The following is a 42260-nucleotide window of genomic DNA, read 5'->3' as shown; positions in this document are numbered from 1 at the left end:
CGGCAACAGGCGTCGTCGCGGGAGCCGGCACCGGCTGCGGAACGGGGGGCAGGACTTGCGCCGGGGCCGGGGCAAGCGGCGGCTCGAGGGCGGGGGCCGGAGCCGGCGCGATGGGCGCGGGGGCGGGCGTGGGAGCGGCCGGAGCCGGCGGGGCTTCGGGAGCCGGCGCGGGCGCGGGATCGGCGCTGCCGAAGCCGAGTTTTTTCTTGAGGAAGCTGAACATGGAGGGGGTCGAGTGGGACTCGCGCGCCGAACTTTTTGATGCCGTGATCGGCGGGGCTTGCATTGTCTTCGAAAACTTTGCTATAGTCGCTGTCTTCGCAAGGCGCTTTAGCTCAGCCGGTTAGAGCGACGGAATCATAATCCGCAGGTCCGGGGTTCGAATCCCTGAAGCGCCACCAGATACGAAACCCCGCAGCATGCAAATGCTGCGGGGTTTTCCATTTGGGCGCTCGATTTCGCCAGGGCCCTGCGAGCGGACCGACCGACCATGGCGGCCTCCCTGCCCTATCCGCGCGACGCGAGATAACGCCCCGGCGGCTCGCCCAGCGCCTTGCGGAACATCACGACGAAGTTGCTGGCGTTCTCGTAGCCCAACCCATCCGCGACGTCCTGCACCGTCGCCCCTTTCGCCAGCCATTGCAGCGCCAGCAGCAGATGCAATTGCCGCCGCCAGCGGCCGAAGCTCATCCCGGTCTCGCGCACGATCAACCGCGACAGCGTGCGGGCGCTCAGGTCCATCCGGGCGGCGCAAGCGTCGATGCTCCCGCGCTCGGCGGGATTGGCCATCATCCAGTCGACCAGCGGTCGCAGCCGCCCTTGCGCGGGCATCGGCAAATGGAGCGTTCCCGCTGGCGCCAGCGCCAGCTCGTCCAGCAGCAGCGCCACCAGCCGCGGCGCCATGCCGTCCTCCGGATAGCGCATCGGCAAGGCCGCCGACCGGATGACCAGCTCGCGCAGCAGCGGTGTCGCCGCGAGCGTGCAGCACTGCGCCGGCAATGCGTCGGCGGCCGCGGGATCGACGTAGACGATGTAGCACTCCACCCGGCCCGCCGTCTCCATCCGGTGCGACACGCCCGCCGGCACCCAGAGGCCCTGCCCCGGCGGCACCAGCCAGAAGCCGCCCTCGACCTCGCAGGTGAGCACGCCGCGCATCCACAGCAGGAACTGCCCCTTGCGATGCGCATGGAAGACGGTCCCCTGGCCATGCGCCTTGCCCGGGCCAACCCGGCCTCCGCCGCCATCGCCATCACCATCGCCATCGCTGTCCTCGACCTCCCAGTCCGCCGCCTCCAGCCCCACGACCCCCAGCGTCACCACGGGACGCGGCACGAGATCGGGCTCCTCCCAATCGATGGGCGAATCGTTCGAGTAGATCGGCATGAGGGCGGGTGCGGGCGAAGGACGCTGGACGGACGCGGCGATGGCAGGAATTCAACAGATCTTGGCATGACCGCTCCTTGTTGCCTGGCCGCCCCCTTCCTATCGTCCTGCCCGTACCAGCAAGGAAGGTGTACGGGAACCATGAACAGCAGCAAGAAGATCCTGATCTGCGGCGCCGGCATTGCCGGACCGGCGTGCGCGCATTGGCTGCATCGCCAGGGCCACCAGGTCGTCGTCGTCGAGAAGGCCAGGTCGTTCCGCGACGGCGGGCAGAACATCGACATCAAGGGCGCCGGACAACGCGTGCTCCAGCGCATGGGGCTCGAGGACGCGGTCCTCGCGCGCAACACGCGCGAATGCGGCCAGCGGTGGCTGGACGAGCGCGGCCGCCTCTTCGCCGAGTTCCCCCGGGGCAGCGTCGGCGGCCTGACCAGCGACTTCGAGATCCTGCGCGGCGACTTCGCGCGACTGCTCTTCGACAGCACGCGCGCGCACTGCGAGTACCGCTTCGGCCGGTCCGTCCTCGCGCTCGAGGACCTGGACGACGGCGTGCGCGTCACCTTCGACGACGGCGGCACCGAGACCTTCGAGCTCGTGATCTGCGCCGACGGCATGCACTCGTCGACGCGCGCGCTGCGTCTGGCCGGGCAGACGCGGATGCGCGACCTCGGCGCGCACATGGCGTTCTTCAACATCCCCCGGCGCGCGCAGGACGACCTCTGGGCCCGGTCGGTCAACGGCATCGGCGGCACGATGATCTTCCTGCGCCCGGGCGGCGAGGCCGTGACCACGGTGCTGATCACCTTCCCCAACCCGCCGTCCGATCCGAAAGAGACGGGAGGCGCGACGGGGCGATCCCCCAAGACGCTATTGCGCGCGGCGCTGGTCGGGCGTGGCAGCATCGCGGACCGGTTGCTCGAGGAACTGGACGCCGTGGAGGACCTTTACTTCGGCCCGATGAGCCAGGTGCAGGCCTCGACCTGGTCCCAAGGCCGGATGGTGCTGCTGGGCGACGCCGCCCATTGCCCCACGCCGTTCACCGGCAAGGGCACGGCACTGGCGCTGGTCGGCGCCTACGTGCTGGCGGGCGAACTCCATCGATGCGCGACGCATGAGGAGGCGTTCCGTTCCTACGAGGCGATGCTGCGGCCCTACGCCGAGCGCACGCAGCAGGAACTGAGCCCGCGCTTCATCCGCCTGATGCACCTGAAGTCGAGCTGGGGCATCGCGATGGCCCGTGGCGCGCTGCGCCTGCTCGCCAGCGCGCCGGTGCAACGCCTGCTCCAGCGAGGCGCCGACCGGCGCGCGCGCGACGTCGAAGAAGACTTCGCGCTGCCGCCCGGCTAGCCCGGCGGCAGCGCGTCCGGCTGGCTCAGCGCCAGCGCGCTCCGCTCACTCGCAACTCAAGGTCGCGTAGTTCTTCCCCGCCCCGGCCACGCCGGGCAGCTTCTGCTTCACGCAGGCCGGCGCGTGCACCGTGTAGGCATACGGGATCCCGACGGGGAAGTTGGCCGTCGTCGTCCAGTCGCTGGCGTCGCGCGACGGGCTCGAGCCGCTGGCCACCCAGGTGATGCCGTAGGTCGCGAAGTCGGCCGGGCCGCGCACGTTGTTGTTGCGCAGCTCCCAGTAGCCGATCGACGGGCTGTCGCGCGACGTGACCGGGTTCTGCGCGTTTTCGAAGTAGTTGCCTTCGATCAGCGCGTACCCGCCCATCCGGATGTTGGCGCCCGAGGTCAGCACCTTCGAATAGAGGTTGTTGTACAGGTGCGTGTAGCCGCCGCGCTGCAGCGGCAGGCGCGAGCCGACGTTGCTGTACACGTTGTGGTGGAAGGTGATGTAGCGGTCGCTGGCGTCGCTGTCGCTGGAGCCGATCAGCCCGACCTTGTGGTGGTCGTGCAGGTGGTTGTAGGAGTAGGTGATGTGATGCGCGCCGGCCTTGCTGTCGATGAGGCCGTCGAACTCCAGGTCGCCGGCGCCGGAGCACTCGGCGGTCGAGCTGAACAGCGTGTTGTGGTCGATCCAGACGTAGCCCGGGAACTTGCCGCTCTGCCCTTCGATGCCGATGGCGTCGATGGAGCCGGGCAGCAGGCCGATCGTCATGTTGCGGATGATGATGTTGGTCGCCGCGGCCTTGATCGCGAGACCGAAGTTCGCCGCCGAGCCGTTGACGCCCTCGATCGTGACGTTGCTCTTGTTCTTGATCTCGACGACGGCGCCGGCCGGTTTCTTCCACTGCGCGCAGGGATCGGGGATGGTGCCGAAGTCGAAGGTCCCCGCGTAGCGGATCACCAGGCCGCCGGTGCCGCTGTAGGCGTCGATCGCCGCCTGCATCTGCGCCGCGGTGGTGACGGTGACCGGCGTCGCGGCGCCGCCGCCGCTGACCTGGCCGGCATAACCGCCGCTGTGGCCGGCGGGCGCTGGCGACGGCGCGGGAGCGGGCGATGGGGCGGGGGAAGGGGACGGCGCCGGGGAAGGCGCGGGGGCTGGCGAGCCCGTCGGGCCGACCGCGCATTTCTCCTTCACGCCGGGGTTCGGATCGGCGCCGCCGAAGGTCGCGGCGGTGCAGGCGACGTTGCCGCTCAGGGTCTTGAGGACCCACTTGTCCTTGACGCCGAAGGACACCTGGCGGGCGGTGTCGCCGACCTTGCAGGTGCCGCCTTCGTCGGCGCACTTGGAGAAGCCGGACGGCCAGTCGACCGCGTGCGCCACGCCCAGCGGCGCGACGGCGCCGACGACGACGGCCATCGCCGCCAGGGCGGGACGCGGCGCGCGCAAGGCGCCGGACTGCGGCGGCCGCGGCGCGACCAATTCAGCGGATGCGTCGAAACGGGTGCTCTTCATCGAAAGTCTCCCAATGTCGTTGGCGCGATCCGGCGCGGGCATGGCTGCGCCCTCACCCGGTCGCGGTGAATCGAAAAATGCGGGAACCCAACTGCCGATCCCTCCGTCGCGCGCGACCCGGATCGCAGGATCCGCGTCGGGGACGGTGGCCGTGGGCAGCGGCCAGTGCCGACACGCCAGCGCGCAGGCGCGGCCATGTCGACAACGGGCGCAGACTAACGACTGGCTCTGTTTTCGGAAAGGCGTTTTACATTTAACGGTCTGGCGTTACGACCTGCGGGAGCGACCGGAATCCGTCGCCGGGGCCCGACGCCGCGCGTTCAGCGCGCGGCGTCCGCCTTCATCTCCGCCGTCTCGCGCCACCCGCCGCCGAGCGCCCGGACCAGCGCCACCGTCGCGCGGCGCTGGCGCGTGGCCAGGTCCACCGCGCTGCGCCGCGCCTGCAGGCCCGCCGTCTGCGAGGTCACGACCTCCAGATAGGCCGCCGCGCCCGCGCGGTACCGGTTCGTCGCCAGCGCCAGCGAGCGCTCCGCCGCGTCGACCGACTTCTTCTCCGCCTCCAGCGCCTCGCCATACCGGTCGAGCAGCACCAGTTGGTCCTCGACCTGCTGGAACGCCGCCAGCACCGTGCCGCGGTAGCGCTGTGCGGACTCGTCGAGCGCCGCCGTCGCGCGCGCTTCCTCCGCCTTGCGGCGGCCGCCGTCCAGCAGGTTCAGCGCCAGCGTCGGGCCGATCGCCCAGAACAGATTGGGCGCCTCGATGAAGCGGCCGAAATCGCTGCTCTGGAATCCGCCCTGCGCGCTCAGCACCACCGAGGGGAAGAACGCCGTCTTCGCCGCGCCCAGCGTCGCCGTCGCGGCCACCACGCGCTGGCGCGCCGCCGCGATGTCGGGACGCCGCTCCAGCAACGTCGACGGCAGGCCCGGCGGCACCACGGGCATCGCCAGGTCCCGCGCCGTCGACGGCTCGATCCGGAACGTCGATGCGTTCGCGCCGACCAGCGCGGCGATCGCGTGCTCCAGCACCGCGCGCTGCGCCTGCGACTGGCGCCGCTGGGAGCGCGCCGATTCCAGCTGGCCCTCGGCCCGCGCCTGGTCCAGGCCCGAGGCGATGCCCGCGTCGTGCCGCCGCGAGATCAGGTCGAACGCTCGCGCATAGGCCTCCTCGGCATCGGCGAGCAACGCGTTGTCGCGGTCCAGGCCGCGCAGTTGCAGCATCGAATCGGCCAGCTGCGCCTGCAGCGCCAGCCGCGCCGCGGCCAGGTCCGCCGCGGCCGCGCGTTCGGACGCCACGCCCGCGCGCACCTGCTGCGAGACGCGGCCCCACAGGTCGACCTCGTAGCTCAGGTCCAGGCCCAGCGTCGCGCTGTTGTACCAATCGGGCGACGTCGGCCCGAGCACCCGCAGCGGACGCTTCTCCGACTGCCGGTCCCGCTGCCCGTTGAGCGAGGTGTTCAGCGTCGGCGACTGCGCGGCGCGCAGCGTGTCGGTCGCCGCCCTCGCCTGCTGGTAGCGCGCGAGCGCCGAGGCGAGATCGGGACTGTTCTCGACCAGCCGCTGCTGCAGCGCGTCGAGTTCGGCATCGCCGTAGACCTGCCACCAGCCGTCGAGCGCGATCGGCGCCGCCGTCGAGGCGCCCGCCTCGACCCAGGGACCGCGCGCTTCCTTGAAAGCCGACGCCATCGGCACCTCGGGCAGTTGCTCCTTCGGGGCCTGCGCGCAACCGGCGACCAGCGCGGCCAACGCGAGCGCGACCAGGCCAGCCCGCCGCACTGCGCCAGGCACGGCGTTGGGCGCAGCGCCGGACACGGCATTCGGCATGGCGTCGGGTGCGAAAACGGGCACGGCGACGACCCCACCGGTCGCCGACACGCGGCGGCGCGGGATCACGGGCGCCCCTTCGCGGACGCGGCCGGGGCGTTCGGCGTCGCGGACGCCTGCGCGATGCGCACCACGTCGCCCTCGGCGATGCCGTCCGGCGGATTCGCGATGACGCGGTCCGCCGCGGTCAGGCCCGCGCCCAGCTCGATGCGCGTGCCCATGTCGCGCGCGATCGTGACCTTGCGCAGCCGCACCCGGTTGCCGGCGTCGACGGTGGCGACCTGCACCCCGTCCTTGTTGATGATCACCGCGCCTGGCGGCAGCGACACGCCGCCCGCCCCATTCGTGCCCGCCTGCGCGCCGCCCGAGGCGCCGTTGCCGTCGAAGCGCACCGTCGCGAAGCCGCCCGGCAGCAGCTCGTCCTTGTCGTTGTCGACGGCCAGCTGCACCAGCATCGCGCCGCTGGCCGTGTTGATCGACTGCGCCAGCGACTGCACCGTCGCCGCGAAACGCCGGCCCGGCCGCTCCGGCACCGTCAGCACCGCCTTGTCGCCCACGCGCACCTGCGCGACCTGGCGCTGCGGCACGTTGACGTAGACCCGCAGCCGCCGCATGTCGGAGACGACGAACAGCTCGCTGCCCGGCGCGCCGCCGATGTTGATCAGCGCGCCCACGTCGGTGTTGCGCGCGGTCACGACGCCGTCGAATGGCGCGGTCAGCCGTGTGAAGCGCTTGAGCGCCTCGATGCGGTCGACATTGGCCTGCAGCGCCGCGACCTGCGACTGCTTGGCGGTCATGTCGCCGGTGCGCTCGTCGACTTCCTGCTTCGACACCGAGTCCGACGCCAGCAGTCCCTGCCAGCGCTTGGCGGTGCTCGCCGCCAGCGCCGCGTTGCTGCGCGCGGTCGCGAGCTCCGCCTTGGCCTGCATCAGCTGCTGGTCGAGGTCGGGCGTCTCGAGCTCCGCCAGCAGCTGCCCGGCCTGGACCTTGCCGCCGATGTCGACGTTCCAGCGCTTCAGGTAGCCGCTGACGCGCGCGTAGATCGGCGCGCGCGACCAGGCCTCGATGCGCGCGGGCAGTTCCAGGCCGCCTTCGGCCAGCGGCTGCGGCGCGACCAGCGCGACGCTGGGCTGGCCGCGCTCGGCGGCCGTGGTCTGCAGTTGCTCGGCGTTGGACTTGCGGGCCCACAGGCCCGCCGCCACCACGGCGATCGCGAGCACCGCCGCGACGGTCGCGGCCAGCTTGAAGCGCGGCGGACGGGACGCCGGGACGGCGGAAGGGGCATCAGTTCGCATGGGAAGGATCTCCGGCCCCGGGCAGCGCGGTCGCGGCGCCGGCGGTCAAGTCGTTCGATTCAGGGGAAGCCGCGTCCGCGGCCTCGCGGTGGTGACGGTGGTGGCGATGCACGAGGCTGAAGACCACCGGCACGAAGACCAGCGTCGCGAAGGTCGCGAACACCAGGCCGCCGATCACCGCGCGTCCGAGCGGCGCGTTCTGCTCGCCGCCCTCGCCCAGGCCCAGCGCCATCGGCAGCATGCCGATGACCATCGCCAGCGCCGTCATCAGCACCGGGCGGAAGCGCACGAAGCCGGCCTCCAGCGCCGCGGTGGTGGCGTCGCCCAGGACCTCCAGCCGTTCCCGCGCGAAGCTGATCACCAGCACGCTGTTGGCCGTGGCCACGCCCATGCACATGATCGCCCCGGTCAGCGCGGGCACCGACAGCGTGGTCCCGGTCGCGAAGAGCATCCACACGATGCCCGCCAGCGCCGCCGGCAGCGCCGACACGATCACCGCCGGGTCCAGCCAGGACTGGAAGTTCACGACGATCAGCAGGTAGATCAGCACCACCGCGCCCAGCAGCCCGAACAGCAGGCCCGAGAACGCGCGGTCCATCGTCCGCACCTGGCCCAGCAGCTGCACGTTGGACCCCTTGGGCACCTCGCCCTTGAGCTCGGCCAGCACGCGGCGGATGTCGCCGGCCACCGCGCCGAGGTCGCGGTCCTGCGTCGTCGCATGGATCTGCACCATCGTCTGCACGTCGTACTGGCTGATCAGCGCCGGACCGGTCGCGCGCTGGAAGCTGGCCAGCCCGCCCAGCGTCGCGCCGCCCGCGGCCGCGCCGTTGCCGATCGGCAGGTTGCCCAGCGCGGCCAGCGAATCGAGCTGGTGCTGCGGCGTCTGCATCACGATCGAGTAGCTGACGCCGTTCTGCGGATTCAGCCAGAAGGTCGGCGCGACCTGGCTGCTGCCGGCCAGGTTCACCACCAGGCTGTTGGCCACGTCGCGCGTGGTCAGGCCCAGCAGCTGCGCCTGCGTGCGGTCGACGTCGACGTTGAACACCGGCGCCTGGTTGGACTGCTGGATGCGCGCGTCCGCCACGCCCGGGATCGCCTTGATCCGCTTGAGCAGCCGCTGCGCGTAGGCGAAGTTGGCGTCGACGTCGCGGCCCCGCACCTGCACGTCGATCGGCGCGGGCGCGCCGAAGTTCAGGATCTGGCTGACGATGTCGGCCGGCGGGAACGAGAAGGTCGTGTCCGGGAACTCGCGCGGCAGCACCTCGCGCAGCTGGCGCACGTAGTCGGCCGTCGGCGCGTGGCCTTCCTTCAGCGCGATCTGGAAGTCGCCGTCGGAGGTGCCCAGCACGCCGGTGTTGTTGTAGGTCAGGTTGATCGACGACGGCGGCAGGCCGATGTTGTCGACCATCGTCTCGATCCGGTCCGACGGGATCACGCGGCGGATCGCCTGCTCGATCCGCGCGAAGCGCGCGGCGGTCTCCTCGACCCGCGTGCCCACCGGCACCCGCGCGTGCATCAGGATCTGGCCGGAATCGACCTGCGGGAAGAAGTTGCTGCCGATGAAGGGCACCAGCGCGAAGGACACCAGCACCACCGCCGCGAAGCCGATCAGGAAGGGCTTGCGGCTGCCCAGCGCCGTCTCGAGCAGCTGGCGGTAGCTCTCGCGCACGCGCTCGAAGCGGGCCTCGAAGTTGCGCTGGAAACGCACCAGCGGATTGCGCGACGGCGGCTGCGCCAGGTGGCCATGGCCGTCGGTCAGCGGCGCGTGCGGCCGCAGCAGGTATTTCGCCATCGTCGGCACCAGCGTGCGCGACAGGATGAAGGAGCACACCATCGCGAAGATCACCGCCTCGGCCATCGGCACGAACAGGAAACGCGACACGCCTTCCAGGAAGAACATCGGGATGAACACGATGCAGATGCACAGCAGCGAGACGAAGGCCGGCGTCACGATCTGGCGCGCGCCGTCCATGATCGCGTCCTCGACGCCCTTGCCGTGCTCCAGGTGCCAGTTGATGTTCTCGATCGTCACCGTCGCGTCGTCGACCAGGATGCCCACCGCCAGCGCCAGGCCACCGAGCGTCATCAGGTTCAGCGTCTCGCCGATCGCCGCCAGGCCCAGGATCGAGCCCAGGATCGACAGCGGGATCGACACCGCGATGATCACCGTCGAGCGCCAGCTGCCCAGGAACAGCAGGATCATCGCGCTGGTCAGCGCGGCGGCGATGGCCCCTTCGATCGCCACGCCCTTGATGGCGGCGCGCACGAACACCGACTGGTCGTTGATCGGCTTGACCTCGAGCTCGTCGGGCAGCGAGGGCCGCAGCTCGGCCAGCCGGGCGCGCACGCCGTCGACGATCGCCAGCGTCGACGCGGCGCCGTTCTTCAGCACCGACATCAGCACCGAGCGCCCGCCGTCCACGTGGACGATGTTGGTCTGCGGCGCGTTGCCGTCGTGCACGTCGGCGACGTCGCGCAGGTAGATCGTCGAGCCGCCCGCCACCTTCACCGGCAGCCGGCCCAGGTCCTCGATCGCGGACGGGGCGCTGTTGAGCTGCAGCGTGTACTCCAGCTCGCCGATCTTCTGCGTGCCGATCGGGGTGAGCACGTTCTGCGTGGCCAGCGCGCTGGCGACGTCCTGCGCGGACAGCCCGCGCGCCTGCAGCGCCGCCGGGTTGACGTCGATCTGCACCTGGCGCTGCTTGCCGCCGTACGGCAGCGGGATCGCGGCGCCGGGCACCGTCACCAGCGGCGTGCGGATCGTGTTGAAGCCCAGGTCGAACAGCTGCTGCTCCGACAGGCCCTTGCCCGACAGCGCCAGCTGCAGGATCGGCACCGTCGCGGCGTTGTAGTTCAGGATCAGCGGCGGCGTCGTGCCAGCCGGCATCTGCCGCACCGCCACCTGCGCGATCGCGGTGACCTGCGCGTTCGCCACCGAGATGTTCACCCCCGGCTGGAAGAAGATCTTCACCACCGAGACGCCGGGATAGGTGTTGGCCTCGATGTGCTCGATGTCGTTGACGGTGGTCGTCAGCGAGCGCTGGAACAGCGTCGAGATCCGCCCCGCCATCTGGTCCGGCGGCAGCCCGGTGTACTGCCAGGCCACCGCGATCACCGGCACCCGGATCTCCGGGAAGATGTCGGTCGGCGTGCGCATCGCCGCCAGCGGTCCCAGGATCAGCAGCAACAGCGCCAGCACGAAGAAGGTGTATGGGCGTCGTAGCGCGATGCGCACCGCTTCCATCAGCATGGCCGGCTCCCCACGATCGTCGTCATCGTCGTTCTCTAGGTTCTGGAAATCGGTGAATCCGGACGCGGATTTTCTGTGTCGCCCGAGTCACCCATGTTGCTGCACGGTAATGACCGTACGCGTACGGGCGAACCATGGGGAACCATGGGGAAGTTCCCTTGGCGCACCTGCCGACCGTCGATTCCTGCCGCTCTTCGCCCGGTTTACAAATTCGCGGGAAAGTCCCGGCCTTTGCGCGCATTCATCGACAGTTGAAACCGTCTGTCGCTCCTTAATATGCGGCCCCAGCGGACAGCCCGGCTTCCTTGCCGGAGCAGACAAATCCGGTCCGCCAGAAAGACATCGGGCAGTTCATGAAGTCGATCGGGTCGTTGGGATCCGCGCCGCGGCGCGGGCTTGTCTGGGTGATGCAGGCGGCGATGCCGCTGATGGCGGCGGCCGCGGCGATCGCGCTGTCGCTGGGCGCGTCGCACGCGTACGCCGAGCCGGCGATCGGCCCGGCCGCCGTGCCTGCCCGGCCGGCCGTGGCGCCCGCGCTCGTGGAGACGACCCGCTCGCCGTCCCCTTCGCCTTCTCCGTCCCCGTTCGCCGTCGACTTCCGCGGCGAGCCCGCCTCGCCCGAGGCCCGCGCGATGGCGGTGTCCGCCTTCGACCACGCCGACGCCCAGGGCCGGCCGTTCGCCGTCGTCGACAAGAAGGAAGCCAAGCTCTTCGTCTTCTTCGCCGACGGCCGGCTGGCCGGCGCCGCCCCGGCGCTGCTGGGCCTGGCGCGCGGCGACAGCGTCGCGCCGGGTGTCGGCGCGATGGTGACCAGCGGCATTCCGCCGGCGCTGCGCACCACGCCCGCCGGCCGCTACGACAGCCAGCCCGGTCCCAACCTGAAGGGCGAGACCGTCATCTGGGTCGACTACGACGCCGCGTTCGCGATCCATCGCCTGCGGCCCAGCCCCGCCCGCGAGCGCCGCGCCGAGCGCCTGGCCTCGGCGTCGCCGGACGACAACCGGATCTCGCTGGGCTGCGTGGTCGTCGCCGGCGAGTTCTTCGACCGCGTCGTCACGCCGGTGCTGGGCCACGGGGCCGGCGTCGTGTACGTGCTGCCGGAGCCGGCGCCCGCCGCCGTCGCCCAGGCCGCCGCGGCCGGCCGGCTCTGAGCCGCCTTCAAGGCGCCCCCAGGCCTCCCAGGCGCATCCGGCCCTCGCGGCCACCGCCCGGCCGGTCCAACCCCGGGCCCGGGCGCCGGAGCGCTCGCCGCTACACTTGCGCCCTTGCGCATTTCCGCAGCCACTGGATCTACACCATGTACCGCTGTGCACCGCCCGCTTCGCCCCGCCGTCGTTCGCTGACGGCGATGGCCGCCAGCACCGCCCTGCTCTCCGTCGCCGCCGTCCTGGCCGGTGTCGCGTCGATCGCGACGCCCACCGCCGCGCAGGCGCAGATCGTTCCCGGCCACCGCTACTTCCCGCAGCGCGCGCTGCGCGGCGAGCTCGTCATCGGCGTCATGCCGGACGCCAAGCTCAACGGCAAGCCGGTGCGCCTCGCCCCCGGCGCGCGGATCCGCAACGCGGTCGACCTGGTCGCCACCCCGGGCTCGCTCTACGACCAGAAGCTCACCGTCCTGTACACGACGGACATCAGCGGCCTGCTGCTGGACATCTGGGTCCTCAACGAGGTCGAGCTGGCCAACAAGTCCTGGCCGAGCACGCCCGAGCAGGCCTCCAAGCTGGTCTTCGACCAGGCCAGCCAGGTCTGGCGCAAGCCCTGATCCCTTGATGTCCGGCCCGCGCGCCCCGGGAGGGCGGCCGCGGGCCTTCGCGCCATTGCCGCGACCGTTTTCCCGGAGTTCCCCATGAGCAAGAAAGTCTTCATCAAGACCTTCGGCTGCCAGATGAACGAGTACGACTCGGACAAGATGGCCGACGTGCTGCGCGCCGCCGAGGGCTACGAGCCCACCACCGACGTCGAGCAGGCCGACCTGGTGCTGTTCAACACCTGCTCGGTGCGCGAGAAGGCCCAGGAGAAGGTGTTCTCCGACCTCGGCCGCATCAAGCACCTCAAGGCCAAGGGCGTGATGATCGGCGTCGGCGGCTGCGTCGCCAGCCAGGAAGGCGCCGCGATCATCGAGCGCGCGCCCTACGTCGACGTCGTCTTCGGCCCGCAGACGCTGCACCGGCTGCCCCAGATGCTGGCCCAGCGCCAGCAGCTCCTGAAGCCGCAGGTCGACATCTCCTTCCCCGAGATCGAGAAGTTCGACAACCTGCCGCCGGCCAAGGTCGAGGGCGCCTCGGCCTTCGTCTCGATCATGGAGGGCTGCTCCAAGTACTGCTCCTATTGCGTGGTGCCCTACACCCGCGGCGAGGAGGTCAGCCGGCCGTTCGAGGACGTGCTCGAGGAAGTCGCCGGCCTGGCCGACCAGGGCGTCAAGGAAGTGACGCTGCTGGGCCAGAACGTCAATGCCTATCGGGGCGCGATGGGCGACTCGGACGAGATCGCCGACTTCGCGCTGCTGCTCGAGTACGTGGCCGAGATCCCCGGCATCGAGCGCATCCGCTACACGACCAGCCATCCCAACGAGTTCAGCCAGCGCCTGATCGACGCCTACGGCAAGATCCCGCAGCTGGTGAACCATGTGCACCTGCCGGTGCAGCACGGCTCGGACCGCATCCTGATGGCGATGAAGCGCGGCTACACCGCGCTGCAGTTCAAGAGCATCGTGCGCAAGCTGCGCGCGGTGCGCCCGGACATCCGCGTCGCCTCGGACTTCATCGTCGGGTTCCCCGGCGAGACCGACGAGGACCACGAGAAGACGATGCAGCTGGTGCGCGACGTCGCCTTCGACGCCTCGTTCAGCTTCATCTTCAGCCCGCGTCCCGGCACGCCGGCGGCCAACCTGGCCGACGCCACGCCCCACGAGGTCAAGGTGCGCCGGCTGCAGGAGCTGCAGGCCGAGATCGAGGCCACCGCCGTCCGCTACAACGAGAGCATGGTCGGCAAGACGGTGCCGGTGCTGGTGTCGGGCCACGCCCGCAAGGACGCCACCGAGCTGATGGGCCGCACCGAGTGCAACCGCATCGTCAACTTCAAGGGCCACGAGCGGCTGATGCACCAGATCATCCCGCTGCGCATCACCGAGGCCTTCGCGCATTCGCTGCGCGGCGAGGTGCCGGTCGCCGAGGCCTGAGCGCCGGGGGCCGGGGCCCGCGGTCGGGCCGGCGTGTGGGCCGGCGTATGGGCGTCGGGCCCTATCGCTTGTAGCTCACGCCCCACTGGGCGACGGTGACGCCGACCAGCATCAGGCCGTAGCCGGCCATGGTGCCGTCGCGGCCGGTCAGCATCAGCGCCGCGGCGATGCCCAGCGTCCCGCCCAGGCCGCCCCAGGCGGCCAGCGTCCGCCACGACAGGCCGGCGACGGTCTTGCGCCAGATCATCTTGAGCGCCAGCGCCATCAGCGCGGCCACGCCCCAGGCGGGCAGGAACAGGTTGCCGAGGTGCCAGACGGCGTCGAGTGGATCCACGAGTCGGTTCGCTCCGGGCGAGAGGAAAAATGGACGGAAATCGCGGTGAAAGCGCCGTTCTTGACGTTTCCCCGGGCGATGAGCGCGCCGCCAAGACCCGTGCGGCGCACGGACCGGGGCGGAATTTTATAATCGCGCCATGTCCGTCTTCGCCCTCGGTCTGAACCACACGTCCGCGCCGCTCGACCTGCGCGGACGTTTCGCGTTCACGCTCGAGCAACTGGCGCCGACGCTGCTGCGTTTCCAGGACCAGATGGACGCCGGGCGCCGCCGCGCCAGCGCCGTCGCGGCCGAGGCCGCCATCCTCTCCACCTGCAACCGCACCGAGCTCTACGTCGCCGGGGACGCCGACATGATCCGCCCCGCCGTCGACTGGCTGGCCCAGACGGGCGGCGTCGGCAGCGCGACGCTGATGGACCATTCCTATGTCGTCGAGGGCGGCGGCGCCGCGGCGCGGCACGCGTTCCGCGTCGCCAGCGGGCTGGACTCGATGGTGCTGGGCGAACCGCAGATCCTGGGCCAGCTCAAGCAGGCGGTGCGCGAGGCCGACTCCGCCGGCACCCTCGGCACGACGCTGCACCAGCTGTTCCAGCGCAGCTTCTCGGTGGCCAAGGAGGTGCGCAGTTCCACCGAGATCGGCAGCCACTCGATCAGCATGGCCGCCGCGTCGGTCCGGCTGGCCGCGCAGCTGTTCGAGAACCTGGCCGACCTGCGGGTGCTGCTCGTGGGCGCGGGCGAGATGATCGAGCTGGTCGGCACGCATTTCGCGGCCAAGGGCCCGAAGTCGATCGCCGTGGCCAACCGGACGCTGGAGCGCGGCGAGAAGCTCGCCACCCACCTCGGCGCCGAGGCCTTCCGCCTGGCGGACCTGCCGGGCCGCTTGCATGAATTCGACGCGGTGATCTCCTGCACCGCGTCCAGCCTGCCGCTGATCGGCCTGGGCGCCGTCGAGCGCGCGCTGAAGAAGCGCCGCCACAAGCCGATGTTCATGGTCGACCTGGCCGTCCCGCGCGACATCGAGCAGGAGGTCGCCCAGCTCGACGACGTCTATCTCTACACCGTCGACGACCTGTCGCAACTGGTGCAGACCGCCGGCGAGAAGCGCCAGGCCGCCGTCCAGCAGGCCGAGGCCATCATCGAGACCGGCGTCCAGAGCTTCGTGCACTGGCTGGACCAGCGCCACACGGTGCCGCTGATCCAGGCCCTGCACCAGCAGGCCGACAGCTGGCGCCAGGCCGAGATCCAGCGCGCCCGCAAGCTGCTCGCCAAGGGCGAGGACATCGACGGCGTGCTGGACGCGCTGGCGCGCGGGCTGACGCAGAAGATGCTGCACGGCGCGATGGCCGAGCTCAACGGCAGCGACGGCGAACAGCGCCTGCGCATGGCGCAGACGGTCTCGCGGCTGTTCCTGCGCGGCAGCGCGAAGATGCCGGGCCTGCGCGCCGGCACGCTCGGCGACGAGGCGGACTCCTAGCGACGGTGGTCGCCTCCTGGCGCCGCCCTTGCCGGGCCCCGCGCCGCTGCTCCCGCGACCGCCCGGGTCGCCCCGGTCGTCCCGATCGCCCGCCCTTCCGCCGCCTGTCCGATTCCCCATGAAAGACGCCCTGCGCCACCAGTTCGACCGCCTCGGCTTCCGCCTGGCCGAACTCGACACCACGCTCGCCGACGGCAGCATCGCCGCCGACATGAAGCGCTACCGCGCGCTGACCCGCGAGCAGGCGGAAGTCGCCTCGCTGGTCGAGCGCTACCGCCGCTACCTCCAGCGCGAGCAGGACCTGGCCGCGGGGCGCGAGCTGCTCGACAGCGGCGACGCCGAGATGGCGGAGATGGCGCGCGAGGAGATCGCGTCGGCCCAGGCCGACCTGGCGCGGCTCGACCAGGAACTGCAGCTCGCGCTGATCCCCAAGGATCCGGACGACGTTCGGCCGGCCTTCCTCGAGATCCGCGCCGGCACCGGCGGCGACGAGTCGGCGCTGTTCGCCGGCGACCTGACCCGCATGTACACCCGCTTCGCGGAAGCCCAGGGCTGGCGCTGCGAGATCCTGTCGGCCAATGAATCGGACCTCGGCGGCTACAAGGAAATCGTGCTGCGCCTGGAGGGCGACGGCGTGTACGGGCAGCTGAAGTTCGAATCGGGCGGCCACCGCGTGCAGCGCGTGCCGGCGACCGAGTCGCAGGGCCGCATCCACACCAGCGCCTGCACCGTCGCGGTGATGGCGGAGCCGGACGAGGCCGAGGAGATCCAGCTCAATCCGGCCGACCTGCGCATCGACACCTTCCGCGCCAGCGGCGCGGGCGGGCAGCACGTCAACAAGACCGACAGCGCGATCCGCATCACCCATTTGCCGACCGGCCTGGTCGCCGAGTGCCAGGACGACCGCAGCCAGCATCGCAACAAGGCCAAGGCGATGGCGGTGCTGGCGGCCCGGCTGCGGGACAAGGACCGCAACGAGCGCGCCGCCAAGGAGGCCGCGCAGCGCAAGAGCCTGATCGGCAGCGGCGACCGCAGCGACCGCATCCGCACCTACAACTTCCCGCAGGGCCGGCTGACCGACCACCGCATCAACCTGACGCTGTACAAGCTCGGCGCGATCATGGACGGCGACCTCGAGGACGTGCTCCAGGGCCTGCAGCAGGCGCAGGCGGCGGAGCAGCTCGCGGCGCTGGAAGGCGGCGCGGCATGAGCGCGGCCGATGCCGCCGCCGGCGTTCCCCTGACCGTCGCCGGCGCCGAGCGCGCCGCGGTCGCCGCCGGCCTGCCGCGCGCCGAGGCCCGTTACCTGCTGCAGGCGCTGCTGGGGGTCTCGCGCGCCTGGCTGATCGGGCACGATGCCGACGTCCTGGACGCCACGGCGGTCGAGCGCTTCCATCACTGGCTGGCGCGGCGCCTGGACGGCGTGCCGCTGGCCTACCTGAGCGGCGACAAGGCGTTCTTCGGCCTGACCTTGCGCGTCACGCCCGACACGCTCGTCCCCCGTCCCGACACCGAGGTGCTGGTCGAGTGGGCGCTGGAACGGCTGGAGCGGCGCGAGGCCCAGCGGGTGGCGCGGGTGGTCGACCTGGGCACCGGCACCGGCGCGATCGCGCTGGCGATCAAGTCCCGGCGGCCGGACGCGGAGGTCCGGATGGTGGACGCCAGCCCGGGCGCGCTGGCGGTCGCCCTGGACAACGCCGGCCGGCTGGGTTTGGCGGTCGAGGGCCACCTGGGCAGTTGGTTCGAGCCGCTGGCCGGTCAAGTGGCGTTTGACCTGATCGTCAGCAACCCGCCTTACGTTTCCGGCGACGACCACCACCTGGAAGCGCTCCGGCACGAACCCCGGATGGCGCTGACGCCGGAAGGCGACGGCCTGGCCGACCTGCGTCACCTCGTCGCCGAGGCGCCGGCATGGCTGCGCCCCGATGGCTGGCTGCTGCTGGAGCATGGCTGGGACCAGGCGGAGACGGTGACCGCCCTGCTGCGCGAACGCGGTTTCGCGGACGTGGAGAACCGCCGCGACCTCGGCGGCCAACCTCGGGTGAGCGGCGGCCGCTGGCCCGCCTGACCGCCCCCCGCGATCGACTGTGTCCTCCCTCACACACTGTTTCCACACTGCGAGAACCAGCGCCGGGATTCCACAACAGTGCCGGTTTCCCCCCGCAACTCGATCTGGCGCCGTAACCGGCTCGGGCGTAGCATGGTTCGACCTGGTGCCGGTTTCAGGACAGTGTCCGAAGCCGGTGTTGTCGTCAGTCTGGGAGACCTGTCATGCGCGCCGCCCCCTTGATCCTGCGCCTTGCCGTGGTCCTGGCCGGCAGTGTCTGCATGGCCGGTGCCGCGTGGGCTCAGCAGGGCCTGCAACTGAAGAAGCCTGATCCGCACGCCTTCACCAGCTGGCAGGCCCGGCTGCAGGTGAGCCAGAGCCAGGACGACGAGGGTTTGTCCTTCGACGCCCGCCGAGGCAGCCGGCTGCTGGGGGCCAACCTGCTGGCGGACTATTACCTGACGGGATCCGGCCTGGGCGCCGGCACGCGCGGCGGCCTGCGGGCCACCGGCGGGCTGATGCTGGGCCCGATGTCGCTGCTGCAGAGCAGCGGCGGCCTGGCGCTGGGGCGTGCCGCGACGATCACGCCATCGCTGTCGGCGGGCCAGCGCAGCCTGAGCCTGCTGACCGGTCCGGAGCGCGAGCCCAACCTGTCGCTGTCCTACATCGGCCTGGGCTACACCAGCTACTCGCTGCGTGGCGGCTGGGGTTTCAGCGCCGATGTCGGCGTGATCGGCGGCGGCGCCCCGGGCCTGCGCCTGGGCAACAGCGCCCCGCAGGCGGACCTCGCGCCGGAGCTGCGCTACAAGCCGATCGTGCAGGTCGGCGTCAGCTACAGCTTCTGAGCCTCCGGCGCCCGGGCGCCTCCCGCCAATCCCTGAGGGCCCGCGCCAGCGCGGGCTTGCCCGCTGGCCGATAATCGCGGGATCGCGCGGACCCTGGGCACGACGCCTGCCGCGCTTTCCGCACACGCCTTCCCCCAGCTTTCAGAGGATTCCGCCATGAGCGACGTTCAGCAACGCATCGACGACCTGGTCAAGGGCCATCGCGTCATGCTCTTCATGAAGGGCACGGCCCAGTTCCCGATGTGCGGCTTCTCCGGCCGCGCGATCCAGATCCTGAAGGCCAGCGGCGCCGCCGAGCTGAAGACCTTCAACGTGCTCGAGGACGAGGGCGTCCGCCAGGGCATCAAGGAATACGCCAACTGGCCCACGATCCCGCAGCTCTACATCGACGGCGAGTTCGTCGGCGGCTCGGACATCATGATGGAGATGTACGAGAGCGGCGAACTGCAGCAGCTGCTGGCCAAGGCCTGATGACCGCCCCCGCGGCGCAGCGTCCGCGCCTGATCGTCGGCATCACCGGCGCGACCGGCGCCGCCTACGGGCTCCAGCTGCTGCGCCGCGCCCGCGCGCTGGGCGCGGAAACCCACCTGGTGCTGAGCCCGGCGGGCGTCCTGAACGCCCACCATGAACTGGGCCTGACCCGGGACGCGCTCGAGCGCGAGGCCGACTTCGCCTATGCGCCCGGCGACATCGGCGCCTGCGTGGCCAGCGGCAGCTTCCCGACCGCCGCGATGGTGGTCGCGCCCTGCTCGATGCGCACGCTGGCCGCGGTCGCCCATGGCCTGTCGGACAACCTGATGACCCGCGCCGCCGACGTCACGCTCAAGGAGCGCCGCCGGCTGATCCTGATGGTCCGCGAGACGCCCTTCAACCTCGCCCATCTGCGCAACATGACCGCCGTCACCGAGATGGGCGGGATCATTTTCCCGCCGCTGCCCGCGCTGTACCTGCATCCGACCTCGATCGAGGCGATGGTCGCCGAGACCGTCGAGCGGGTGCTGGAGCTGGCGCAGTTGCCGGGCGCCGCGCCGCAGGCGTGGCAGGGACTGCGTCCGAACGCCTGATCGCGCCGGGGCGCGAGGGGCTCGCGCCTTCGATGGCCGCTCCGGGCTGACCCGGCGCCGCCTCAGGCCTGGCCGGGCATCAGCCAGCTCTTGCGGGCGCCCATGACCATGTTCGGATACTCCGGCCGCCCGCGGCTGCCGTTGTAGCGGCCCAGCGCCAGGAACAGGTTGCCCTTCTCGATGTCGAGGTAGTGCCGCAGGATTACGCAGCCGAAGCGCAGGTTGGTCTGCATGTGGAACAGGCGCGAGACCTGCCCGTCGCCGATCGACCGCGTCCAGAACGGCATCACCTGCATGTAGCCGCGCGCGCCGGCCACGCTGATGGCGTACTTGCGGAAGCCGCTTTCCACCTGCACCAGCCCGAGCACCAGCGCCGGCTCCAGGCCCGCCCGCGCGCTCTCGTACCAGAGCGTCTCCAGAAACTCGATCCGCGTCTGCGCCTCGCTCTTCTTGCGCTTCATGCGCTCGCTCATCTCGCCGAGCCAGCGCAGGTAGGTCAGCCGCGGCTCGATCGTGTCGAAGCGCGGCTTGGGCGGTGCGTCCGAGGCGATCGCGGCGGACAGCGCCGAACGCACGGCGTCGGCCAGCGGTTCCTCGACTTGCGCGCCGGCCAGGGCCGGGCGCGGCAGGCAGGCCGCGGCGCCGGCCAGCAGCAACGCGCGGCGCGTGGTCGGGGAGATCGTCTTGGGGCCAGGAACGGTCACGGGAACAGCGGGATCGGGATCGATCGACATGAAATGGCGAGGCGCGGCAGCATAACGGCGCCGCGCCCCGTCGTCAGCGGGACAGCCAGCGCTCCAGCGGCAAACGTCGCGGTCCGAGCGCCTGCGCGACCAGCAAGCCGCCGATCCAGTAGGCCAGCGCCAGCCCGGCGGCGACCGCCGTGCCCGGCTGCCAAGCCAGTCCGACGCCGCCGAACAGCACGAAGCTCAGCACCGAGCTGAACAGGTAGAGCGTCAGCGTGTGCCGGCCCAGCGGCGCGAGCAGGCCAAGCCAGCGGGGATCGCGCCGCAGCCACAGCACCAGCGCGGGCACGGCTGCGCTCAGCAGCAGCATCGTCGGGTAGAGGTAGAAGATCGCGAAACGGCTCGTCAACGCGGCGTCGCCGTCGCGCAGCCCCGGCCAGAGCAGCGAGCCGAAGGCGACGTTCACCGCCACCGCCGGCCACAGCCAGCGGCGCGACCAGCGCCGCAAGGCCGGCTCCCAGCGCGGATGCGAGAACAGCCGCAGCCGCGCGGCCATCAGCCCCGCGGTCATCAGGAACAGCGGCACCGGCAGGCCCAGCAGCACGAAGGTGATCGTGGTGGCGAGGAAATGACTGGCGTTGCGCAGCGTCCAGAGTCCCCAGGACGCCGGCGTCGACAGCGGCACCGAGGCCTCGTTGGACAACGGCATCGTCGACAGGACCACCGTCAGCGCGATCACCGCCAGTTCCAGCCCCACCAGCACGCGCAGCCGCAGCTTGAGTCGGGTCATCGAATAACCGGCCCACATCGCCAGCACCGAGCCCGCGACCGCGTAGAGCGTCAGGATGTCGCCCATGTAGAGCAACGTGCCGTGCAGCAGGCCCAGCACCAGCAGCTTGCCGAGCCGGCGACGCCGCTTGGCCAGCGCCTCGACGCCGCGCGACTGGGACAGCCCCTGGCTGTAGCCGAACAGGAAGGCCAGCATCGCGATGCCCTTGCCCGCCACCAGCGCATGCAGGCACCACGACAGGACCAGCGCGACCGCGCTATCGGCCGGCGCGGGCGGGCTGAGCGGTCCGCCGTCCGGCAAGGCCGGATAACCGACCCAGTTGATCGCGACGACCGGCAGCAACGCCAGCGCGCGAAGCGCGTCCACCGCCGCGACGCGCTGCGGCGGACGAGCCGGGCTCACGCCAGGCGTTGCTTCAGGTGGGCGACGACGTCGGCCGGTGCCAGCTTGGTCGCGGCCGCGTCGCGGCGGCCCTGGTACTCGACCTGGCCTTCCTTCAGGCCGCGGTCGGAGATCACCACGCGGTGCGGCACGCCGACCAGCTCCCAGTCCGCGAACATCGCGCCGGGGCGCTCGCCGCGGTCGTCCAGCAGCACGTCGATGCCCAGGTCGAGCAGCTCGTCGTACAGCGACGTCGCGGCCGCCTTCACGTCCTCGTTGCGATCCATGCCGATCGGGCAGATCACGACGGTGAACGGCGCGATCGCGTCCGGCCAGACGATGCCGCGCTCGTCATGGTTCTGCTCGATCGCCGCGCCCAGGATCCGGGTCACGCCGATGCCGTAGCAGCCCATCTCCATCAGCTGGGGCTTGCCGTTCTCGTCCAGGTAGGTCGCCTCCATCGCGGCCGAGTACTTCGTGCCGAGATAGAAGACATGGCCCACCTCGATGCCGCGCTGGATCGCGAGCACGCCCTTGCCGTCGGGCGACGGATCGCCCTCGACGACATTGCGGATGTCGGCGACCAGGTCGGGCTCGGGCAGGTCGCGGCCCCAGTTCGCGCCGGTGAAGTGGAAGTCCGCCTCGTTGGCGCCGCAGACGAAGTCGGCCATGTTCGCGACGGTGCGGTCGGCGATGACCTTGAGCGGCTGCTTCAGCCCGATCGGGCCCAGGTAGCCGGGCTTGCAGCCGAAGTGGGCGTCGATCTCGGCGGCGGTCGCGAAGCGGAAGCCGCCCTTCAGGCCCTCGATCTTGCCGACCTTCACCTCGTTGAGGTCGTGGTCGCCGCGCACCAGCAGCAGCCAGACCTGCGACTTGACGATGGTGCCGTGCTCGTCGACCTCGTCGGTGGCCAGCACCAGCGACTTCACCGTCTGCGACAGCGGCAGCTTCAGCAGCTCGGCCACGTCGGCGCAGGTTGCCTTGCCAGGCGTCGGCGTCTTCGCCAGCGCCTGCGTCGCCGCGCCGCGCGTGGCGATCAGCGACAGCGCCTCGGCCAGCTCGATGTTGGCGGCGTAGTCGCTGGTGGGGCAGTAGATGATCGCGTCCTCGCCGGTCTCGGCGATGACCTGGAACTCATGCGAGCGGTCGCCGCCGATCGCGCCGGTGTCGGCCGCGACGGCGCGGTACTGCAGGCCCAGGCGATCGAAGATCCTGCCGTAGGCGGCGTACATGTTGTCGTAGCTGCGGCCGGCCGCGTCCTTGTCGCGGTCGAACGAGTACGCGTCCTTCATCGTGAACTCGCGCCCGCGCATGATGCCGAAGCGGGGCCGGCGCTCGTCGCGGAACTTCGTCTGGATGTGATAGAAGTTTTTCGGCAGCTGCTTGTAGCTGCGCAGTTCCTGGCGCGCGATGTCGGTGATGACCTCCTCGGAGGTCGGCTGGATGATGAAGTCGCGGCCATGCCGATCCTTCACCCGCAGCAGCTCGGGGCCCATCTTGTCGAAGCGGCCGGTCTCCTGCCACAGCTCGGCCGGCTGCACGACCGGCATCAGCAGCTCGACCGCGCCGGCGCGGTTCATCTCGCCGCGGATGATGTTCTCCACCTTGCGGATCACGCGCAGGCCCATCGGCATGTAGTTGTAGATGCCGGCGCCCAGGCGCTTGATCATGCCGGCCCGCATCATCAGCTTGTGACTGACGATTTCCGCGTCGGCGGGGGCTTCCTTGAGCGTGGAGATGAAGAACTGGGAGGCTTTCATGGGCGCAGAAAATAAAAGTCCGCGGCCAGCCGATGCCGCCGCGGAAAAACCGTTCACCACCGAGGGTTAGCGATGATCGCGCCGGGCTGTAGCCCCGGTGCAATAATCAATCCAACGAATGATTTGAGGTTGATTATGCTCGACCGTGAAGGCTTCCGGCCCAACGTCGGCATCATCCTGCTCAACCACAAGAACGAGGTGTTCTGGGGCAAGCGCATACGCACCCATTCTTGGCAGTTCCCCCAAGGGGGCATCAAGCATGGAGAAACGCCCGAGCAGGCGATGTTTCGAGAGCTGCATGAGGAAGTGGGCCTCACTGCAGACCACGTGCGCATCATCGCGCGCACGCGCGACTGGTTGCGCTACGAAGTGCCGGACCATTTCATCCGGCGCGACGCACGCGGACATTACCGTGGACAAAAGCAGATCTGGTTCCTGCTGCAGATGATGGGTCGCGACAGCGACATGAACCTGCGCGCCACCGATCATCCCGAGTTCGACGCCTGGCGCTGGAATGAATACTGGGTTCCGCTGGAGGCGGTGATCGAGTTCAAGCGCGGCGTCTACCAGATGGCGCTGACGGAACTGGCGCGTTTCCTGCCGCGGCTCAACCACCACAACCGCTACCTGCGTGCGGGGATGCGTCCGCCGCCACGCGGCGATCGGCACGGCGGGCATGGCGACCCGGACGGCTTCCGCCATGAACGCGGCGACCACCGGCCGCATCCCGAAGGCCATGGCGCGCACGAGGCCCCGGCCCCGGACGTCGTCCACGACGGCCCGCCGGACCCGGCGAAGGACTGATCGTCCGCTGAAACGACAAGGGCACCCGCGGGTGCCCTTGTTCATGCGCCGCGCCGCTCAGCGCAGCACGAGGTTGTCGCGGTGGATCAGTTCCGGCTCGGCCGCGTAGCCGAGCACGCGCTCGATGTCGAACGACGGCTTGCGCGCGATGAGCCGCGCTTCCGCGCTGCCGTAGTTGGTCAGGCCGCGCGCGAGCTCCTTGCCGCCCAGGTCGACGACGGCGATCACGTCGCCGCGATGGAATTCGCCGGAGACCTCCTGCACGCCGATCGGCAGCAGGCTCTTGCCCTCCTCGCGCAACTTGATCGCCGCGCCCGCGTCGACGATGACCTTCCCGCGCAGCTGCAGGTGATCGACCATCCACTGCTTGCGCGCCGCGAGCTTGGCGGTCGACGCCAGCAGCGCGGTGCCGATCGATTCGCCGGCGGCCAGGCGCAGCAGCACGTCGGGCTCGCGGCCCCAGGCGATGACGGTGTTGGCGCCGCTGCTGGCCGCGCGCTTGGCGGCCAGGATCTTGGTGATCATCCCGCCGCGCCCGATGCTGGATCCGGCGCCACCGGCCATTTCCTCGAGCTCCGGCTTGCCCGCCGTCGCGCGGTCGATGAAGCGGGCGTTCGGGTCCCTGCGCGGATCGGCCGAGTACAGGCCCTTCTGGTCGGTCAGGATCACCAGCGCGTCGGCCTCGACCAGGTTGGCGACCAGCGCGCCCAGCGTGTCGTTGTCGCCGAACTTGATCTCGTCGTTGACGACGGTGTCGTTCTCGTTGATCACCGGCAGCACGCGATGCTGCAGCAGCGCCAGCAAGGTCGAGCGCGCGTTCAGGTAGCGCTCGCGATCGGCCAGGTCGGCATGGGTCAGCAGCACCTGCGCGCTGGTGAGGCCCTGCTCGCGCAGCTTGGTCTCGTACATCTGGGCCAGGCCCATCTGGCCGACGGCCGCCGCCGCCTGCAGTTCATGCAGTTCCTTCGGGCGGCTGGCCCAGCCCAGCCGCTTCATGCCCTCGGCGATCGCGCCGCTGGACACCATCACCAGCTCGCGCCCCTCGCGCGCCAGCTCGGCCAGTTGGCGGCACCAGTTGCCGATGGCTTCGGCGTCGACGCCGCGGCCCTCGTTGGTCACCAGGCTCGATCCGACCTTCACGACGATGCGTCGCGCGTCCTTCAGGACACCGGGGAGTTCGTCGTTCAGCTGGGCGTTGCTCATGCGCGAAGGATCGGGGAGTCGAGGGATTCAGCCGGAAGTCAGGGCAGCGGATCGAAGCGCGGGTCGCGCTCGGGCGGCTTCTCGGCCTTGTCCGCCTTGTCGGCCTTCGCCGCCTTGACGGCCTTGGCCTTCGAGGCGCGCGTCTTGCGCGTCTCCTGGAACGCCTTGGGCGGGTCGATGGTCGGCTCGTCGAAGCGGGCGTCGGGATCCTCGACCGGCGGCGCCTGGATCGCGGCGACGTGGTCGTAGATGGCGCGGATCAGCGGCTCGCAGCCCTCACGGGTCAGCGCGGAGATCTCGAACACCGGGCCCTTCCACTTGTAGCGCTTCACGAAGTCCTTGACGCGGGTGGCGCGCTCCTCGACGGGGACCATGTCGAGCTTGTTCAGCACCAGCCAGCGCGGCTTCTCGTACAGCGCCTCGTCGTACTTCTTCAGCTCCTTGACGATGGCCTTGGCCTCGGCGACCGGGTCGACGTCCGGATTGAACGGCGCGAGGTCGACCACGTGCAGCAGCACGCGGGTGCGCTGCAGGTGGCGCAGGAACTGGTGGCCAAGGCCGGCGCCTTCCGCGGCGCCTTCGATCAGCCCGGGAATGTCGGCGATGACGAAGCTCTTCTCCGGCGCGACGCGCACGACACCCAGGTTCGGGTACAGCGTGGTGAACGGATAGTCGGCGATCTTCGGCCGGGCGTTGGAGACCGCCGCGATCAGCGTGGACTTGCCGGCATTGGGCTGGCCCAGCAGGCCGACGTCGGCCAGCACGCGCAGCTCCATCTTGACCTTCTTGACCTCGCCGGGCCAACCGGGCGTCTTCTGGCGCGGCGCGCGGTTCGTGCTCGTCTTGAAGTGCAGGTTGCCGAAGCCGCCGTCGCCGCCCTTGGCCAGCAGCACCGGCACGTCCGGCTCCAGCAGCTCGGCGATGACCTCGTCGGTCTCGAGGTCACGAACGATCGTGCCCACCGGCACCTTCAGCAGGATGTCCTCGGCGGCGGCGCCGAACTGGTCCGAGCCGCGGCCGGCTTCGCCGTTGCGGGCCTCGTGGCGGCGCGCGTAGCGGTAGTCGATCAGCGTGTTCAGGTTGCGGTCGGCCACCGCGAAGACGCTGCCGCCGCGGCCGCCGTCGCCGCCGTCCGGGCCGCCGAAGGGAATGAACTTCTCGCGGCGGAAGCTGGCGCAACCCGCGCCGCCGTTGCCGGCGGCGATATCAATGGTGGCTTCGTCAACGAACTTCATGGATGGCCTTCAGTCCCGGAGCGGGGCTATCGTAATTCACGCCCCCGCGCTCCCGCGCGGGGTCATGCTTTGAATCGGAGCGAGTCAGGTTTCGCCGGGACTCGCGGTCGGCGCGGATGCGCGGGAGATCGGCATCCGGAAAAAGCAAAGCCCCGGGCGAAGCCGGGGCTCTGGGTCCGCCGGACGCGGAGACCGGGGTCTCCGCGTCGCGGCGTCAGGACATCAACAAGCTCAGATCGCCGTGACGACGACCGTGGAGCGGTTGTTTTCGCCCTTGACAGCGAAGGACACGGTGCCGTCGATCAGCGCGAACAGCGTGTGGTCCTTGCCCATGCCCACGTTGGTGCCGGCGTGGAACTTCGTGCCGCGTTGGCGGACGATGATCGAACCCGCCGAGACGGTCTGGCCGCCGAACACCTTGACGCCCAGCATCTTGGGCTTCGAGTCGCGGCCGTTTCGAGTTGAGCCGCCGCCTTTTTTCTGTGCCATGGATTACTCCTTGATCAGATTGCGTGAGAGTCGAGGATCAGCCGTTGACCGCGCTGATTTCCAGCTCGGTGAACGTCTGGCGATGGCCTTGGCTCTTCTTGTAGTGCTTGCGACGACGCAGCTTGAAGATGCGCACCTTGTCGTGCTTGCCATGAGCCACCACGGTGGCCTTGACGCTCGCGCCCGCAACCAAGGGAGTCCCGATCTTCAGGTCGCCGCCGTTTCCGACAGCCAGCACCTGGTCGATCACGATCTCTTGGCCAACTTCCGCAGCAATCTGTTCTACCTTGATCTTTTCGCCAGCAGCAACCTTGTATTGCTTGCCACCGGTTTTTATGACCGCGTACATATCAGCCCTTTCACATGAAGGCGCCGGGGAGGATTCCGCCGATCGCCCAAGAAAAAACACCGCACCGAAATGCAGAGCCCGCGAATGTAGCACAGGACCCCTCCCCCATGCAAACCCTGAGGCGGCGCGAGCCCCGTGGCCATCGGCGCTGGCGGGCGTCGGGCGTGGAATCCGGCACGGCGGCGACGCGGTTCGGCGGCTCCCCGCGACCGGCGCGCGCGCCTTCCTATAATCCGCGCTTCCCCTCACAGTGAGTCCAGAGTGCAGCCCATTGCCTCTACCCCCGTTTCCGAGGTCCTCGAGGCGCTGAACGCGCAGATGAACGAAGTCGATGCCGTGATCGCGCAACGGCTGCGCTCGGACGTCGCGCTGATCAACCAGATCTCCGCCTACATCATTCACGCGGGTGGCAAGCGCATGCGGCCCAAGCTGGTGCTGATGTTCGCCAACGCGCTGGGCGCCGACTCCCCCGCCAGCCGCGAACTCGCGGCGGTGGTCGAGTTCATCCACACCGCCACGCTGCTGCACGACGACGTCGTGGACGAGTCCGCGCTGCGCCGCGGCAAGCAGACCGCCAACGCGCTGTTCGGCAACGCGGCGAGCGTGCTGGTCGGCGACTTCCTGTATTCGCGCGCCTTCCAGATGATGGTGTCGGTGGACCGGATGCGGGTGCTCGAGGTGCTGGCCGACGCCACCAACGTGATCGCCGAAGGCGAGGTCCTGCAGTTGATGAACATGCACGACCCCGACGTCGCGGTCGAGAGCTACCTGCGGGTGATCCGCTACAAGACCGCCAAGCTGTTCGAGGCCAGCGCACGCCTGGGCGCGGTGCTGGCCGACGCGCCGCCCGCGCTCGAGGACGCCTGCGCCGGCTACGGCCGGGCGCTGGGCACCGCGTTCCAGCTGATCGACGACGCGCTGGACTACGAAGGCACCAGCGAGTCGCTGGGCAAGAACGTGGGCGACGACCTGCGCGAAGGCAAGCCGACGCTGCCGCTGCTGATCGCGATGGAGCGAGGCACCGACGGCGACCGCGCGCTGATCCGCCATGCCATCGAGCACGGCGAGGTCGAGCGCCTGCAGGACATCGTCGCGATCGTGCGCCGCACCGGCGCGCTGGAAGCGACGCGCGAGGCCGCCCGCGCGGAGGTCGCACAGGCGGTTCAACATTTGTCGTCGCTGCCCCTTTCCAAGTGGAAAGAAAGCCTGCTAGAATTTGCGGCTCAGTCGGTAGAGAGAAGTTCTTGAAACAACGCTCGATCGAGTGACCGAAAAACGGGGTGTAGCTTAGCCTGGTAGAGCGCTACGTTCGGGACGTAGAGGCCGGAGGTTCGAATCCTCTCACCCCGACCAGGACATCGAAAACGCCGCGAATCGCAAGGTTCGCGGCGTTTTTCTTTGCGCGTTCGGCGCGCGGGGTCAGGCCTTGCGCCGCGCGCGACGGGGCCAGTGTGGAGGTCTCGCACATTTCGCCCTCAATTTCCAGTGACCAAGGCCGAAATTGCACGAAGCGTCTGACTTCGGTGAATGCCAGGGACGCCCCTGCCATCGGCCCTTCGTTCATGGGGGTAAAGTGAGGGGCTGACCCGGCGTCCGTGCCGGGGTCCGGCAAGACCCAACCCGATGGCGATATCCGTGGACACCACTTTGGCCGAACCTCCTCAGTCCGCCCTGTCCGGCGTTGCCCGCGTGCTCGTGCATGCCGGCAAGCTCAAGCCGCAGGCCGCCGAGGACCTGGTCAAGCTGGCCCGGGAGAAGAAGACCAGCTTCGTCACCGCCGTGATCGCGTCCGGCGGCGTGTCGCCGACGGACCTGGCCCACACCTTGTCGCACGCGCTGGCGCTGCCGCTGCTGGACCTGAACGCGATCGACTCGCACAAGCTCCCGCAGAACATCATCGACGCCAAGCTGGCGACGCAGTACCAGGTCGTGGTGCTGGCCCGGCGGGGCAACCGGCTGTTCATCGGCGGCGCGGACCCGACCGAGCAGGAGGTCGTCGAGCGCATCAAGTTCGCGACCCAGCTGACGCCGGAATGGATCATCGTCGAGCACGACAAGCTCACGAAGCTGCTCGGCATCTCGGCCGCGTCGACCGCCGAGGCGCTGGAGGCGATCTCGGGCGAGGACTTCGACTTCGACATCGCCGAGGAGGAGACCGCCGCGCCCGAGGAGACGCAGGAGATCACCGACGTCGAGGACGCGCCGGTGGTGCGCTTCCTGCAGAAGATGCTGGTGGACGCCATCAACATGCGGGCGTCCGACCTCCACTTCGAGCCCTACGAGTACCACTACCGCGTCCGCTTCCGGGTCGACGGCGAACTGCGCGAGATCACGCAGCCGCCGATCGCGATCAAGGACAAGCTGTCGTCGCGCATCAAGGTGATCTCGCGGCTGGACATCTCCGAGCGCCGCGTCCCGCAGGACGGGCGCATGAAGCTGAAGTTCGGCTCCAAGGCGATCGACTTCCGGGTCTCGACGCTGCCCACGCTGTTCGGCGAGAAGATCGTGATCCGGATCCTGGATCCGTCCTCGGCCAAGCTCGGCATCGAGGCGCTGGGCTACGAGAAGATCGAGAAGGATCGGCTGCTGCAGTGCATCCACCGTCCTTACGGGATGATCCTGGTCACCGGGCCGACGGGTTCGGGCAAGACGGTGTCGCTGTACACCTGCCTGAACATCCTGAACCAGCCGGGGACCAACATCTCGACGGTCGAGGATCCGGCGGAAATCAACCTGCCCGGCATCAACCAGGTCAACGTCAACGACAAGGCCGGCCTGACCTTCGCGGCGGCGCTGAAGGCTTTCCTGCGCCAGGATCCCGACATCATCATGGTCGGCGAAATCCGGGACCTGGAGACCGCCGACATCGCGATCAAGGCCGCGCAGACCGGCCACATGGTGATGTCGACGCTGCACACCAACGATGCGCCGACGACGCTGACGCGCCTGTTGAACATGGGCGTGGCGCCGTTCAACATCGCGTCCAGCGTGCTGCTGATCACCGCGCAGCGCCTGGTGCGGCGGCTGTGCGAGAACTGCAAGGTGCCGGCCGAGTATCCGCGCGACGCGCTGCTGCGCGGCGGCTTCACCGAGTCGGACCTGGACGGCAGCTGGAAGCCGTACCGGGCGGTCGGCTGCTCGAATTGCAACAATGGTTATCGGGGACGTGTCGGTCTTTACCAAGTGATGCCCATCAGCGAGGCGATCCAGCGGATCATCCTCTCCGAGGGAACGGCCATGGACATTGCCGAGCAGGCTCGGGCGGACGGCGTCCGCGACCTGCGGCAGTCCGGGCTGGTGAAGGCCCGGCTGGGCGTCACGACACTGGAAGAGGTGCTGGCGGCCACCAACGAATGAGCCCTGTCGCATGACGCGGCGCCCGCGGGTGCCGCGTTCGTGCGTCTGGCGTCGGGCCACCGGGACCGTTCGAACGAGTCAAAGATTGGGAGCGCCGCGCTCGCGGCGCGACGGCAGGAGGCGATATGGCAACGACCACCGCGGGCGCCAAGGGCGCAGCCAAGGGCATCAAGGAATTCATCTTCGAGTGGGAAGGCAAGGACCGCAACGGCAAGATCGTTCGCGGTGAGATGCGCGCCGGCGGCGAGGCAGTCGTCAGCGCGTCGCTGCGGCGCCAGGGCATCCTGGTCACGAAGGTGAAGAAGCGCCGGGGTTCTTCCGGCAGCTCGATCAAGCAGAAGGACATCGCGGTCTTCACGCGCCAGCTCGCGACGATGATGCGCGCCGGCGTGCCGCTGCTGCAGGCTTTCGACATCGTCGCCCGGGGCAGTCCGAATCCCCGCCTGACCAAGCTGCTGAACGACATCCGCCAGGACGTCGAGACTGGTACTTCGCTGTCCTCGGCGTTCCGCAAGCATCCGCTGCACTTCGACGCGCTGTACTGCAACCTGGTCGAGGCCGGCGAGCAGGGCGGCATCCTGGAGGCGCTGCTGGACCGGCTGGCGATCTACCAGGAGAAGACGGTCGCGCTGAAGAGCAAGATCAAGTCGGCGCTGACCTACCCGATCGCGGTGCTGATCGTGGCCTTCGTCGTGACGGCGGTGATCATGATCTTCGTGATTCCGGCGTTCAAGACGGTGTTCAAGTCCTTCGGTGCCGACCTGCCGGCGCCGACGCTGTTCGTGATGGCGGTCTCGGAGATCTTCGTCGCCTATTGGTGGCTGATCTTCGGCGTCATCGGCGGCGGCCTGTACTTCTTCTTCCAGAGCTGGAAGCGCTCCGAGAAGATGCAGAAGTTCATGGACCGGCTGCTGCTCAAGATCCCGGTGTTCGGGGCCCTGTTGTACAAGTCCGCGGTGGCGCGCTGGACCCGTACGCTGGCGACGATGTTCGCCGCGGGCGTGCCGTTGGTGGAGGCGCTGGACTCGGTGGGCGGCGCCTCGGGCAACGCGGTGTTCGTCGAGGCCACGGAGAAGATCCAGCGCGACGTGTCGACCGGCGCCTCGCTGACGACGTCGATGCAGACGACCGGCGTCTTCCCAATCATGGTGTTGCAGATGTCCTCGATCGGCGAGGAATCGGGCGCGCTGGACCACATGCTGGGCAAGGCGGCGGACTTCTATGAAGAAGAGGTGGACGACGCGGTGAAGGCGCTGTCCAGCCTCATGGAGCCGATCATCATCGTGTTCCTCGGCACGTTGATCGGGGGCATCGTGATCTCGATGTACCTCCCGATCTTCAAGCTGGGCGCGGTGGTGTAAGAGTGCTGGACCCGACCCTGCTGGAGGCCTTGCTGTCGCCCGCGTACCTCGGCCTGATCGGCCTGTGCGTGGGCAGCTTCCTGAACGTCGTCATCTATCGCCTGCCGGTCATGATGGGACGAGCCTGGTTGGCCGATTGCGCCGACCAACTGGCCCAGGAAGACGATCTGCGCGCGCACGCCGGCCTCGACGCGACCCAGGCCCAACGCCTGGCCGCGACGGCGGTGCCGCTGCGCGAGGCGCTTGAGCGCCAGCCGGCGTTCTCGCTGATCCGCCCGGCCTCGCGCTGCCCGCATTGCGGCCATCGGCTGAAGTGGCACGAGAACCTGCCGCTGCTGGGCTGGCTGCGGCTGCGGGGCAAGTGCGCGTCGTGCCGGGCGCCGATCTCCGCGCGCTACCCATTCGTCGAGCTGCTGACCGGCCTGCTGTTCGCCGGCATCGCCTGGCGGCTCGGTCCACAGCCGGCGACCTTGCTGTACTGCGGTTTCGCCGCGGCGTTGGTGGCGCTCGCGGGCATCGACTGGGATACCACGCTGCTGCCCGACAGCATCAACCAGCCACTGCTGTGGGCGGGCCTGATCGCGGCCTACGCGGGCTGGATTCCGGTCTCCCTGCCGGACGCGCTGATCGGCGCGCTGGCGGGCTACCTGTCGCTGTGGTCGATCTACTGGGCCTTCAAGCTGGCGACCGGCAAGGAAGGCATGGGCTACGGCGACTTCAAGCTGCTGGCCGCGCTGGGCGCCTGGCTGGGCTGGCAGATGGTGCTGCCGGTGGCGCTGTCGGCGTCGCTGATCGGCGCGGTCGTCGGCATCGGCCTCAAGGTCAGCGGCGGGCTGCGCGAGGGTCGGTATGTCCCCTTCGGCCCGTTCCTGGCCGGCGGCGGCCTGGCGGTGCTGCTGATCGGGACCGCGCAGGTCGCGGTCTGGCTGGGACTGCAGCCGGGCTGAGCCGGCCTCGGAGCGGATCGTGCGCATCGGCCTGACCGGCGGCATCGGCAGCGGCAAGAGCACCGTCGCGGCGGCGCTGGTCGAGTTCGGCGGCGCGCTGCTGGTGGACACGGACGCGATCTCGCGCGGCCTCACGTTGCCGGGCGGCGCAGCGATGCCCGCGATCGCGGCGCGTTTCGGCGCGGCCTTCGTCGCGTCGGACGGCGCGCTGGACCGGGGCGCGATGCGCGAACTGGCGTTCCGGGATCCGGAGGCCAAGCGCGCGCTCGAGGGCATCCTGCATCCGATGATCGGTGCCGAGACGGCGCGCCAGGCGGCGCTTGCCGCGCCGAGGCAACGGATCGTGTTCGACGTGCCGCTGCTGGTCGAGTCCGGCCGCTGGCGGCGACAGGTCGATCGCGTGCTGGTCGTCGACTGCGGCGAGGACACGCAGGTCGCGCGCGTGATGGCGCGTTCGGGCCTGAGCGAAGCGGCGGCGCGGGCCATCCTCGCGCAGCAGGCGACCCGCACTCAGCGGCGCGCGGCCGCGGACGCGGTCATCCACAACGACGGCCTCACGCTGCCGCAACTCCGCGATGAGGTCCGGGCGCTGCTGACCAGTCCCTTGTTCTGACCACCCCTCACCCGATCGGGGTGATGCGCTGGCGTGCTGTGGAACAATGGCCCCTTGCCGCAAAGGGATGGTCGATTTGGTCCTCTACGAATACCCGTTCAACGAGAGCATCCGCACGATGCTCAGGCTCGAACACCTGTTCGATCGGCTGGGACAGTTGATGGCGCGCGACACCGCGATGGACCACCACTTCGCGCTGGCCACCATCTTCGAGGTGATGGATGTCGCCTCGCGGGCCGACCTGAAGGCGGACCTGCTGAAGGACCTGGACCGTCACCGCACGCAATTCAATGGGTACCGCGGCAATCCGGCGGTCTCGGAAGCGTTGTTGGACGAGGTGGTCGGCCGCATCGACGCGGCGTTCGACAAGCTCAACCAGTTGCCCGGCAAGGCGGGCCACGCGCTCACGACGAATGAGTGGCTGATGAGCATCCGGAGCCGGATCTCGATTCCGGGCGGCACCTGTGAATTCGACCTTCCCGCGTACTACGCGTGGCAGCAGCTGCTGCCGGTGCGCCGCCGCAACGACCTGATGCAGTGGGCGCAGACGCTGATGCCGATGGCCGAGGCGCTGAACGTGCTGCTGGGGTTGTTGCGGGACAGCGGCTCGCCGCACAAGGTGGCGGCGCATGGGGGCCAGTACCAGCAGAGCCTGCCGCCGGGCCGGAGTTTCCAGCTGCTGCGCATGAAGATCGATCCGAGCCTGGGGCTGATCCCCGAGATCAGCGGACATCGCCTGATGGTGTCGATCCGGCTGATGCGTCAGGACGAGGATGGCCGCTTGAAACCGGCGCCGGTGGACGCCACTTTTGAACTGACCCTGTGTTCCTGACAAGCCGTACCGTCATGACCGAACGATTCATTCCTGCCACGCCGGCGCCCCGCATCGTCCCCTGCCCCACCTGTGGTGGCGACAGTCTCTTCTCCCCGAGCAACCTGTGGCGCCCTTTCTGCAGCGAGCGTTGCCGCCAGATCGACCTGGGCCACTGGTCCGACGAGTCGTTCCGCGTCGCTGCCCCTCCGACGACTGAGAACGAGGACGACGCCTCGAAGTAAGAGAAGGCGCCCCCACCTGGATCGACCCGACCGGGGGCCCTCTTCGGAGGTATTAGGAGGAATTTGGCACCCGGGAGGGTGCCAAAGGGGGACATGGAGAAGAGGGCCCCCGGTTGGGTCGATCGTGCTCGGTGATCTCAGGACGGGAGCAACTCCCGCCGCACCAAGTCCAGCCGAGCAAGCTCAGGCGTCGTGAACAGATGGGTGTTCCACCCGAGTTCATTCGCTTTCGCGATGTTGGCCGGATGGTCATCGAGGAACAGCACCTCCTCCGCCTTCGCCCCGAACTGTTCGAGCGCCAGGTCGAAGATTTCCTTCGACGGCTTGGACTGCTTGACCCGTCCCGAGAACACCCCCGACACGAACCACTCCTTCAGCGGGAAGGTCTGCTCGAGGAAATCGGCGTAGGGCTCGGGCATGTTGGACAAGAAGTGCAGCGTGTGCCCTTGCGCCTTGAGCTCGCCGATCAACGCGGCGGTGCCTTCGATGAGCTTGAGCTCCGACGGCACGGCGTCCATCACCGCGACGATCTCCTCGCGCGGCCAGCCGGTGCGGGCATGGATGCGGTCGGCGGTGGTCGGGGCGTCGATCAGCCCTTGGTCGAACGCGCCCCAGTCGCCGCTGTAGGCCTGGAAGAAGTCCTTGGCGACTTCCGCGCCAACGTCCTCGTCGGCGACGCGATGGGCCCAGACGCGGGCCAGGAAGCTCGGCGGGTGCCAGTGGAACAGCACCGCGCCGAAGTCGAACACGATCTTCATCTGTTGGGATCTCTACTGCTTGAGGGGGAGGAAGGGATCAGCCGCGCACCTTCGCGAGCAGCCCGGCGGTGGAGCCGTCCAGGCCCGACGCGTCGCCGCTGCCCAGGCGCGGCAGCAGGCTGTTGCAGAGCGCCTTGCCGAGTTCCACGCCCCACTGGTCGAAGCTGTTGATGTTCCAGACGGCACCGCTGACGAACACGCGGTGCTCGTACAGCGCGATCAACGCGCCCAGCGAGGACGGCGTCAGCGCCTCCAGCAACAGCGTCGTGCTGGGCCGGTTGCCGGGGAAGCTGCGATGGCGGGCGAGCACATCGCGGTCGAGGTCCTGGGACGCGGTCGGCGCCGATTCGGCGCGCGCGGCTTCGGCGGTCTTGCCCTGCATCAGCGCCTGCGACTGCGCCAGGCAGTTCGCGAGCAGCTTCACGTGCTGGTCCTTGAGCTTGTCCAGCAGCTCGCCGCGCACGTGGTCGCCGAAGTTCGGCGTCTTCACCGCGATGAACTCCACCGGGATCACGTCGGTGCCCTGGTGCAGCATCTGGAAGTAGGCGTGCTGGCCGTTGGTGCCGGCCTCGCCCCAGACGACGGGGCTGGTGCCGAAGGCGAGCGGCTCGCCCTCGCGGTCGACGCCCTTGCCGTTGCTTTCCATCTCCAGTTGCTGGAGGTAGGCCGGCAGCCGGCGCAGGCCCTGGTGATAGGGCGCGACCGAGCGGCTGGTGAAGCCGTGGAAGTTGCGGTACCAGACGTCGATCAGCCCCAGCAGCACCGGCAGGTTGCGCTCCAGCGGCGCCTCGCGGAAGTGCCGGTCCATCGCATGCGCGCCGGCGAGCAGCGCGCGGAAGTTGTCGGCGCCGACGGCGATCGCGATCGGCAGGCCGATCACCGACCACAGCGAGTAGCGACCGCCGACCCAGTCCCAGAAGCCGAAGGTGGTGTCGATGCCGAACTCGGCGGCGGCCTTGGCGTTGCTGGTCGTCGCGGCGAAGTGCTTCGCGATGTCCGTGCCGCCGTTCTGCTGGAACCAGGCCTTCGCGGCCCTCGCGTTGGCCAGGGTTTCCTGCGTCGTGAAGGTCTTGGACGCGACGATGAACTGCGTCGTCCTCGGATCCAGCCCGCGCAGCACCGGGGCCAGGTCATGACCGTCGACGTTGGAGACGAAGTGCAGCTTCAGCCCGGCCGGCACGTACGACTGCAGCGCCTGGACGACCATCGCCGGCCCGAGGTCCGAGCCGCCGATGCCGATGTGCACGACGTCGGTGATGCCGCTGGCCGAGCGGTCGCGCACGCGCTCGGCGAAGGCCAGCATGCGCGCCAGCGAGGCCTGCACCTCGTCCGAGAACGGCCCCTGCCCCGCCGGCGCGCGCAGCGCCGTGTGCAGCACCGCGCGGCCTTCGGTCGCGTTGATCGGATCGCCGTTGAACAGCGCCTCGCGCTGCGCCGGCAGCTGCACGTCCCGGGCAAGTTGCAGCAGCAGTTCCAGCGCGCGGGCGTCGATGCGGTTCTTCGACAGGTCCGCGAACACCTCCGGCGCCTGCAGCGACCAGGCGCCGAAGCGCTCCGGGTCGGCCGCGAAGGCCTGGCGCACGTCGAACGCGCGGCCGGATTGCTGGAAATGGGTGTGCAAGGCCGCCCAGGTCGGGCTGCGGTCGCAACGCGGGAACTCGGTCATCGCAGGCTTTCGATCATCTGGTCCAGTTTGCCGGCGTCGGCGGCAAACAGGCGGATGCCTTCGGCCAGCTTCTCGGTGGCCATGGCGTCCTGGTTGAGGGCGAAGCGGAACGCCGCCTCGTTGAAGGAAACCTTGGGCAAATCCAGCGCCTTGGCGGCGTCGGCGTCCAGCGCGCGCACGAGCGGCACCTCGCTGGCCTGGAGCTGCGCCAGCAGGTCGGGGCTGATGGTCAGCAGGTCGCAGCCGGCCAGCGCCTGGATCTGGCCGATGTTGCGGAAGCTCGCGCCCATCACCTCGGTGGCGATGCCCTGCTTCTTGAAGTAGTTGTAGATCGCGGCGACCGACTTCACGCCGGGGTCGTTGACGCCGGCGCTGGCGGCCTCGTCCCAGGCCGCGCCGGCGGATTTCTTGTACCAGTCGTAGATCCGGCCGACGAAGGGCGAGATCAGCTGGATGCCGTTCTCGCCGCAGGCCACCGCCTGGCAGAAGGAGAACAGCAGCGTCAGGTTGGTGTGGATGCCTTCGAGCTCCAGCTCGCGCGCGGCCTGGATGCCTTCCCAGGTCGAGGCGATCTTGATCAGCACCCGGTCGCGGCCGATGCCGGCGTCCTCGTACATCTGGATCAGGCGGCGCGCGCGCGCCAGCGTGCCCACGGTGTCGAAGCTCAGGCGCGCGTCCACCTCGGTCGACACGCGGCCCGGCACGACCTTCAGGATCTCCAGGCCGAAGGCCACCAGCACCTTGTCCACGACCAGGTCCAGCGCGTCGGTCTTGCTGGCGGCGACGGTGTCCTCGAGCAGGTGGGCGTAGTCCGGCGACTGCACGGCCTTGAGGATCAGCGACGGGTTGGTCGTCGCGTCGCGCGGCGTGAACTGCGCCAGTTGCTTGAAGTTGCCGGTGTCGGCGACGACGGTGGTGAAGGCCTTGAGTTGTTCGAGCTGGTTCATGAGCGTGGCGGAAGTGAGGGAATCGGCTTTGCCCGCAGGCGGGAAACCCCGTATTAGACCCGCTCGTGCCGAGCGGTCCGGATGCCGGGTGGCACGTTGACCGGCCCAAGAAACTGGGGCATCATAATTCCGGTAACTTCGTTACATCAAGACATCGCCAACAACTCTTACGCCCGGATGCGGGCGCCGCGCCCATGTCCTTCGATCTCGTCTTTTTTGGTGGCACCGGTGACCTGACCTGGCGCAAGCTGATGCCCGCGCTCTTCCAGGCGTTCCGCCACGGCAAGCTGCCCGAGGGCGGCCGCATCCTGGCCGTCGCCCGCGACGAGCAGTCCGACGAGCGCTACCGCGAATGGCTCAAGGAGCGCTTCCAGGAGGTCGAGGCCGGCAAGCGGCCCAACGACGACGAGTTCGCCCGCTTCTCCGAGCTGGTGCATTACCGCCGCATGGACCTGTCCCAGCCGGAGCACTACGCGCGGCTCAAGGAATGGCTGGGCGAGCGCAACGCCGACACGGTCGTGTTCTATCTGGCCACCAGCCCCCACCTGTTCACGCAGATCTGCCAGCAGCTCGGCGCGGCCGGGCTGAACGGCCAGAACGTGCGCGTGGTGCTGGAGAAGCCGCTGGGCCACGACCTGGCCAGCGCGCAGGAGATCAACCGCGTCGTGCGCTCGGTGTTCGCCGAGACGCAGGCCTTCCGCATCGACCATTACCTGGGCAAGCCGTCGGTGCAGAACCTGATGGCGCTGCGCTTCGGCAACGCGCTGTTCGAGCCGCTGTGGCGCCGCGAGAGCATCGCCAACATCCAGATCACGCTGGCCGAGGGCCTGGGCGTCGGTACCCGCGGGCCCTTCTACGACGGCACCGGCGCGCTGCGCGACATGATCCAGAACCATGCGCTGCAGCTGCTGACGATGATCGCGATGGAGGCGCCGTCCAGCAACGACGCCGACGCGATCCGCGACGAGAAGCTCAAGGTGCTGCGCGCGCTCAAGCCCTTCACCGCGGAAAGCGTCGCTCGCGACGTCGTGCGCGGCCAGTACCGCGCCGGCAACGTCGACGGCAAGCAGGTCCCCGGCTACCTGGACGAGGGCAAGATCCCCGCGGACAGCCACACCGAGACCTTCGTCGCGCTCAAGACCGAGATCCAGAACTGGCGCTGGGCCGGCGTGCCCTTCTACCTGCGCACCGGCAAGCGGCTGGCCGCGCGCGACGCGCAGATCGTCATCAACTTCCGCCCGGTGCCGCATCCGATCTTCCCGGGCAGCAGCTGCCCGAACCGGCTGATCATCAAGCTGCAGCCCGAGGACGGCCTGGAGCTGCAGTTGATGGCCAACAAGGGCGGTTCCAGCAACGAGGCGCTGAGCCCCGTGTCGCTGGACCTGGACTTCGACAAGGCCTTCGCCCACACCCGCGTCGGCGCCTACGAGCGGCTGCTGCTGGACGCGATCGCCGGGCGCCTGAACCTGTTCGTGCGCAGCGACGAGCAGGAGCAGGCCTGGCGCTGGGTCGAGCCGATCCTGAACTTCTGGAAGCAGGACAGCACCGGTCCGCGTACCTACGTCGCCGGCAGCTGGGGTCCGCCGGCCTCGAGCGCGCTGGTGGCGCGCGACGGCCACTCCTGGATCGAGGAATGCTGACGCGATGAGCATGCTCGAACGCATCAAGGCGGCGCTCCCGGCGCTGCCGCCCGCCGAACAACGCGTGGCCAAGCTGTTGCTGGCGGATCCGCGCTCGTTCGCGAACCTGCCGGTCAGCGAACTGGCCGACCGCTCGCATGTCAGCAAGCCCACGGTGGTGCGCTTCTGCCGCAGCGTCGGCTACGACGGCCTGGCGGACTTCAAGCTCAAGCTCGCCGGCAGCGTCAACGAGGGCGTGCCCTTCGTCCATCGCGCCGTCGACGAGGACGACAAGCCCGGCGACCTGATCGTCAAGGTGGTCGACAACGCCGTCGCGGCGCTGCTGCACTACCGCAACGACGCCGCCAGCCATGCCTTCGAACGCGCCATCGCGGCGCTGGCGGAGACCGCGCGGCAGCGCCAGCGCATCGAGTTCTACGGCGTCGGCAACTCCGGCATCGTGGCGCAGGACGCGCAGCACAAGTTCTTCCGGCTCGGCGCCAACACCTTCGCCTGCGCCGACGGCCATGTGCAGCTGATGAGCGCGACGATGCTGGGCCCGGGCGACTGCGCGGTGATCATCTCCAACTCGGGCCGCAGCCGCGACCTGATGGACGCCGCCGAGATCGCCCGCAAGAAGGGCGCGACGACCATCATCATCACCGCCAGCGGTTCGCCGCTGGCCCAGATGGGTCAGTTGCCCGGCCAGGTGCTGCTGGCCGTCGACCACCCCGAGGACTACGACCGCTACAGCCCGATGGTGTCGCGGCTGCTGCACCTGATCGTGGTGGACGTGCTGACCACCGGCGTCGCGCTGCGGCTGGGCGAGAACCTCCGCCCGATGCTGCAGGAGATCAAGCGCAACCTGCGCACTAAGCGCTACGCGCAGTGAGCGTCGCGGCGAGCTCGTCAGGACGAGCCGCCTGATGAAAGGCAAACGGGCCGCGGTTCCATGAACCGCGGCCCGTTCTCATTGGGGACGCGTCGTCGCGCTCAGGCGAGCTCGGCGGGCGCGGCCGCGTCGGGCCAGAACAGGTGTTCCAGCGCATAGACCCGGGCCAGCTCGCGCAGCGCGCGCGGCGGCTGCAGCAGCGTCAGCTGCCAGCCGTCCTGGCCGCACAGCCGCAGCGCGCTCAGCAACAGGCTCAGCGCCGCCGAGTCGAAGTCGTTGAGCCCGCTCGCATCGAGGCTGACGCCGCGGCCGGCGGCATTGCCGACCTGCGCCAGCTCGGCGCGCAGCGCGCCTTCCAGTCGCGCCCACTCCTCGGGCACGTTGTCCAGGCGCAGCCGCGACGGCAGCTTCAGCATCGCCTCAGCCCTTCTTCGCGCCCGAGGCGGCCGATGCCGGACGCGCGTTGCGCTCGGCCAGCGACTTGATCAGGCCATCGATGCCCTTGGCGTTGATTTCCTGCGCGAAGCTGTTCTTGTACTGATCGGCCAGCCAGATGCCCAGCACGTTCACGTCGTAGATCTTCCAGCCGGCGTCGGTCTTCTCCAGGCGGTAGTCCAGCTGGATCGGATCGCCCTTGCCGCGGATCTCGGTGCGCACGATGACCTCGGTGTCCTCCGGCGCGGCGCGCATCGGCTTCATCGCGATGGTCTGGTCCTTCACCTGCGTCAGCGCGCCGGCATAGGTGCGCACCAGCAGCGTCTTGAACTCGTCCTGCAGGCGCTGCTTCTGCTCCGGCGTCGCCTGGCGCCAGAAGCGGCCCACGGCCGTCGCGGTGATGCGCTGGAAGTCGACATGCGGCATGACCTTGGTGTCGACCAGCTGCATGATCTTGCTGACGTCGCCGCCCTGGATGGACTTGTCGCCCTTGACGGCGTCCAGCGTCTCGATCGACAGCTGCTTGATCAGCTGATCGGGTGCGGATCCGTCGGCCGCGAACGAGGCCAGCGGGCTCAGCGCGGCGATCGAGACCAGCGCCTTCATCAGCAGTCGTTTGGTGGCATTCATGCTTGTCCTTTCTCTCTCTCTTTTCATGACACGGCTCCCTCGGCAACGCGGCAAGTCCGGTGCCGGTTCACCATCCGCCCGCGGGCAGACGCTACCGGTTGTTTCCGCGGTTCAGCGGTCGCCCTGGGGATTCACAGGCTTCTCGTCGGGCGTGATGACCTCGTAGTCATCCTCTTCTTCCTGTTCCTTGTGCGTCTTGACGTTGCGGCGCTGCAGGTAGGCGTCCCGGATGAACGTGTACTTGTCCAGCGCGATGCCGTCCAGCATGTCGGTCACGCGCAGCAGGTTGGCGCGGGTGTTGACCAGCTGCAGCGCGCTGATCGCGAACTTGTATTCGCCGTCGTCGAAGAGGTAGGCCGGCGAGTAATACACGTTGACCGGCAGCGTCACCGAGTCGCGCAGCGACGACGGGCCGAGCACCGGCCAGACGATGTACGGCCCGGTCTTGACGCCCCAGTAGCCGAGCGTGCGGCCCAGGTCCTCGGAGGTCTTCTCCAGGCCCGAGGGCGTGGCGATGTCGATCAGGCCGGCCAGGCCGAACACCGAGTTCACCGCCACCCGCATCGTCGTCGTCGCGCCGGTCTTGAAGCGGCCCTGCAGGAACAGGTTGACCGCCGACCAGGCGTCGGAGAAGTTGCCGAAGAAGTTGTCCACCGCCTGGCGCGCCGGCTGCGGCACGAGGTCCGAGTAGGCGGTCGCGACCGGCTTCAGGACGTTCTCGTCGAGCTTCTCGTTGAAGTTGAAGACCTTGC

Annotated in this window: 40 protein-coding genes and 2 tRNA genes; 22 read left to right on the top strand and 20 right to left on the bottom strand. The window is 69.4% G+C overall.

Annotation, left to right across the window (positions count from 1 at the left end; translation table 11 throughout):
• Positions 1-223, bottom strand: a 223-nt coding sequence (locus tag N5D62_RS24260) for a hypothetical protein (RefSeq protein ID WP_279760525.1), incomplete at its 3' end; no start/stop codon positions are given.
• A 101-nt stretch (positions 224-324) separates the two neighbouring features.
• Between N5D62_RS24260 and N5D62_RS24255 the strand changes: the two genes are divergently transcribed.
• Positions 325-401, top strand: a tRNA-Met gene (locus N5D62_RS24255).
• Between the two features lie 106 nt (positions 402-507).
• Here the strand turns inward: N5D62_RS24255 and N5D62_RS24250 are convergent.
• Positions 508-1383, bottom strand: coding sequence for a helix-turn-helix transcriptional regulator (locus N5D62_RS24250; RefSeq protein ID WP_279760524.1), 876 nt, complete (start codon positions 1381-1383; stop codon positions 508-510).
• Between the two features lie 141 nt (positions 1384-1524).
• Here N5D62_RS24250 and N5D62_RS24245 point away from each other — a divergent pair, with 141 nt between their 5' ends.
• Complete coding sequence (locus N5D62_RS24245; protein WP_279760522.1) at positions 1525-2730, top strand: FAD-dependent monooxygenase; 1206 nt, start codon at positions 1525-1527, stop codon at positions 2728-2730.
• Positions 2731-2775: 45 nt separating this feature from the next.
• On the opposite strand, the gene N5D62_RS24240 is transcribed toward N5D62_RS24245, so the two are convergent.
• The 4 genes from N5D62_RS24240 to N5D62_RS24225 all read right to left on the bottom strand — a co-directional run bounded on the left by N5D62_RS24240 (position 2776) and on the right by N5D62_RS24225 (position 10586).
• A complete protein-coding gene (locus tag N5D62_RS24240; RefSeq protein ID WP_279760521.1) occupies positions 2776-4224 on the bottom strand; it encodes a polysaccharide lyase family 1 protein in 1449 nt (482 codons plus the stop codon).
• Between the two features lie 320 nt (positions 4225-4544).
• Positions 4545-6044, bottom strand: coding sequence for an efflux transporter outer membrane subunit (locus tag N5D62_RS24235; RefSeq protein ID WP_279760519.1), 1500 nt, complete (start codon positions 6042-6044; stop codon positions 4545-4547).
• 65 nt (positions 6045-6109) lie between these two features.
• Positions 6110-7339, bottom strand: a complete 1230-nt coding sequence (locus N5D62_RS24230) for an efflux RND transporter periplasmic adaptor subunit (protein ID WP_279760517.1) — start codon at positions 7337-7339, stop codon at positions 6110-6112.
• Positions 7329-10586, bottom strand: coding sequence for an efflux RND transporter permease subunit (locus N5D62_RS24225; RefSeq protein ID WP_279760530.1), 3258 nt, complete (start codon positions 10584-10586; stop codon positions 7329-7331). Before N5D62_RS24225 ends, N5D62_RS24230 begins: the two co-directional genes overlap by 11 nt.
• Before the next feature lie 356 nt (positions 10587-10942).
• Between N5D62_RS24225 and N5D62_RS24220 the strand changes: the two genes are divergently transcribed.
• The 3 genes from N5D62_RS24220 (at position 10943) to miaB (ending at position 13767) form a co-directional block, all read left to right on the top strand.
• Complete coding sequence (locus N5D62_RS24220) at positions 10943-11740, top strand: hypothetical protein (protein WP_279760516.1); 798 nt, start codon at positions 10943-10945, stop codon at positions 11738-11740.
• A 146-nt stretch (positions 11741-11886) separates the two neighbouring features.
• Positions 11887-12351, top strand: coding sequence for a hypothetical protein (locus tag N5D62_RS24215; RefSeq protein ID WP_279760515.1), 465 nt, complete (start codon positions 11887-11889; stop codon positions 12349-12351).
• 84 nt (positions 12352-12435) lie between these two features.
• Complete coding sequence (gene miaB / locus N5D62_RS24210) at positions 12436-13767, top strand: tRNA (N6-isopentenyl adenosine(37)-C2)-methylthiotransferase MiaB (protein ID WP_279760514.1); 1332 nt, start codon at positions 12436-12438, stop codon at positions 13765-13767.
• A 61-nt stretch (positions 13768-13828) separates the two neighbouring features.
• On the opposite strand, the gene N5D62_RS24205 is transcribed toward miaB, so the two are convergent.
• The gene (locus N5D62_RS24205) at positions 13829-14101 is read right to left on the bottom strand and encodes a hypothetical protein (protein WP_279760513.1); all 273 of its coding nucleotides are present in this window, start codon (positions 14099-14101) and stop codon (positions 13829-13831) included.
• Positions 14102-14240: 139 nt separating this feature from the next.
• Between N5D62_RS24205 and hemA the strand changes: the two genes are divergently transcribed.
• From hemA to N5D62_RS24175, 6 genes are all read left to right on the top strand, one after another.
• On the top strand, positions 14241-15575 hold the full coding sequence (hemA, locus tag N5D62_RS24200; protein WP_279760512.1) for a glutamyl-tRNA reductase: 1335 nt from the start codon (positions 14241-14243) through the stop codon (positions 15573-15575).
• Between the two features lie 118 nt (positions 15576-15693).
• Positions 15694-16785 carry a peptide chain release factor 1 gene (prfA, locus tag N5D62_RS24195; RefSeq protein WP_279760511.1) on the top strand — a complete coding sequence of 364 codons (1092 nt, stop codon included), beginning with the start codon at positions 15694-15696 and terminating at the stop codon, positions 16783-16785.
• The gene (gene prmC / locus N5D62_RS24190; RefSeq protein ID WP_279760510.1) at positions 16782-17642 is read left to right on the top strand and encodes a peptide chain release factor N(5)-glutamine methyltransferase; all 861 of its coding nucleotides are present in this window, start codon (positions 16782-16784) and stop codon (positions 17640-17642) included. The genes prfA and prmC overlap by 4 nt, the downstream gene beginning before the upstream one ends.
• A 203-nt stretch (positions 17643-17845) precedes the next feature.
• Positions 17846-18466, top strand: coding sequence for a hypothetical protein (locus tag N5D62_RS24185; protein WP_279760509.1), 621 nt, complete (start codon positions 17846-17848; stop codon positions 18464-18466).
• 156 nt (positions 18467-18622) lie between these two features.
• Entirely contained in the window at positions 18623-18937 is a 315-nt protein-coding gene (gene grxD, locus N5D62_RS24180) for a Grx4 family monothiol glutaredoxin (RefSeq protein ID WP_279760508.1), read from the top strand.
• Positions 18937-19530: a UbiX family flavin prenyltransferase gene (locus tag N5D62_RS24175; protein WP_279760507.1), complete on the top strand. Its 594-nt coding sequence runs from the start codon at positions 18937-18939 to the stop codon at positions 19528-19530. The genes grxD and N5D62_RS24175 overlap by 1 nt, the downstream gene beginning before the upstream one ends.
• Before the next feature lie 62 nt (positions 19531-19592).
• Here N5D62_RS24175 and N5D62_RS24170 read toward each other — a convergent pair whose 3' ends face one another.
• The 3 genes from N5D62_RS24170 to N5D62_RS24160 all read right to left on the bottom strand — a co-directional run bounded on the left by N5D62_RS24170 (position 19593) and on the right by N5D62_RS24160 (position 23147).
• Positions 19593-20234, bottom strand: coding sequence for a lytic transglycosylase domain-containing protein (locus N5D62_RS24170; RefSeq protein WP_279760506.1), 642 nt, complete (start codon positions 20232-20234; stop codon positions 19593-19595).
• Positions 20235-20307: 73 nt separating this feature from the next.
• The gene (locus N5D62_RS24165) at positions 20308-21408 is read right to left on the bottom strand and encodes a DUF418 domain-containing protein (RefSeq protein ID WP_279760505.1); all 1101 of its coding nucleotides are present in this window, start codon (positions 21406-21408) and stop codon (positions 20308-20310) included.
• Positions 21405-23147, bottom strand: a complete 1743-nt coding sequence (locus tag N5D62_RS24160) for a proline--tRNA ligase (RefSeq protein ID WP_279760504.1) — start codon at positions 23145-23147, stop codon at positions 21405-21407. Before N5D62_RS24160 ends, N5D62_RS24165 begins: the two co-directional genes overlap by 4 nt.
• Before the next feature lie 135 nt (positions 23148-23282).
• On the opposite strand from N5D62_RS24160, the gene N5D62_RS24155 reads away from it, so the two are divergent.
• Positions 23283-23951, top strand: coding sequence for an RNA pyrophosphohydrolase (locus N5D62_RS24155; protein ID WP_279760529.1), 669 nt, complete (start codon positions 23283-23285; stop codon positions 23949-23951).
• A 57-nt stretch (positions 23952-24008) separates the two neighbouring features.
• Here N5D62_RS24155 and proB read toward each other — a convergent pair whose 3' ends face one another.
• The 4 genes from proB to rplU form a co-directional block, all read right to left on the bottom strand.
• Positions 24009-25154, bottom strand: coding sequence for a glutamate 5-kinase (gene proB, locus N5D62_RS24150; RefSeq protein WP_279760503.1), 1146 nt, complete (start codon positions 25152-25154; stop codon positions 24009-24011).
• Between the two features lie 38 nt (positions 25155-25192).
• Positions 25193-26389 (bottom strand): Obg family GTPase CgtA, encoded by a 1197-nt coding sequence (cgtA, locus tag N5D62_RS24145; protein ID WP_279760502.1) that lies wholly within the window; start codon positions 26387-26389, stop codon positions 25193-25195.
• A gap of 231 nt (positions 26390-26620) precedes the next feature.
• Positions 26621-26878, bottom strand: a complete 258-nt coding sequence (gene rpmA, locus N5D62_RS24140; protein WP_279760501.1) for a 50S ribosomal protein L27 — start codon at positions 26876-26878, stop codon at positions 26621-26623.
• A 37-nt stretch (positions 26879-26915) separates the two neighbouring features.
• Positions 26916-27227 carry a 50S ribosomal protein L21 gene (gene rplU / locus N5D62_RS24135; protein ID WP_279760500.1) on the bottom strand — a complete coding sequence of 104 codons (312 nt, stop codon included), beginning with the start codon at positions 27225-27227 and terminating at the stop codon, positions 26916-26918.
• Positions 27228-27545: 318 nt separating this feature from the next.
• On the opposite strand from rplU, the gene N5D62_RS24130 reads away from it, so the two are divergent.
• From N5D62_RS24130 to N5D62_RS24095, 8 genes are all read left to right on the top strand, one after another.
• Entirely contained in the window at positions 27546-28475 is a 930-nt protein-coding gene (locus tag N5D62_RS24130) for a polyprenyl synthetase family protein (protein WP_279760499.1), read from the top strand.
• 28 nt (positions 28476-28503) lie between these two features.
• Positions 28504-28580, top strand: a tRNA-Pro gene (locus N5D62_RS24125).
• Between the two features lie 270 nt (positions 28581-28850).
• A complete protein-coding gene (pilB, locus tag N5D62_RS24120; protein ID WP_279760497.1) occupies positions 28851-30584 on the top strand; it encodes a type IV-A pilus assembly ATPase PilB in 1734 nt (577 codons plus the stop codon).
• 125 nt (positions 30585-30709) lie between these two features.
• Positions 30710-31945 carry a type II secretion system F family protein gene (locus tag N5D62_RS24115; RefSeq protein WP_279760496.1) on the top strand — a complete coding sequence of 412 codons (1236 nt, stop codon included), beginning with the start codon at positions 30710-30712 and terminating at the stop codon, positions 31943-31945.
• Between the two features lie 2 nt (positions 31946-31947).
• Entirely contained in the window at positions 31948-32892 is a 945-nt protein-coding gene (locus N5D62_RS24110) for an A24 family peptidase (RefSeq protein ID WP_279760495.1), read from the top strand.
• Positions 32893-32908: 16 nt separating this feature from the next.
• A complete protein-coding gene (coaE, locus tag N5D62_RS24105) occupies positions 32909-33505 on the top strand; it encodes a dephospho-CoA kinase (protein WP_279760528.1) in 597 nt (198 codons plus the stop codon).
• A 76-nt stretch (positions 33506-33581) separates the two neighbouring features.
• Positions 33582-34337 (top strand): cell division protein ZapD, encoded by a 756-nt coding sequence (gene zapD, locus N5D62_RS24100; protein WP_279760527.1) that lies wholly within the window; start codon positions 33582-33584, stop codon positions 34335-34337.
• Positions 34338-34351: 14 nt separating this feature from the next.
• Positions 34352-34561: a DNA gyrase inhibitor YacG gene (locus tag N5D62_RS24095; protein ID WP_279760494.1), complete on the top strand. Its 210-nt coding sequence runs from the start codon at positions 34352-34354 to the stop codon at positions 34559-34561.
• 137 nt (positions 34562-34698) lie between these two features.
• On the opposite strand, the gene N5D62_RS24090 is transcribed toward N5D62_RS24095, so the two are convergent.
• The 3 genes from N5D62_RS24090 to tal are packed head-to-tail and all read right to left on the bottom strand — an operon-like array spanning position 34699 to position 37932.
• A complete protein-coding gene (locus N5D62_RS24090) occupies positions 34699-35319 on the bottom strand; it encodes an HAD family phosphatase (RefSeq protein ID WP_279760493.1) in 621 nt (206 codons plus the stop codon).
• A 37-nt stretch (positions 35320-35356) separates the two neighbouring features.
• The gene (gene pgi, locus N5D62_RS24085) at positions 35357-36985 is read right to left on the bottom strand and encodes a glucose-6-phosphate isomerase (protein WP_279760492.1); all 1629 of its coding nucleotides are present in this window, start codon (positions 36983-36985) and stop codon (positions 35357-35359) included.
• The gene (gene tal / locus N5D62_RS24080; RefSeq protein WP_279760491.1) at positions 36982-37932 is read right to left on the bottom strand and encodes a transaldolase; all 951 of its coding nucleotides are present in this window, start codon (positions 37930-37932) and stop codon (positions 36982-36984) included. The genes pgi and tal overlap by 4 nt, the downstream gene beginning before the upstream one ends.
• A gap of 194 nt (positions 37933-38126) precedes the next feature.
• On the opposite strand from tal, the gene zwf reads away from it, so the two are divergent.
• Positions 38127-39572 (top strand): glucose-6-phosphate dehydrogenase, encoded by a 1446-nt coding sequence (gene zwf, locus N5D62_RS24075; protein WP_279760490.1) that lies wholly within the window; start codon positions 38127-38129, stop codon positions 39570-39572.
• Between the two features lie 10 nt (positions 39573-39582).
• On the top strand, positions 39583-40443 hold the full coding sequence (locus N5D62_RS24070) for a MurR/RpiR family transcriptional regulator (protein ID WP_279760526.1): 861 nt from the start codon (positions 39583-39585) through the stop codon (positions 40441-40443).
• 101 nt (positions 40444-40544) lie between these two features.
• Here the strand turns inward: N5D62_RS24070 and N5D62_RS24065 are convergent, their stop codons facing one another.
• From N5D62_RS24065 to N5D62_RS24055, 3 genes are all read right to left on the bottom strand, one after another.
• The gene (locus tag N5D62_RS24065) at positions 40545-40859 is read right to left on the bottom strand and encodes an STAS domain-containing protein (protein ID WP_279760489.1); all 315 of its coding nucleotides are present in this window, start codon (positions 40857-40859) and stop codon (positions 40545-40547) included.
• A gap of 4 nt (positions 40860-40863) precedes the next feature.
• Positions 40864-41508 (bottom strand): ABC transporter substrate-binding protein, encoded by a 645-nt coding sequence (locus N5D62_RS24060; RefSeq protein WP_279760488.1) that lies wholly within the window; start codon positions 41506-41508, stop codon positions 40864-40866.
• Between the two features lie 111 nt (positions 41509-41619).
• The coding region (locus N5D62_RS24055) for a VacJ family lipoprotein (protein WP_279760487.1) at positions 41620-42260 on the bottom strand (641 nt) is incomplete at its 5' end.

Source organism: Mitsuaria sp. GD03876, from assembly GCF_029840635.1.
Lineage (GTDB): Bacteria > Pseudomonadota > Gammaproteobacteria > Burkholderiales > Burkholderiaceae_C > Roseateles.
The sequence above is the reverse complement of the archived record's forward strand: the minus strand, read 5'-3'. Positions and strand labels throughout refer to the sequence as shown.

Excerpts from the sequence above, each read along its gene's own strand:
- N5D62_RS24130 (WP_279760499.1), top strand. The coding sequence starts at position 27,546 with ATGAACGAAGTCGATGCCGTGATCGCGCAACGGCTGCGCTCGGACGTC.
- N5D62_RS24235 (WP_279760519.1), bottom strand. The coding sequence starts at position 6,044 with ATGCCGAATGCCGTGTCCGGCGCTGCGCCCAACGCCGTGCCTGGCGCA.
- cgtA (WP_279760502.1), bottom strand. The coding sequence starts at position 26,389 with ATGAAGTTCGTTGACGAAGCCACCATTGATATCGCCGCCGGCAACGGC.
- N5D62_RS24115 (WP_279760496.1), top strand. The coding sequence starts at position 30,710 with ATGGCAACGACCACCGCGGGCGCCAAGGGCGCAGCCAAGGGCATCAAG.
- rplU (WP_279760500.1), bottom strand. The coding sequence starts at position 27,227 with ATGTACGCGGTCATAAAAACCGGTGGCAAGCAATACAAGGTTGCTGCT.
- hemA (WP_279760512.1), top strand. The coding sequence starts at position 14,241 with ATGTCCGTCTTCGCCCTCGGTCTGAACCACACGTCCGCGCCGCTCGAC.
- pilB (WP_279760497.1), top strand. The coding sequence starts at position 28,851 with ATGGCGATATCCGTGGACACCACTTTGGCCGAACCTCCTCAGTCCGCC.
- N5D62_RS24220 (WP_279760516.1), top strand. The coding sequence starts at position 10,943 with ATGAAGTCGATCGGGTCGTTGGGATCCGCGCCGCGGCGCGGGCTTGTC.
- N5D62_RS24175 (WP_279760507.1), top strand. The coding sequence starts at position 18,937 with ATGACCGCCCCCGCGGCGCAGCGTCCGCGCCTGATCGTCGGCATCACC.
- prmC (WP_279760510.1), top strand. The coding sequence starts at position 16,782 with ATGAGCGCGGCCGATGCCGCCGCCGGCGTTCCCCTGACCGTCGCCGGC.
- N5D62_RS24065 (WP_279760489.1), bottom strand. The coding sequence starts at position 40,859 with ATGCTGAAGCTGCCGTCGCGGCTGCGCCTGGACAACGTGCCCGAGGAG.
- pgi (WP_279760492.1), bottom strand. The coding sequence starts at position 36,985 with ATGACCGAGTTCCCGCGTTGCGACCGCAGCCCGACCTGGGCGGCCTTG.
- N5D62_RS24240 (WP_279760521.1), bottom strand. The coding sequence starts at position 4,224 with ATGAAGAGCACCCGTTTCGACGCATCCGCTGAATTGGTCGCGCCGCGG.
- N5D62_RS24185 (WP_279760509.1), top strand. The coding sequence starts at position 17,846 with ATGCGCGCCGCCCCCTTGATCCTGCGCCTTGCCGTGGTCCTGGCCGGC.
- zwf (WP_279760490.1), top strand. The coding sequence starts at position 38,127 with ATGTCCTTCGATCTCGTCTTTTTTGGTGGCACCGGTGACCTGACCTGG.
- N5D62_RS24070 (WP_279760526.1), top strand. The coding sequence starts at position 39,583 with ATGCTCGAACGCATCAAGGCGGCGCTCCCGGCGCTGCCGCCCGCCGAA.
- prfA (WP_279760511.1), top strand. The coding sequence starts at position 15,694 with ATGAAAGACGCCCTGCGCCACCAGTTCGACCGCCTCGGCTTCCGCCTG.
- N5D62_RS24230 (WP_279760517.1), bottom strand. The coding sequence starts at position 7,339 with ATGCGAACTGATGCCCCTTCCGCCGTCCCGGCGTCCCGTCCGCCGCGC.
- N5D62_RS24095 (WP_279760494.1), top strand. The coding sequence starts at position 34,352 with ATGACCGAACGATTCATTCCTGCCACGCCGGCGCCCCGCATCGTCCCC.
- N5D62_RS24155 (WP_279760529.1), top strand. The coding sequence starts at position 23,283 with ATGCTCGACCGTGAAGGCTTCCGGCCCAACGTCGGCATCATCCTGCTC.
- proB (WP_279760503.1), bottom strand. The coding sequence starts at position 25,154 with ATGAGCAACGCCCAGCTGAACGACGAACTCCCCGGTGTCCTGAAGGAC.
- rpmA (WP_279760501.1), bottom strand. The coding sequence starts at position 26,878 with ATGGCACAGAAAAAAGGCGGCGGCTCAACTCGAAACGGCCGCGACTCG.
- N5D62_RS24060 (WP_279760488.1), bottom strand. The coding sequence starts at position 41,508 with ATGAATGCCACCAAACGACTGCTGATGAAGGCGCTGGTCTCGATCGCC.
- N5D62_RS24245 (WP_279760522.1), top strand. The coding sequence starts at position 1,525 with ATGAACAGCAGCAAGAAGATCCTGATCTGCGGCGCCGGCATTGCCGGA.
- N5D62_RS24215 (WP_279760515.1), top strand. The coding sequence starts at position 11,887 with ATGTACCGCTGTGCACCGCCCGCTTCGCCCCGCCGTCGTTCGCTGACG.
- miaB (WP_279760514.1), top strand. The coding sequence starts at position 12,436 with ATGAGCAAGAAAGTCTTCATCAAGACCTTCGGCTGCCAGATGAACGAG.
- N5D62_RS24250 (WP_279760524.1), bottom strand. The coding sequence starts at position 1,383 with ATGCCGATCTACTCGAACGATTCGCCCATCGATTGGGAGGAGCCCGAT.
- tal (WP_279760491.1), bottom strand. The coding sequence starts at position 37,932 with ATGAACCAGCTCGAACAACTCAAGGCCTTCACCACCGTCGTCGCCGAC.
- grxD (WP_279760508.1), top strand. The coding sequence starts at position 18,623 with ATGAGCGACGTTCAGCAACGCATCGACGACCTGGTCAAGGGCCATCGC.
- N5D62_RS24160 (WP_279760504.1), bottom strand. The coding sequence starts at position 23,147 with ATGAAAGCCTCCCAGTTCTTCATCTCCACGCTCAAGGAAGCCCCCGCC.
- N5D62_RS24090 (WP_279760493.1), bottom strand. The coding sequence starts at position 35,319 with ATGAAGATCGTGTTCGACTTCGGCGCGGTGCTGTTCCACTGGCACCCG.